The organism is Bizionia saleffrena, from assembly GCF_008086175.1.
GTDB lineage: Bacteria > Bacteroidota > Bacteroidia > Flavobacteriales > Flavobacteriaceae > Bizionia > Bizionia saleffrena.
The window spans coordinates 288,357-346,027 of sequence record NZ_VSKM01000001.1 but is presented as its reverse complement, the minus strand read 5'-3'; the positions used below and the strand labels follow the sequence as shown (position 1 = coordinate 346,027).

50 protein-coding genes, 1 tRNA gene and 1 pseudogene (2 of these 52 cut by a window edge) are annotated in these 57,671 nt (G+C 33.2%); 27 read left to right on the top strand and 25 right to left on the bottom strand.

Annotation, left to right across the window (positions count from 1 at the left end; translation table 11 throughout):
• From ES676_RS01515 to ES676_RS14600, 3 genes are all read left to right on the top strand, one after another.
• A protein-coding gene (locus ES676_RS01515) for a c-type heme family protein (protein ID WP_148368262.1) crosses the window boundary here: on the top strand, positions 1-688 show its 3' portion. Its footprint begins 344 nt before the window's first position; only the last 688 of its 1,032 coding nucleotides appear in the window; the start codon falls outside the window, past its left edge; its stop codon occupies positions 686-688.
• Positions 689-883: 195 nt separating this feature from the next.
• Positions 884-2,341 (top strand): NAD(P)/FAD-dependent oxidoreductase, encoded by a 1,458-nt coding sequence (locus ES676_RS01510; protein WP_148368261.1) that lies wholly within the window; start codon positions 884-886, stop codon positions 2,339-2,341.
• A gap of 108 nt (positions 2,342-2,449) precedes the next feature.
• On the top strand, positions 2,450-2,587 hold the full coding sequence (locus tag ES676_RS14600) for a hypothetical protein (RefSeq protein WP_170234401.1): 138 nt from the start codon (positions 2,450-2,452) through the stop codon (positions 2,585-2,587).
• A gap of 118 nt (positions 2,588-2,705) precedes the next feature.
• Here the strand turns inward: ES676_RS14600 and pncA are convergent, their stop codons facing one another.
• Both pncA and ES676_RS01500 read right to left on the bottom strand, forming a co-directional pair.
• Complete coding sequence (gene pncA / locus ES676_RS01505) at positions 2,706-3,311, bottom strand: bifunctional nicotinamidase/pyrazinamidase (RefSeq protein WP_148368260.1); 606 nt, start codon at positions 3,309-3,311, stop codon at positions 2,706-2,708.
• A gap of 69 nt (positions 3,312-3,380) precedes the next feature.
• A complete protein-coding gene (locus ES676_RS01500; RefSeq protein ID WP_148368259.1) occupies positions 3,381-4,778 on the bottom strand; it encodes a nicotinate phosphoribosyltransferase in 1,398 nt (465 codons plus the stop codon).
• 318 nt (positions 4,779-5,096) lie between these two features.
• Between ES676_RS01500 and ES676_RS15220 the strand changes: the two genes are divergently transcribed.
• The 5 genes from ES676_RS15220 (at position 5,097) to ES676_RS01475 (ending at position 11,713) form a co-directional block, all read left to right on the top strand.
• Positions 5,097-5,231, top strand: a complete 135-nt coding sequence (locus ES676_RS15220) for a DUF2202 domain-containing protein (RefSeq protein ID WP_148368305.1) — start codon at positions 5,097-5,099, stop codon at positions 5,229-5,231.
• A 447-nt stretch (positions 5,232-5,678) separates the two neighbouring features.
• Positions 5,679-6,986 (top strand): TolC family protein, encoded by a 1,308-nt coding sequence (locus ES676_RS01490; protein ID WP_148368258.1) that lies wholly within the window; start codon positions 5,679-5,681, stop codon positions 6,984-6,986.
• A 120-nt stretch (positions 6,987-7,106) separates the two neighbouring features.
• A complete protein-coding gene (locus ES676_RS01485) occupies positions 7,107-8,186 on the top strand; it encodes an efflux RND transporter periplasmic adaptor subunit (RefSeq protein ID WP_148368257.1) in 1,080 nt (359 codons plus the stop codon).
• Between the two features lie 110 nt (positions 8,187-8,296).
• A complete protein-coding gene (locus tag ES676_RS01480; protein WP_148368256.1) occupies positions 8,297-11,491 on the top strand; it encodes an efflux RND transporter permease subunit in 3,195 nt (1,064 codons plus the stop codon).
• A gap of 12 nt (positions 11,492-11,503) precedes the next feature.
• On the top strand, positions 11,504-11,713 hold the full coding sequence (locus tag ES676_RS01475) for a YgaP family membrane protein (protein ID WP_148368255.1): 210 nt from the start codon (positions 11,504-11,506) through the stop codon (positions 11,711-11,713).
• Positions 11,714-12,007: 294 nt separating this feature from the next.
• Here ES676_RS01475 and ES676_RS01470 read toward each other — a convergent pair whose 3' ends face one another.
• The 6 genes from ES676_RS01470 to ES676_RS01445 form a co-directional block, all read right to left on the bottom strand.
• Positions 12,008-13,621 carry an MFS transporter gene (locus ES676_RS01470; RefSeq protein ID WP_148368254.1) on the bottom strand — a complete coding sequence of 538 codons (1,614 nt, stop codon included), beginning with the start codon at positions 13,619-13,621 and terminating at the stop codon, positions 12,008-12,010.
• Positions 13,622-13,626: 5 nt separating this feature from the next.
• Entirely contained in the window at positions 13,627-14,688 is a 1,062-nt protein-coding gene (locus ES676_RS01465; RefSeq protein ID WP_148368253.1) for an HlyD family secretion protein, read from the bottom strand.
• A 28-nt stretch (positions 14,689-14,716) separates the two neighbouring features.
• Complete coding sequence (locus tag ES676_RS01460) at positions 14,717-15,949, bottom strand: TolC family protein (RefSeq protein ID WP_170234400.1); 1,233 nt, start codon at positions 15,947-15,949, stop codon at positions 14,717-14,719.
• Positions 15,950-16,386: 437 nt separating this feature from the next.
• A complete protein-coding gene (locus ES676_RS01455) occupies positions 16,387-16,830 on the bottom strand; it encodes a PepSY-like domain-containing protein (protein WP_148368251.1) in 444 nt (147 codons plus the stop codon).
• 302 nt (positions 16,831-17,132) lie between these two features.
• Positions 17,133-17,765 (bottom strand): response regulator, encoded by a 633-nt coding sequence (locus ES676_RS01450; RefSeq protein WP_148368250.1) that lies wholly within the window; start codon positions 17,763-17,765, stop codon positions 17,133-17,135.
• 95 nt (positions 17,766-17,860) lie between these two features.
• Positions 17,861-20,848, bottom strand: a complete 2,988-nt coding sequence (locus ES676_RS01445; RefSeq protein WP_246130272.1) for a sensor histidine kinase — start codon at positions 20,846-20,848, stop codon at positions 17,861-17,863.
• A 205-nt stretch (positions 20,849-21,053) separates the two neighbouring features.
• Between ES676_RS01445 and ES676_RS01440 the strand changes: the two genes are divergently transcribed.
• From ES676_RS01440 to ES676_RS01410, 7 genes are all read left to right on the top strand, one after another.
• The gene (locus ES676_RS01440) at positions 21,054-21,572 is read left to right on the top strand and encodes a nuclear transport factor 2-like protein (protein ID WP_148368248.1); all 519 of its coding nucleotides are present in this window, start codon (positions 21,054-21,056) and stop codon (positions 21,570-21,572) included.
• Between the two features lie 600 nt (positions 21,573-22,172).
• Positions 22,173-22,598: a nuclear transport factor 2 family protein gene (locus ES676_RS01435; protein WP_148368247.1), complete on the top strand. Its 426-nt coding sequence runs from the start codon at positions 22,173-22,175 to the stop codon at positions 22,596-22,598.
• 264 nt (positions 22,599-22,862) lie between these two features.
• The gene (locus ES676_RS01430) at positions 22,863-25,016 is read left to right on the top strand and encodes a prolyl oligopeptidase family serine peptidase (RefSeq protein ID WP_148368246.1); all 2,154 of its coding nucleotides are present in this window, start codon (positions 22,863-22,865) and stop codon (positions 25,014-25,016) included.
• 65 nt (positions 25,017-25,081) lie between these two features.
• The gene (locus ES676_RS01425) at positions 25,082-26,014 is read left to right on the top strand and encodes a nuclear transport factor 2 family protein (protein WP_148368245.1); all 933 of its coding nucleotides are present in this window, start codon (positions 25,082-25,084) and stop codon (positions 26,012-26,014) included.
• A gap of 257 nt (positions 26,015-26,271) precedes the next feature.
• On the top strand, positions 26,272-26,502 hold the full coding sequence (locus ES676_RS01420) for a Rid family hydrolase (RefSeq protein ID WP_246130271.1): 231 nt from the start codon (positions 26,272-26,274) through the stop codon (positions 26,500-26,502).
• Positions 26,503-26,736: 234 nt separating this feature from the next.
• Positions 26,737-27,591: an SDR family oxidoreductase gene (locus ES676_RS01415; RefSeq protein ID WP_148368244.1), complete on the top strand. Its 855-nt coding sequence runs from the start codon at positions 26,737-26,739 to the stop codon at positions 27,589-27,591.
• A gap of 138 nt (positions 27,592-27,729) precedes the next feature.
• A complete protein-coding gene (locus tag ES676_RS01410) occupies positions 27,730-27,999 on the top strand; it encodes a hypothetical protein (protein WP_148368243.1) in 270 nt (89 codons plus the stop codon).
• 928 nt (positions 28,000-28,927) lie between these two features.
• Here the strand turns inward: ES676_RS01410 and ES676_RS01405 are convergent.
• From ES676_RS01405 to ES676_RS01375, 7 genes are all read right to left on the bottom strand, one after another.
• On the bottom strand, positions 28,928-29,350 hold the full coding sequence (locus ES676_RS01405) for a hypothetical protein (protein ID WP_148368242.1): 423 nt from the start codon (positions 29,348-29,350) through the stop codon (positions 28,928-28,930).
• Between the two features lie 490 nt (positions 29,351-29,840).
• On the bottom strand, positions 29,841-30,446 hold the full coding sequence (locus tag ES676_RS01400) for a hypothetical protein (RefSeq protein ID WP_148368241.1): 606 nt from the start codon (positions 30,444-30,446) through the stop codon (positions 29,841-29,843).
• A 493-nt stretch (positions 30,447-30,939) separates the two neighbouring features.
• Positions 30,940-31,392 carry a hypothetical protein gene (locus ES676_RS01395; protein WP_148368240.1) on the bottom strand — a complete coding sequence of 151 codons (453 nt, stop codon included), beginning with the start codon at positions 31,390-31,392 and terminating at the stop codon, positions 30,940-30,942.
• Positions 31,393-31,955: 563 nt separating this feature from the next.
• Positions 31,956-32,408 (bottom strand): hypothetical protein, encoded by a 453-nt coding sequence (locus tag ES676_RS01390; RefSeq protein WP_148368239.1) that lies wholly within the window; start codon positions 32,406-32,408, stop codon positions 31,956-31,958.
• 922 nt (positions 32,409-33,330) lie between these two features.
• Entirely contained in the window at positions 33,331-33,687 is a 357-nt protein-coding gene (locus tag ES676_RS01385; RefSeq protein ID WP_148368238.1) for a helix-turn-helix domain-containing protein, read from the bottom strand.
• A gap of 2 nt (positions 33,688-33,689) precedes the next feature.
• Complete coding sequence (locus tag ES676_RS01380) at positions 33,690-33,983, bottom strand: type II toxin-antitoxin system HigB family toxin (RefSeq protein WP_148368237.1); 294 nt, start codon at positions 33,981-33,983, stop codon at positions 33,690-33,692.
• 459 nt (positions 33,984-34,442) lie between these two features.
• The gene (locus ES676_RS01375; RefSeq protein WP_148368236.1) at positions 34,443-35,210 is read right to left on the bottom strand and encodes a hypothetical protein; all 768 of its coding nucleotides are present in this window, start codon (positions 35,208-35,210) and stop codon (positions 34,443-34,445) included.
• A 377-nt stretch (positions 35,211-35,587) separates the two neighbouring features.
• Here ES676_RS01375 and ES676_RS01370 point away from each other — a divergent pair.
• Positions 35,588-35,979 (top strand): annotated as a pseudogene (locus tag ES676_RS01370) (transposase); the annotation flags it as partial.
• Between the two features lie 125 nt (positions 35,980-36,104).
• Here the strand turns inward: ES676_RS01370 and ES676_RS01365 are convergent.
• Positions 36,105-36,527, bottom strand: coding sequence for an OsmC family protein (locus tag ES676_RS01365; RefSeq protein WP_148368235.1), 423 nt, complete (start codon positions 36,525-36,527; stop codon positions 36,105-36,107).
• Between the two features lie 159 nt (positions 36,528-36,686).
• Positions 36,687-37,154: a Dps family protein gene (locus ES676_RS01360; protein ID WP_148368234.1), complete on the bottom strand. Its 468-nt coding sequence runs from the start codon at positions 37,152-37,154 to the stop codon at positions 36,687-36,689.
• Positions 37,155-37,520: 366 nt separating this feature from the next.
• Here ES676_RS01360 and ES676_RS01355 point away from each other — a divergent pair, with 366 nt between their 5' ends.
• Positions 37,521-37,907 carry a DUF302 domain-containing protein gene (locus ES676_RS01355; RefSeq protein WP_148368233.1) on the top strand — a complete coding sequence of 129 codons (387 nt, stop codon included), beginning with the start codon at positions 37,521-37,523 and terminating at the stop codon, positions 37,905-37,907.
• Between the two features lie 303 nt (positions 37,908-38,210).
• On the opposite strand, the gene ES676_RS01350 is transcribed toward ES676_RS01355, so the two are convergent.
• Genes ES676_RS01350 through ES676_RS01340 form a run of 3 tightly spaced genes read right to left on the bottom strand, consistent with a single transcriptional unit; the run spans position 38,211 to position 42,274 of the window.
• Positions 38,211-38,570, bottom strand: coding sequence for a hypothetical protein (locus ES676_RS01350; protein ID WP_148368232.1), 360 nt, complete (start codon positions 38,568-38,570; stop codon positions 38,211-38,213).
• Between the two features lie 15 nt (positions 38,571-38,585).
• Positions 38,586-39,137: a hypothetical protein gene (locus tag ES676_RS01345; RefSeq protein ID WP_148368231.1), complete on the bottom strand. Its 552-nt coding sequence runs from the start codon at positions 39,135-39,137 to the stop codon at positions 38,586-38,588.
• Positions 39,138-39,139: 2 nt separating this feature from the next.
• Positions 39,140-42,274 carry an Eco57I restriction-modification methylase domain-containing protein gene (locus tag ES676_RS01340; protein WP_148368230.1) on the bottom strand — a complete coding sequence of 1,045 codons (3,135 nt, stop codon included), beginning with the start codon at positions 42,272-42,274 and terminating at the stop codon, positions 39,140-39,142.
• 490 nt (positions 42,275-42,764) lie between these two features.
• Here ES676_RS01340 and ES676_RS01335 point away from each other — a divergent pair, with 490 nt between their 5' ends.
• The 8 genes from ES676_RS01335 to ES676_RS01300 all read left to right on the top strand — a co-directional run bounded on the left by ES676_RS01335 (position 42,765) and on the right by ES676_RS01300 (position 49,929).
• Positions 42,765-44,060, top strand: coding sequence for a tyrosine-type recombinase/integrase (locus ES676_RS01335; RefSeq protein ID WP_148368229.1), 1,296 nt, complete (start codon positions 42,765-42,767; stop codon positions 44,058-44,060).
• A gap of 83 nt (positions 44,061-44,143) precedes the next feature.
• Positions 44,144-45,091 (top strand): hypothetical protein, encoded by a 948-nt coding sequence (locus ES676_RS01330; protein ID WP_148368228.1) that lies wholly within the window; start codon positions 44,144-44,146, stop codon positions 45,089-45,091.
• Positions 45,092-45,200: 109 nt separating this feature from the next.
• Positions 45,201-45,542 carry a helix-turn-helix domain-containing protein gene (locus tag ES676_RS01325; RefSeq protein WP_148368227.1) on the top strand — a complete coding sequence of 114 codons (342 nt, stop codon included), beginning with the start codon at positions 45,201-45,203 and terminating at the stop codon, positions 45,540-45,542.
• Entirely contained in the window at positions 45,542-45,964 is a 423-nt protein-coding gene (locus ES676_RS01320) for a hypothetical protein (RefSeq protein ID WP_148368226.1), read from the top strand. The genes ES676_RS01325 and ES676_RS01320 overlap by 1 nt, the downstream gene beginning before the upstream one ends.
• Positions 45,965-45,967: 3 nt before the next feature.
• The gene (locus tag ES676_RS01315; RefSeq protein WP_246130270.1) at positions 45,968-47,461 is read left to right on the top strand and encodes a DNA primase family protein; all 1,494 of its coding nucleotides are present in this window, start codon (positions 45,968-45,970) and stop codon (positions 47,459-47,461) included.
• A 4-nt stretch (positions 47,462-47,465) separates the two neighbouring features.
• Positions 47,466-48,401, top strand: a complete 936-nt coding sequence (locus ES676_RS01310) for a DUF6371 domain-containing protein (protein ID WP_148368225.1) — start codon at positions 47,466-47,468, stop codon at positions 48,399-48,401.
• Positions 48,402-48,419: 18 nt separating this feature from the next.
• Complete coding sequence (locus ES676_RS01305; RefSeq protein ID WP_148368224.1) at positions 48,420-49,001, top strand: hypothetical protein; 582 nt, start codon at positions 48,420-48,422, stop codon at positions 48,999-49,001.
• Positions 49,002-49,143: 142 nt separating this feature from the next.
• A complete protein-coding gene (locus ES676_RS01300; RefSeq protein ID WP_148368223.1) occupies positions 49,144-49,929 on the top strand; it encodes a hypothetical protein in 786 nt (261 codons plus the stop codon).
• A gap of 253 nt (positions 49,930-50,182) precedes the next feature.
• Here ES676_RS01300 and ES676_RS01295 read toward each other — a convergent pair whose 3' ends face one another.
• Both ES676_RS01295 and ES676_RS01290 read right to left on the bottom strand, forming a co-directional pair.
• Positions 50,183-50,482, bottom strand: coding sequence for a hypothetical protein (locus ES676_RS01295; protein WP_148368222.1), 300 nt, complete (start codon positions 50,480-50,482; stop codon positions 50,183-50,185).
• A 177-nt stretch (positions 50,483-50,659) separates the two neighbouring features.
• Positions 50,660-50,736: transfer RNA gene (locus ES676_RS01290), tRNA-Arg, on the bottom strand.
• 768 nt (positions 50,737-51,504) lie between these two features.
• Between ES676_RS01290 and ES676_RS01280 the strand changes: the two genes are divergently transcribed.
• Entirely contained in the window at positions 51,505-53,493 is a 1,989-nt protein-coding gene (locus ES676_RS01280) for an endonuclease (RefSeq protein ID WP_148368220.1), read from the top strand.
• A gap of 88 nt (positions 53,494-53,581) precedes the next feature.
• Here the strand turns inward: ES676_RS01280 and ES676_RS01275 are convergent, their stop codons facing one another.
• Together ES676_RS01275 and ES676_RS01270 are read right to left on the bottom strand one after the other, a co-directional pair.
• Complete coding sequence (locus ES676_RS01275) at positions 53,582-55,405, bottom strand: M56 family metallopeptidase (protein ID WP_148368219.1); 1,824 nt, start codon at positions 55,403-55,405, stop codon at positions 53,582-53,584.
• Between the two features lie 2 nt (positions 55,406-55,407).
• Positions 55,408-55,767: a BlaI/MecI/CopY family transcriptional regulator gene (locus ES676_RS01270; RefSeq protein WP_148368218.1), complete on the bottom strand. Its 360-nt coding sequence runs from the start codon at positions 55,765-55,767 to the stop codon at positions 55,408-55,410.
• 168 nt (positions 55,768-55,935) lie between these two features.
• On the opposite strand from ES676_RS01270, the gene ES676_RS01265 reads away from it, so the two are divergent.
• On the top strand, positions 55,936-56,892 hold the full coding sequence (locus tag ES676_RS01265; RefSeq protein ID WP_148368217.1) for a calcium/sodium antiporter: 957 nt from the start codon (positions 55,936-55,938) through the stop codon (positions 56,890-56,892).
• A gap of 80 nt (positions 56,893-56,972) precedes the next feature.
• On the opposite strand, the gene ES676_RS01260 is transcribed toward ES676_RS01265, so the two are convergent.
• A protein-coding gene (locus ES676_RS01260) for a glutamine synthetase beta-grasp domain-containing protein (protein WP_148368303.1) crosses the window boundary here: on the bottom strand, positions 56,973-57,671 show its 3' portion. The gene runs 318 nt beyond the window's last position; 699 of the gene's 1,017 nt are visible here — the last part of the coding sequence; the start codon falls outside the window, past its right edge — the gene reads right to left on this strand; it ends in the stop codon at positions 56,973-56,975.

Sequence of the window (57,671 nt, the reverse complement as noted above, 5' to 3'; positions counted from 1 at the left end):
CCCTGAGGAAACTATTAAGCAGATAGCAGAGTATATGTATGATTTTGATATCGATGTTCCAGAATGGTTTCAAGAGCATTTTAAAGGTGAAAAAAAAGGAAACAAATCAAGAAATGAAGGCGGTAGAAATAGAGAAGGGAAAAGAATGCAGGCAAACGACCAAAAGCCTTCAAAACACAAATTAAAAGAGAATTTTGATACGTTACCTTATGGAGAACGAGGTTTAAAATATGCTTTAGCGACCAAAGCGGTTTTGGGAAAGAATTTAATGGGAACTATCCAACGCAAAGGAACTATTGAAGCTCTAGCATTTTGCAATGAACAAGCCTATCCATTAACCGATAGTATGTCTGTAGTATATAATGCGAGTATTAAACGCGTCTCTGATAAACCAAGAAATGAAAAAAACAGAACTCGAGGCAAGGAATTAGAGTATATAAATGCGTTTAAAAACGATATAAAGAATCATAAAGAACCGGTGCCCATTGTTGCCGAGCTTGAAAATTCGATACAAGTGTTTTATCCTATTACTACAAACGTTATGTGTTTACAATGCCACGGAAAACCCACTGATGATATAAAAACGCCAATACTAAAAAAAATAAGAGAGCTATACCCCAATGATAAGGCTATTGGTTATGGAGTAAATGAAGTTAGAGGTCTTTGGAATGTTACTTTCGATAAGTAATTCATATAAAAGAATGTTTACTAATTACAATTAATACTTTTAGCGTTGTTATGCCGTTTTAGTCCATCACTCTGCCGCTTTTATACTTAATATTTTGGTTGTTGGAGTTCTATATAAACGGAATTAAGTACTTGTGTAACAAAAGTAGCTGTGTATTACACTAATTATAAGTATATTTAGTTAAAATAAACTACTATGTCTAAAATCGTTATTTTGGGAGCCGGAATTTCTGGTCACGTTGCCGCTTCACATTTAAGAAGAAAATTATCTAAAAACCATAAAGTTGTCGTGGTTTCTCCCAACAGTAATTACCAGTGGATACCCTCTAATATTTGGGTAGGAATTGGTAGAATGAAATCTGAAAAAATTCTATTTCCTTTAGCACCTTTGTACAAAAAGAAGGGTATTGGCTTTAAACAAGCAAAAGCAATTTCGTTTTTTCCTGAAGGAGATAAACACGAACACAAACCGTATGTGTTATCGGAATTTGTAGTGGGAGATAAGAAAGGGCAACAAGAAAAAGTGACTTACGATTATTTAATTAATGCAACGGGACCAAAGCTAAATTTTGAAGGAACGGAAGGTTTAATTCCAGGAAAAAACAAGGCGTATTCTGTTTGCACCTATACACACGCAGACCACGCTTGGGAAGCTTTAAACGCCTTAATTCAAGATATGAAAAAAGGTAAAAAAGCCAAAATATTAATTGGTACGGGGCACGCAAAATCTACCTGTCAAGGTGCCGCGTTCGAGTATATTCTAAATGTTGAACACGAATTACATCGCCATAATGTTCGTGATATGGCTGAGATTACTTGGATTGCAAACGAATATAAATTAGGCGATTTTGGGATGGATGGTATGCTTTTAAGTTATGGAAGTATGACAATGAAATCGAATGAGCTCGTAGAAATGATATTTGAAGATAGAGGTATTAAATGGATAACAGGAGCAGCAGTTAATAAAATTGAAGAGGGTATAGCCCATTACGAGAATCTTGATGGAGAATATAAAACGGAATCTTACGATTTTGCAATGCTTATTCCTTCTTTTTCGGGTCACGGTTTTAAGGCTTATGATAAAAATGAGAATGATATTACCGAAAAATTATTTAAAGGTTTTATGATTGTTGATGCAGATTATACTCAAAAACCTTACGAAGAATGGTCTGTAAAAGATTGGCCAGAAACATATCAAAATCCCAATTATAAAAATATTTTTGCTCCTGGAATTGCTTTTGCACCACCTCATTCCATTTCAAAACCAAGAATCAGTAAAAATGGAACAGATATAACACCCGCTCCACCAAGAACAGGAATGCCTTCTGGTATAACGGCAAAATTGGTTGCAGAAAACATTATAGATTCTATTAAAAACGGAAAAGAATCTTTACATAATAAAGGCTCTATGGGAAATATGGGAGCGGCTTGTATTGCTTCTGCAGGTTTCGGTATAATGAAGGGAAGTGGCGTTAGTATTACTACGTTTCCAATTGTGCCAGATTACGAGAAATACCCAAAAACTCAAGGTAGACACTTAGGCAAAACCTTCGGAGATATTGGTCTTGCAGGACACTGGTTAAAGTTAGCGTTACATTATGCGTTTATCTACAAAGCTAAAATGCGCCCATTTTGGTGGTTGATTCCTGAATAGGAGCCAATCCTAAAGAAGTTAATATTTAAAAAAAATAAGGAGCTATTAAAAGCTAATTCATAAATAGAAATCAATCTATATAAAGTTGATTTCTGAACAAAATATATTATGACAGAAAGAATATCCGGATATCAGAGATTTAAAATGACAAATCCCATCATTCAGTTTTTTAAATTCATTTATTTAAGTATAAAAATAATGTTTATTGTTGCGGGAGGTCACGGTGGCACCAGAAAAGCCGTTTAAAATATTTGTCTGCACTTATTATTTCATTATTGTTATATACTTATTAGTATAAGATTAATTTCTTAATTAACAGTTTATTTTAATCTGGAATAACACTAAATGAATTTTAAAATGAGTTCTAAATAGATTTTGAGGTTACCATTTTGATTCCCATTGTGGTCATCTTATCCTTAATTTCTATAAATGCTTTCTCATCTATTGCTTTAGAGGCATCCTCAATAAAAAAACAGGTAAAGCCTTCTTTAGACGCATCAAAAGCCGAGAAGTAAACACAAATATCTGCGGCTAAACCGCATAAATAAAGTTTTGTCGTTCCCTTTTCCTTTAAATAACCTGATAAACCTGTGGATTTTAAATGTCCGTTGTCATAAAATGCACTGTAGCTATCCATCTCTTTATCTGTGCCTTTTCTAAAAATAGCTTCAAATTTATTAGAATCTAAATCAGGATGAAATTCAGCACCCACTGTTCCTTGCACGCAATGCTCTGGCCATAAGGTTTGAGTCTTTCCCTGTAATTCTATTTTATCAAAGTCGGATTTTCCTTTGTGATTTGCGGCAAAACTTATATGATTTGCTGGATGCCAATCTTGCGAAGCGATTATCAAATCAAATTTAGTTTGTATGCTATTAATTACAGGCACAATCGTGTCTCCAAAAGGAACCGATAGAGATCCGCTTGGCATAAAGTCGTTTTGCACATCAATTATTAGTAGTGTTTTCATAGAGAGCCTTTTTTATTTTGAAATAATTTGTGAAACTGTTTTGGTCTTGAAGGTTTAATTACTTCGATCTTAAATATTATGTTTTCGAACTAATTTATCGCGTTCTTGTTTTAGTTGACTGCTGAGACCTATTTTGTAGATATGCGGATTTTGAAACCGTTTGTACTCTTCAGGAAGTTTCTCTAATCTCGATTTGGAATATTCAGCAATTTCGGTAACGGAGCGCGGTGGTACTGCTCTTTCGCCATTCTCCATCACCATTTTAAGCAAAGACTCATATTTAAAAGAGCTGAGGTCTAAAATTTTTGTAGCATCAAAAGGATGTTCCATTTGCGTTATATTGTCTTCAGTAAACAGGGCTACTGCATCTGCACCATAAAAATTCCCGTCGCTGTCTAGCATTCTGTACACTTGCTTTTTATAGGGCAAGGAGACCTTAATGAGGTCTTCAGATAGCTTGATTCTCGGTGTATCGTTATATTCTACTAATTTATAGACGCCGCCCAATGCGGCATCTGGTTTTCCTGTGACAAGATTTGTACCAACGCCAAAGATATCAATGGGAGCCCCTTGTTCTTTTAGACTTTTTATTACAAACTCGTCTAATTGGTTCGAAGCGGCAATTTTTACATAACCCAAATTGGCGTCGTTTAGTATTGCGCGCGTTTTTTTAGATAAATATGCTAAATCGCCACTATCTAAACGCACTCCTAACAACTGCTCTCCTCTACGTTCCATTTCTTTGGCTACCGTAATGGCATTTGGTAGTCCGCTTTGCAGCGTATTATAGGTGTCTAATAAGAGCACACAATTTTCTGGTCGCACCTTTGCGAAATCACGAAATGCTTGTAATTCGTTTTCATAACTTTGTATAAATGAGTGTGCCATAGTGCCTGAAGATGGAATATTATAATCTTCGGCTGCCTTTACATTACTTGTAGCGTTAAAACCGCCAATAGCAGCAGCTCTAGACGCATAATGGCCTCCAGTGGCATGCGCGCGACGCAAGCCCATATCTAATAAAACACCATCTTTAGCACTATGTCGTATTCTGCTAGCCTTTGTGGCAATCAGTGTCTGAAAATTGAGCATATTCAGCAAAAGGGTCTCTATAATCTGTGCTTCAATAATGTTGGCTTCTACCTGTAAAATAGGACGGTTTGGAAATACCACATCGCCTTCATTACTTGAACGTATGTTTCCGCGAAATCGAAAATCCTTTAAGTAATTAATAAAGTTCTTTTCAAATCCCTGTTGCTCTAAATAGTCTAGGTCGGTAGATGAAAATTTTAAATTTTCAAGAATATCTAATACATCTTCAAGTCCTGCAAAAATGGAGTAGCCACTAGAGTAGGGGTTATGTCGATAATAATAATCGAATACTGCGCGTCCATTGGGTTTTGTTTCAAAATACACTTGAGCCATTGTGATTTGATAGAGATCGGTGTAAGCTGCAGTAATAATCATAAGACTTTAATTTTAGTTTGACAAGATATTCAAAATTTGAAAGATTACTCGTAAACGATTCGAAAGAAATTAGGGGAAAGGATTTATAAAAATTAGCAAGAGATATCTATACCTATTTAAATGATTTGTGGCCTTTAAATCAATTTTATAATATTAAAAATAGTGAATAAACGCATATCAATGCCGTTGAAAATTTATTAATTCAGTATAACATTGAGTATACTATTTTGTCTTTTGGTGAGTTTGCAACTCAGGATTTATAAGATTTTATGATCAATTTGATTTTGACGGAGCAGTAAGTGAAACCAATGCTTTAACATAGGTGCAACCATAGAAAATTCAGACATTATATATTTACAAGAGTATATAAATACTACAGAAAACACGTCGTTAACCGCTGTCTTTGAAAGTTTAGAATGTGGTTCTCGCAATCATTTAAGAAAATTTGTTTAAGTATAGAAAACAATGGCAATACTAACAGACCTCAGTTTTTAAGTCAGGGGTGTATAACACTATTATAAATGGAAGGAATGAACACTGTAATTAGTTTAAGAGTTATTTAAAATACACCTTTCTTTAAAGGTACTCAGTGTTTTTCATGAAATTTAAACAGTTCAAAAAGACCTTAGTTTGCGTCGATGATAACAAGGTCATTATTTTAATGCCTTTTGTTTACACTCACAGTCCGCATACCAATTGATTTGGATCAATCAATTCAATTAAGAGCTGCTTAAAATGTTGTTTTTTTAAGTGAGCTAGTAATGTTTTGGAAAAGAACATTATGTATTACCAAAAAACGGACTATACTTTGTTATAAAAGCCTACCTTAGTTGGTAACTTATGTTACTGATTACTGTTTTTAACAATTCTATCTTTGTAATAGACATAAACAACCACTTAATGAAAAAACATTTTTATATATCACTTTTAATGGCTGCGCTAACATTTTCTTCTCAAGCGCAGGAGCTAGTGCCCATAACAAAAACAGAAGTCTTGTCTAAAGTGTCAGAAAATAACAATAGTATTAAGATTTCTGAACAGGAATTTAATGTCGCTAGAGCAGAGTACCGACAAACAAATGCGGTGTTTTTACCAAATATTACCGCAAGTCATACCGCAATGGCTACTACAAATCCTTTAATGGCTTTTGGCTCTAAACTCAATCAGGAGATTTTAACCTCAAGCGATTTCAATCCGGCGCAGTTAAACAATCCGTCACAAATTGAAAACTACACGACTAAATTTGAAATTGTGCAACCGCTTATCAATTTAGACGGTATTTACCACCGTAAAGCCGCCAAGTCTAAAATGGAAGCTATGTCTTTAAAAACAACGCGCACACAAGAGTATTTGGTGTTCGAAGTCGAGAAAGCCTATATGCAGTTACAACTCGCTTATAAAGCAGTAGATGTTTTAGCAAAAGCGCGCGATGCTGCCAATGCCAATTTAAAATTAGCAAATAACAGTTTTAAACAAGGGTATTTGCAACGTGCCGATGTATTAACTGTTGAGGTGCGCGTTACCGAAGTTCAAAATCAATTATACAATGCTAAAAGTAATGTGCAAAATGCGTCGAATTATTTGTCTTTTTTAATGAATGACGATGCGTATGTTATGTACACACCAATAGATAGTTTGGCGGTTACAAAGCTTACAGTAGAAAATAAAATAATTTCTGAAAACCGCTCAGATATTAAAGCGATGCAATTAGCATCAAATGCTTATGAATCTATGAATAAAGCCAATAAATTGGCGTTTTTACCACGGCTCAACGCGTTTGGAAGTTACGAGTTATATGATGACAAAGTATTTCAAGGTGATGCCAATGGTTATTTGTTTGGAGCACAACTAACGTGGGATATTTTTCAAGGAGCACAACGTTTTGGAAAAGTTGAAAAAAGTAAAGCACAGTTTGAAAAATCTAAATTAGAATACCAGCACTATGTTTCGCAAAGTAATCTAGATTTAAACAAAGCAAAACGTGCTTTTTTAGATGCTGAAAATAAATTAAAACTAACCACTTTAGCTTTAGAGCAGTCTGAAGAATCCTTAAGAATTCGTACTAACAGATTTAAAGAAGGTTTAGAAAAAACTTCCGATTTACTGCTAGCCGAAACACAATTCGCACAAAAGCAATTAGAATATTACCAAACAATTTTTGAATATAATTATACGCAAGCCTATTTACAATTTTTAACTAAAGAGTAGGTGCTTTAGAGTGAATAAACGATAAAATAAAAGTACAAAGAAAAGACGCGAATAGAGCCTTAAAAGCTATATAATCAGGTGGTTATTTGAGCTCTTGGCTATAAATCAAAACTAATTAAAATGAAAAACTACATATACCTATTTACCCTAACCGCTGCATCGTTATTTATTACTAGCTGTGGTAACGAAGACCAAAAAGCGGTTGTCGATAATTCGCCAGCAATTGCAGTGAAAGTAAATCAAGTAAAAGCAAACGGTAACGATCCGTTTTTAAGTGTTAGCGGAAAAATTCAAGCTTCGAATAGAGCGGAGTTAAGTACTAGAATGATGGGGTATGTTAAAGAAGTACACGTTAATGTGGGAGATACAGTACGTAAAGGACAGTTATTAGTTTCTATAAGTAATGCCGATTTACAAGCTAAAAGAGCTCAAGTAAACGCGGGGATAACCCAAGCTACTGTTGGGTATAATACGGCGCAAAAGGAGTATAACCGTTTTAAAAATTTGTATGCAGACAATAGTGCGTCGCAAAAAGAAATGGAGGATATGACGGCTAATTTTGAAATGGCAAAAGCACGTTTAGAATCGGCAAACCAAATGAAAAACGAAATCAACGCACAGTTAGCGTACAGTAATATTACGGCACCTTTTGGTGGTACTGTAACTAGTAAAAACGTGGAGACTGGAAATATGGCAAATCCAGGAGTGTCTTTACTAAGTATAGAAACCCCGGGAAACTTTGAAGTGATGGCAATGGTGCCTGAAACCGAAATTTCTGAAATTGTAAAAGGAACCGCTGTTGCTGTATTAGTAAAAGCAATTGGCAAAACCTTAATAGGAAATGTAGCTGAGGTAAGTACTTCTTCTAAAAACACCGGAGGACAATATTTGGTAAAAATAGATTTAGATAAAACCGAGGCTAATATTTTATCTGGAATGTTTTCAACGGTTCAGTTTCCTGTGGAAAGAAAAGCAGAATTAGAATTAGTTTTAATTCCAACCGAAGTTATTATTACGAAGGGACAATTATCTGGCATTTATACGGTAAGCCAAACTAATACGGCGTTGCTACGTTGGTTGCGTTTAGGCAGAACGTATGGCGATCAGGTTGAAGTTTTATCTGGTTTAAATGCGGATGAAGCCTATATTGTTTCTGCTGAAGGAAAACTTTACAACGGCGTTAAAATTTCAATTCAATAACTAAAAAGTTGCGTTAAGGATAGAAGAGAAACTCCTTTTTTTGCTGACATAAATGGCAAAAAAAGAGTGTAACGGATAGCCTGTTAAAACGCCAAAAATATTATAATAATATGAAAGAAGGAATCGCAGGAAAAATTGCCAAAGTTTTTATGCAATCTAAGCTTACAGTGCTGTTAATGATTGTGTTTATGGTGGTTGGGGTGTACAGTTCGTTTTTAATTCCGCGAGAAGAAGAGCCGCAAATAATCGTGCCAATGGCCGATATTTTTGTGGGGTATCCTGGGGCCAGCCCTACCGAGGTAGAATCGCGCGTTGTTAAGCCCTTAGAGCAATTAATTTCGAATATTAAAGGGGTGGAATATGTGTATTCTACGTCTATGAAAGAGCAAGGAATGGTAATCGTTCAGTTTTATGTGGGCGAAGATATTGAACGTTCGTTTGTAAAATTATACAACGAAATTAATAAACATATGGACCAAATGCCGGAAGGTGTTACGTTTCCGTTGGTTAAAACGCGTGCTATTGACGATGTACCAATGTTGGGTTTAACGTTATGGAGTGAAAATTACGGCGACTACCAATTAAGCCAAATGGCGCAAGAGCTAGAGTCTGAAATTAAAAAGGTTAACGATGTGGCGATTACGCATAAAATTGGAGGTCGAGATCGTCAATTACGTGTGGTTTTAGATAAAGATAAACTGGCGTCAAGCGGATTGGATTTCTTATCGGTTTCTAAAATGATTAAGGCTAATAATAGCCAATTAAGTTCTGGTAGTTTTGATAAAAGTGACACAGAGTTTTTAGTGACTACAGGTCATTTTTTAGAATCGGCTAGCGATGTTGAAAACCTGGTGGTTGGTGTGCAACAAAATCAACCCATTTATTTAAAGCAAGTGGCTACGGTTTTTGACGGGCCAGAGGTGCCACAAGACTATGTGAGTTTAGGGTTTGGAAAGGGGAGTGAAAAATCTTTAGATTATAAATCTGAATATCCTGCGGTGACTCTTTCTGTCGCGAAACGCAAAGGTGCCGATGCAATGAAAATTGCCGAGGTGATCATTGATAAAGTAGAGCATTTGCGTACCACTTTAATACCAGACGATGTACACGTAGAAATTACCCGAAATTATGGAGAAACGGCATCACAAAAAGTTTCGGAACTATTATTACACTTAGTAGGGTCTATCTTTGCGGTGACTCTAGTAGTAATGCTAGCAATGGGGTGGCGTGGCGGATTGGTCGTGTTTTTATCGGTACCAATTACGTTTGCTTTAACGCTGTTAAGTTACTATATGCTTGATTATACTTTAAACCGAATCACGCTTTTTGCGTTAGTGTTTGTAACCGGTATTGTCGTGGATGACTCGATTATTATAGCCGAAAATATGCATAGGCACTTTAAAATGAAGCGCTTGCCATTTAAAGAGGCTGCTCTTTATGCGATTAATGAGGTGGGAAATCCCACTATTTTAGCCACTTTTACTGTAATTGCTTCTGTATTACCAATGGCTTTTGTGTCTGGATTAATGGGACCTTATATGGCGCCAATGCCAATAGGAGCATCGATTGCGATGATTTTATCGCTGTTTGTAGCACTAACAATTACCCCTTATTTAGGTTATATTTTCTTAAAACAGAAAGATAAAAAAGGAAGCAAAGAAAAAGGAGAAAAACCGTTAGAAGAGACCTTTATTTATAAGATTTATAACAAAATAGAAAGACCTCTTTTAGAGAGTAAAAGAAAGCGCTGGTTGTTTTTAGGGGGAACAGTCTTAGTATTATTAAGTACAATGATTTTATTTTTCACCAATTCGGTGGCAGTAAAAATGTTGCCTTTTGATAATAAGAATGAATTTCAGGTGATTATCGATATGCCTGAAGGTACAACGTTAGAGCGTACAGCAGTGGTTACAAAAGAGATTGCTCAGTACTTATCGACACGACCAGAAGTAGTAAATTATCAAAACTATGTGGGGACTTCGGCACCTATTACGTTTAACGGGTTGGTGCGCCATTACGATTTACGTGGGGGCAGTAATATGGCAGATATTCAGGTTAATTTAATTAATAAAAAGGACCGTACGGCGCAAAGTCACGATATAGCAAAACTACTACGCCCAGAGATTCAGAAAATTGCATCAAAATACAATGCTAATGTAAAATTGGTGGAGGTGCCACCAGGGCCTCCAGTATTATCTACCATTGTTGCTGAGGTTTATGGGCCTGATTACAATGAGCAAATAAAGATTGCGAATAGTATTCAAACTATTTTACATAATACCGACGATGTGGTAGATATAGATTGGATGGTAGAAGATGACCAAGTCGAGTATCAATTTAATATAAATAAAGAGAAAGCGATGTTGTATGGTGTAGCGCCGCAGCAAATTGCGTACACGATGAATATGGCATTGTCTAATAGAGCGATTACCAGCTTATACGATGAAGATGCTTCAAATCAAGTGGGATTAGTTTTAGCATTGGATGAGCAAGAAAAATCGACTGTTTCGGATATTTCACAATTAAAAATAAAATCGGAAACGGGCACGATGGTGCCTATAGCGGATTTGGTAGATATTAAGCAAACCATTGCCGCAAAAAGCATTTATCGCAAAAACCAAAAGCGGGTGGTATATGTGTTAGCCGATATGGCTGGAGAGTTAGAAAGTCCGGCGTATGCTATTTTAGGAATGGAAGATAAATTGCAGGAAATACCATTGCCAAAAGGGTATACTCTTAATGAAATGTATTTAGGGCAGCCAGATTTTGAAGATAATTATACCGTAAAATGGGATGGAGAATGGCAAATTACTCTTGAAGTCTTTAGAGATTTGGGTATTGCTTTCTTAGGGGCGATAATCTTGATTTATATTTTAATAGTCGCGTGGTTTCAGAATTTTAAAGCACCAATTGTTATGATGGTTGCCATACCATTATCATTAATAGGGATTATTTTAGGACACTGGATTATGGGAGCCTTTTTTACGGCAACGTCGTTTATTGGAATGATTGCGCTCGCCGGAATAATGGTGAGGAACTCTGTATTGTTGATTGATTTTATCAATTTAAGAACAGCTGAAGGTGTACCATTAAAACAAGCCGCTATTGAAGCTGGAGCAGTAAGAACCACCCCAATATTATTAACTGCCGGAACGGTTGTTATCGGGGCATTTGTAATATTGTTTGATCCTATTTTTCAAGGATTAGCAATTTCATTAATGGGAGGAACTATTGTTTCTACCGTATTAACCTTGTTGGTTGTGCCCTTAGTATATTACATGATAGAGAAAAAAAATTATAAATAAAAAAAGTAAGTTATGTTGAATACATATTTTAGAGTTATTGTAGGTGTAATGGTATTATTAAGTGTTGTATTAACGGTTTATGTAAATGCAAATTGGATGTGGTTTACTGTATTTATTGGTGTAAATTTAATTCAATCTGCCTTTACAAAATGGTGCTTATTAGAAACTATTTTACAGAAATTAGGAATTAAAAAAGGAGGCGGTTCTTGCGCGACGCGCTAAGATTGTCTTGCTAATGGATAGCATAAAGAAAGGCTTAATAGACGTGTAAAAAGGCTGTAAAATCTTTTTTTGAAGATGTTGTAAATAGAGAAAGTCCGTATAATTTATGCGGACTTTTTTGTATCTTATTTTTTTGCTAGCACGCTGGTATAGCGTTTTATTCTTAATAGTTTCAGCGATCAGTATTCTAATCGCGCTATTTATGGGCGATGATTTTAAAATTTAGTATGGCCTTTAATCATTGGTTTAATGTTATTAACCCTCCAGCAAACAAGCTATTTATAACCTTAAAAACTATAGCGCTGCTGCACTTACTGCTTTTATTTCTTCTTCTATCTCTTCGGTCTTTATCGCTTGCACTTCGCGATTATATCCTTCGGTGTCTTGGCGTTTAAGTCTTTTTTTCAACATAACGAGCCCGCGTTTGTTAAGTCCTTCTAAATTAAGGAAAGACACATAAACTAAAACGGCACCTCCTAATAAGACTAGTATGCCATAGATTCTTTTAGTAGAGATCATTAAAGCATCGAGCTTAATAGTCTTGTAGTAACTCATAGCTGTTTGATGGCTCATTGTAGATGCGTCCATTTTCCCCGCCATATTGGTAAAGGCTTCTAAGTTCCAAACACCATCAATATAATTAAAAGCAAGACTCCATAATCCTGGGCCAATCATTGTTCTTACAATAATTAATACTGCCGCAGCGCCTAACATAGCATCTGGTTTTAAATTGCCGAGGGCGTATAACCAAACCCCAATAAATAATATGGCCATTCCAAATCCACGTAGCATATTCGGGAGGATTAAGTGGTCATAACTCAAGCCTGGCGATACTAAGAAATACAAAAAAATGTAATAGAAAATGAACGCTGAAAATCCTGTAAGGATGTAGATTTTTAAAGATTTTTCCTTTACGAGCCACAGCATACTAAAAATGATGGCTAAAACTAATCCTGGAATCATCCAAAGATTAAACGAATTGTCCATTACAGAATTGAAGCCTAAGACTCCTATCGTAATTTTACTTTGCAACGAACTTCCGGCCAAGAAAAACCCTAGCATTAATAACATAAGACTCCCGTGTATAACACTGTAGTTCTTAAAAAAACCAAAATGCACAAAAGGACTTTCTTTTAACTGTTGATTGATGAGATAAAGAATGCTGCCCACTATCATTATCCCTAAAGCGAGCATAATATTATCAGATCTAAAATAATTTTGCTGCTTCGCAAATGAGATAAGGTATGCTAATGCTAAAAATACCGATGTATATAAAAACATCCCTGTCCAATCAATACTTTTAAGTGACATCTTTTTATCATATCGTTTATTATGCATAAAAATCACAGCCAACGCTGCCAATGACAGCAGTACTATCGCCATCAAAAAGTTGGCGTTTTCCCAATAGGTACTAAAGCCAAAATGCGTCATTAAATATCCAGCTAACTGTGGAAATACAATAGCCGAAGGATAAAAAATAGCGTAAAATTTCGCACGATTTCCATCAGGACTTATCATCGCCATTGTAGGCATAATGAATTCGATAAGCGCAAACATTTTTAGAAACCCAATAAAAAAAGAGCTAGAAACAATCACTATGTTACTCTCTGTAGTACCTATCATAATATTAGCCAAAGCTAAAAAAACGAGTGTGCGTACCATTAAGAACTTAGTATGATAACGCAACTTGTACCTAAAGATAATGGGCAGACTTACACCCATTCCTACAACGCCTGCATAGTTTGCAAAAACGATCCACTCGTTATGCGTGCCAAGACTGCTTACCATATAACTTAAGTTGCCGGTGTAAACCCCACTCACCACCAAAATAGGTAATAAAAATATGATGATTAATACCGGCGCTAATTGTTTGGGTACCCAATCTGCAAATAAGCCTTTGTTGTACATTTTTCTTAATCCTTTAAGGTCATTACCACATTCATTCCTACACGTACTCTTTCTAGAAACTTCGGATCATTATTTTCTGTAAATTCTATTTTCACAGGAATTCGTTGTTGTACTTTTACAAAGTTTCCGGCCGAATTATCGGTTGGGATAGCTGAAAATTGGGAGCCTGTTGCTGCTGATATAGAAGTGATTTTTCCTTCAAATTCTGTTTTTTTGATAGCATCCACTGTGAATCTGATAACGTCTCCAATTTGTATTAAGGGAATTTGAGTTTCTAATAAATTAGCTTCAACCCATTTTGATTCTTCTTGAACGAGGGCCGCTATTTGTTGTCCCGGCTGAATAAATGCTCCGGCAGTAATGGTTCTTCTACCCATAACGCCATTTTCGGGAGCGGTAATTACGGTGTACTTTAGATTTAATTGCGCACGTTTTAAACCGACTTCCGCAGCTTTAATTTGAGCATCGCTAATGGCAAGCTGAGACTCTGTTTCACTAGTAGATAGTTTAGCTGTGTTTTTCTGTTTGTTAAGCGTGTTGTATTGCGATTGCAGCGTTTTTACTTGCGTTTCTATTTGTTGATATTGTTGAAGCGTAACGGCATCATTATCCAATAAATTCTTATATCTCGCCAAATCTGCTTTCGCATTATTAAGTTGTGCTTGTACACCGTACATATTTGCTTGCACGGTGCTTTCTCCACTGCTTACACGTGCAACCGATGAACTCGCCGCTATTTTACCTGCTTGTGCCTGACTTAATCCTGCTTCTGCCTGCGCTATGGCATTATCGAATTCTGTTTTATCTAAAACAACTAACGTATCTCCTTTTTTTACTTCTTGATGTTCCTTAAAATGTATTTCATTAATATATCCCGGAACTCTAGAATTAATAGGACTGATGTATGCTTTTACCTGGGCGTCGTTTACGTATGTTTCGTCATTGATATGTAGATAGTTTTTTATGACATACCATATCACTAAAAGCGTGATAATAAACACAAAAGCATTTAGAAGTGTTAAATACAACTTGTTTTTCTTCTTTATTTTTTTATCTGATGTTGCCATAATATAATTTACTTTATTTGGTCATTTTTTAGAGTTGTCCCGTTACACGAAGGAGTCTTACATAATTAAGAATAATGTCTGTTTGGTCATCAAGCATTTGAAGCTCGGCTTGTAATTTTGTGTTTGCGGCATCAATAATTTCAATATAAGTTATTAATTGATTTTTATATTTCAATTCGGTAATTCGATAATTATCATCGGCTGCCGTTTGATTAATAGCACTAACTTTTAACTGTGCTACCGCCTGATGGTAATTTTTGTAAGCTGCATTAACATTGGCTTCTATTTCTTGTTTTACCGCTTCTTGACGTTGTTCTGCTTGATTAATCAGAATTTTATCCAACGCCTCTTTTTTAGGATTTTTATATATAGATTCAATATTATAAGACAAGCTTAAACCTACTTGATAGGTATTTGTATATAAATCTAATACTGGTGATCCGCTTGTTTGCGGTCTATTCGCATTGTAACCTGCAAAACCAGCCAAAGTTGGTAAACGGTCCGTTTTTGTGAGTTCTAAGCTTTTTTTGGCAATTGTTATCTGCGTTTCACTAGCATTAAATTGCGGATTTTTTCCTAAAGCGAGATCTAGAAAAGAAGCTTCATCTTGATTGCGAATTTGATGATTTAATTGCTCAACCTCTGGCACTATTAAAACCTTGCTGTCTAGCCCAGCAAACAACGTTAAATTTTTATTAGTAATTAGAATGGCGTTTTCAATTTGTAAAATGCTCTGCTCTAATTGTCTTTCTAAAACTTCGGCGCGTAACACTTCGTTTTTGGTAATCATATCTTCTTCATAAAAATAACGTGTATTTTTAGTACGCTCGTTGGCCAAAATTCTGTTTTGCTCTAGAATTATCTTTTGATTTTGAAGATTGTATAAATTCATATACAATTCAATAGCATTCAGTTTTATGCTCTGTTCGGCATCTCCAAATTGATTTTCGGAAAGCGTCTTGCTCATTTCCGCAAGAGCAATGGACTTATTAATTTTACCACCAGCAAATATGAGTTGACTCGCAGACACATTAAACTGATTTCCGAAATTAGGAATATCGACTGTTTGTAATTTTTTAAAACGCGTATCGTAAATACTAATGTCCCCTAAGTACATTGCTTTTACATCAACACCAGCATCCGGAAGTCGGTTTGTTTTCGCTACACCTATTCTAGCATCGGCGATATCTACAGCTGTATTTGCTAGCTTTAATTGAATGTTGTTAGCTGCGACGCTTTCGGCTAGTTCATATATCGTCATACTGCGTGTTTGTAGATTTTGAGAAAAAACCACTTGTTGACCGAAGCCACACAAAGTAACGAATACGATACTAATTGTTTTTAAAAAATTCATTTATCAATTCTATTAATTAGGGTTATAACTGAAAACGTTGATTGATTAAAGGTGTTCCTGTTTGTTGGATAATCAGTTGTTATAGATTATAAAAAGTGAGCTAATTTATTTTAGCAAATTCTAAAAATTACACATCAAAAGTAATATAATAAGTGTTGAAATTTATTATGAATTTAGGGAAATTAATAAATTTTAGCTCATGATTTATAGTGTTTTATGAGTATAATTACGAAAAATAGAATAAAGTTTAGGGCTTATAATAGATAGCGGGACTTTAAAACAAAAAAAAGTGGTTGAATACATCAACCACTTTAACGTATCTAAAAAATAGTATTTACACAGAATTAATCTTTGTTTATACCTAAAACCTTACCTGCTTCACTGTAAGTTAGAGTTATTTCTTCGGTCCAACCTGCTCTTTCAAGATCAACCTTGTAGGTTGTTATTCCATTCTTAGTAAAAGAACGTACCGAATCAATTCTATAGTCTGCGTAGTGCTTTTTAATAGATTCTATTAGCACTATTGGTAATTTGGTTTTAATCATTTCAGCTTCAATTTTCACCTTGTCACCGTCTTTGTTAAAGAAGACTTTACGTTCCATTCTGTCAACGTCAAATTCAACTTTGAAATTGTTATCGCTTCTTTCCCATTCTATGTTTTTCGCATTAGGGTACTCTTTTAAAAGTCCTTCTGTGAAACTAGTAGGTACTTCAGTTTTTATTAAATCCTGGGCAGTTAATGTAGCTGTAGCAAATAAAGCGAAAGTGATTATTTGTAATGTTTTCATCGTCGTATATATTAGAATTAGTTACAAATATATTAATTGTTTGTAACAGTACGAACTAAAAAAAGTTAAGTATTAGTTAATGTGCTTTTCCTTCACGAAAGCACAGAGCGGTAGGGAGGCGTATATATGATTGAGTAGTAACTAAATTACACAGATTAGCACTATAAGTGGTATGTTGTATTTTGCATAGATCATTATTTTAAGATAGAAAGATGGACGTTTCACAGCGCTATTCTATTTTATATGGAAATAAAAAGGGGAAAGAAATAGATTTAATCGGTTAGTTTGACGTTTATTTGGTATTACAGCTTATTATCGAAAGATTTTCGTATTAATTCAGCTTTACTATGAATCTCTAAAGCTTTGTATATATTTTTAATATGAGTACGCACAGTGTCAATAGAAACGAATAAATCATTGGCTATCATTTTATAACTTTTGCCATCGACTATGCCTGTAACAATTTCTTTTTGTCTTGGTGTAAGCAGATTGCTTTGATTATGTTTTGGAGTAAAGCGATTAACGATTTTTCTTGCTATGGATGGCGACATATATGACCCCCCATTATTAACGATTTCTATAGCTTCAAGAATTTTTTTTAGTGACGTTTTTTTAGATAAATACGAGCAAGCACCTGCGCATAATGCTTTATAAATACTATCATTATCTTCAAATGTGGTAAGCATAATGATGTTGGTTTTCGGGAGTTCGTTTAATAGAAGCGGAATACCATCAATCCCAGACATTCCTAATAAATTAATGTCGAGAAGAATAATATTTGGCACTTTAATAAGTGCGTCAAAATCCTTCAAATACTGTTCAACCGAAGACGCAATTTGCAAACATTCTATGTTAGTTTGGGCACTAAAGAAATCCTCTAGGCTTTCCTGAATTAATACATCATCTTCTATAATTGCCAAGCTAATAGTGTTCATTTGTAATGCTTTAAAAGAATTTTTAGGTTAAACAGATTCTTCATTTGTAAATTTAGGACTTTAAAACAGGTGCACAATCACATTAAGATGTGATATTACATATTGAAAGGTAGAAAAAGGTAAACACTAAATCCGTTTTCCTTTTGAAACTTCAAATTCGCCTTTAATTTTTCGGCACGCATTACCATATTCGGTAAACCTAAACCTGTAGATTTATAAGAAGATTTTTCACTACCATTATCTCTAATTATAAATTGACAGCCTTTAGAATGATTAGTTATAGTAACGCTTACCTTAGTGGCATCAGAATGTCGTAAAATATTGGTAATCGCCTCTTTATAGATTAAAAAAATATTCTGTTTGGTCTGTGCTGTTAATTTTTTTGTCGGATTTTTTATGTTAGAACTATCGATATGAAAAGAAATAGCCTTTGGCAATAACAACTCTTCTGCAAGCTCCTGCATGCGCTCAATTAAATCCTCAATCGTTTCACGTCTGCTATCAATACTCCAAACCAAGTCTCGCATTTGCGAAATGGCATTTCTGCTGATTCCTGCAATTTTTTGAAGTTTGAATCTATCGGCTTCACTAGCATTAATTTCCATAAGTTCAGTCTGCATTGCGAGACCAGACAATAATGAGCCTACATCATCATGTAAATCGCTGGAGATTTTAGTCCGAAGACGTTCCATAGCCAAAGCTTGTTGTAATCTATATCTAAATATCGAATACATAATGCCTATAATTACCAGTAAGACAAGCCCAATAAACCACCATTTTTTATAAAATATTTGACGTACCTCAATAGGGATAGATAATAGGGCTGTACTTTCATTACCTCTGGAATCTTTGCCTTTAACTTTTAAGACATAATCTCCGGCAGGTAATTGGTGGTAACGTATAGACGCCGAATTACTTTGATAAAACCAACGGTTTTCAAAACCTTCAAGTTTTGTGCTGTACGTGTTTTTTTGATTTTGAAAATAGCTTGGCATCGTCCAGTTGATTTCAAAATACTGATCATAGGGTGATACCTGAAACTTCTTAAATTCTATTTGACTATAATCTGTAGAGAATCTGGTTTGGTCTTTACTGTTATAACCTGAAACTCCTAAAAGGCGCAATTTTGGTGTTATAGATTGTTTTAAGACTTCATTGGGTTTGAATGTATTAACACCGTTCATACCGCCAAAATAAAAGGTGCCTCTACTATCCTTAAAAAAAGAAGTATAATTAAATTCGAAATGTGTTAGACCGTCTTCGTTATAAAAATTTTGAAAAACCTCGGTCTCTTTCTTGAAATGAGATAAGCCATTATAGGTGCTAATCCATAAGCTTTTATTAGCATCCATTAAAATGCCAACAATATTATTATCGGGTAACCCTTGTAATTTGGTAAATATTTTTATGGTTTTTCCATCTGCAGAAATATGATTGAGACCTCCGCCATGCGTACCAATCCAAAGACTTTTATTTGAATCTTCTTCAATAACAAGAATATAGTTTCTCGAGATACTTGGTTTAGAATCTGTGGTAAATATACTTTCAACACGACCACTCAGATGTATTTTTAACACACCATCATTTCGTGTTCCTAGCCAAACGATACTATCTGTTTTACTTTCTTTGAAATACCTAAAATCGGCAATATCATTTTCAATTTCAGAACCTTCAAAAACGAATTCACTTGTTTCCGTTTCTGGATTAAAAAGCACCAATCTGGTTAAACTTTGTCCGAAAAGTAATTTGCCATCCCGAAGCTTTATTAGTGGGTTTTGCCCTTTAAATGTTATATTAGGACTAAATTGGTCGTAACTTTTAGTTGTTCCGTTTTTTAAATTTATTTTCAATAAGCTTTCACCCAATGTGAATACATTTTGTTTTTTAGTATCTAATGCATAAAAATTTGCAGTGTATTTAAGTGCCTCTTTAGAAAGGCGATCTATTTTAATAGTTAGCGTATCAATTACGCCATTCTTTGTTTTATAGATAAGCTTGTTTTGGCTTTCGCATTTGGCGAAAATAGTGCCGTTGCCATCTTCAAAAATACCACGCATAGTGTTGCCCCAACCTTTATTTTTAGATACAAACAATGGTGAAAATAATTCCTCTCCTATGCGTATTTTAAATAAGCCATTATCGGTTGCTACCCAAAGTAATTTGTTGTTATCTATGAAAAGATCATTGATTTTAGAATATTTAAATAGGGATAGTAATTGCTCTGTATAGTCTGTTAAATTACCTTCTGGACTTATACGATACAATTCTTTATTACCTGCAAACCATATATGTTTTTGATGATCTTCTATGGCATAATAAAATTGACTTTCACTGTCGAAAAGGCGTTTAGACGTTAAGTCTGTTTCATTAAAAGTATAGATACCGTGTTCTTTCTGCGGAAAAAAATAATGAGTGTTGTCACTATCGTAAAAAGATACCGTAAAATTTAAATTGGAACTATGCCAGTAAAAAGTTGACAACTTAAAGGTGTTTAATAACTTCCCTCCGGGATCAAACTTTAAACTTCCAAGTGGTGTGCTCCATAAAATATGGCCTAATTTATCTTCAATTAATCTGCTGTAGGCGTGTTTACTTCTACGAATTGAAGCCTTCACTTCAAATGTTCCGTTAGTTAATTTTTGAAGGTATTGTTTCGCGTTTCCGTTTTCGGCAGTTAAAAAATCGTCAGTCATAATCCAAATACAACCATCTATAGCTTTTAAAAGGCGTAACACTTTCCCCTTTATATTATGCGAACCGTTATAAGCGATTATTGTATCTGTAGATAATTGAAGTTTAAACAGTTTTTCATTCGCCATATACCAGAGTTCATTGGTATTAGCATCAAATTCTAGTTCTCCTGTAATTAATTCTTCTTCAATATAAAATGGATTGCTTTTATCGGAGTTATAAACCTTAAAATTATAACCATCGTACTTAACCAAACCAAGGTCGGTTCCAAACCACATAGCTTCGTTAGCATCTTGGGTGATGGAAGTAATATCTCTAAATATTAAGCCTTGCTCTGTAGTAAGAATATCTATCTGCGACGGGTTTTGGGAATAAACACCCTTGCACACCACAAGTAAACCTATTTGTAGTACAAAAACGGGCAGTATTTTAAAGAATTTAGAAATAACGGTTATAATTAATAGCTAGCTTAAAGATACAAAAAGTTAGTATTCAATATCACATTAATATGTGATTGATAATTGATTATGAGAGCATTAGTTTAGTGTGTGTTAAATTATAACATTGAAAAGCTATTAATTTTTAAAACAGACCACTATGAAAACTTTAAAAACAAGTGTCATTGTATTTCTTCTAATTATTGGGCAAATTACCTTCGCCCAAGACAAGAGTTATAAAGAGACGGTTACAGAAAATCCTACTGCTGAAGTCGACCTAAAAGTAGTGGCCGATTATTTGGAGGCACTAATCAATAACAAAATGACTAAAGTTACGAGCTTACTCGCAGATAATTTTCAGGGCGAAGGGCCTAGCTACCAGGAAAGCGAAACTAAGACTGAGCTACTTGAAGCTTGGAAGGAATATCACCAAACACGTACCAACCAAAAAAATGACTACGTGAGTCAGGCCTTTAGAGTGATTGATGGCGACTTAAAAGGCGATTGGCTATCTGTTTGGGGCACGTATACTTTCACAGAAAATAATATTGTGATGAATTTACCTTATCAATTAACTGCTCTTGTAGAAAACGAAAAGATTAGCAGATCGGTGATATACTATGATAGAATGGCTATTAACACAGCAATGGGTTACGAGTTAACGGCTAAGAAAAATTAACCAACTAAACTCAAGTACGACCCCGTTTTAGTTTTGATATACTATGGGTGCATACAATTTCTATTTATGAAGGTTAAAACTGTTTTAGAATACAATGTTATAAGATGCTGACTTCACTCACAATAAAAGAGATAGTGTTTTAGACTGTGATTCTTAAAATGATATGTCGAAAGCTAACTATTTAACCGCGATATATTTTTATAAGATTTAAAGTCTTTTTCTAATCTAAAGTTTAGAGGGAACATTTAAAAAAGAACTGTTTACAGGCATTAGTACACAAAAATTAATCTATAAGAAACCATTAAAGCAAAGGGCGAAAAATATTATAACGCTTGTTTTATAAGGAAGGGATATCAAGTGGGTGTATCATCTATTAATAATTAAACATAAAGATGAAGTTTACGCTATCAGATTTATGAACGTTGCTTTTTGGAAACATAAATAAACGCAGGGGTATGATAAAAACATTAAGGAATTGTGGCGTACAAAAAAAGGAAGTGGATCAGACTTTAGAAATCTTATCTATGTTTAAAAATGATAAGAACATCATTAAAAGTAAAAATAAAACGCGGTATAAATCAGTAATTAAAACTAACCAAAATGAATACATCAACAACATTAAACAAGAACACAAAAAGCATTGAAAACCTTTATAAAGCCTTTGCTATTGGCGATATTTCAGCCGTTTTAGCAATTATGGATTCAAAAATTATATGGAACGAAGCCGAAAGTAATTCTTTAGCAGATGGCAATCCCTACATAGGGCCAGACGCCGTTTTAAAAGGAGTTTTTGCTCGTATAGGCGACTTGTATGAATCTTTCACTTTGCAGAATATTGAACTACACGAAATGAGTAATAACAAAGTGCTTGCTACACTGCGCTATCATTTAAAAGTAAAGGCAACAGGTAGGGAAGTTAATGCGCAGGCGGCACACTTTTATACTTTTAACAATGGCAAAATCACAGCATTTCAACAATATGTAGATACTAAGAAGTTGGCAGATGCTGAGGAGTTGATATCATAAGAAACAAAAATTACAGTAAAAGCAATTGGTAGTGATGATGGCGCAGGAAAATATTTGGCACCAGAGTTGACAGATGGGCACATTTATTTTTTTTAAAACAGCGAATTAAACACGCGGCCAGACGTCATTAATTTACAAGCATTAGTTGCTTATAACGAAGAAAAGCCCTTTCAAAATACTACTATGGAAAACAAATTACGTCGTTATGGATAATACGGGCAAAGCCGAAAACCGATTTAGAGTAGGCGTGTAAAATCGATTAAAATGAGAAATATATTAGTTTTTGCAATGGTTGTACTTTTTGGTACCACAGTCTTTGCACAATGGAATTACCCAACTACAAAAAAAATAAAAGTAAGTGACACCTATTTTGGTGTAACTTACAATGATAATTATCGCTGGCTGGAAGACATGAAAAATCCAGAGGTGGCATCATGGTTTAAACAGCAAGCTGATCTTACTGATGCCACGATGAACACAATCTCGGGAAGGGACGAGCTCATAGCCGAATGGCGAAAATTAGATAAACTCCAACCTGCTAGCTATGGTAATATGACAAAGGAGGGGGGGAGAATATTTTTCCAGAAAAGAATGCCAGGCGAGAAAGTGAGTAAGGTGTATTACCGCGAAAATATGGACAGTCCGGAAATTTTACTTTTTGATCCATTAACATTTATAGACGGTAAAACATTATCTGTTGGAGATGCTATACCAAGCTATGACGGCAAAAAGCTAATAATTTCTTATTCTGAAAATGGAGCAGAAGTATCCACCATTCAAGTAATGGACGTAGATACTAAAAAGTTTTTGCCAGATCTCATTCCTGCCACAGCCGGAGCAATGGGTTGGACTTTTGATAATTCTGCCTTTATGTATATGTGGATTAAATCTGCAGATAATAATGATCCAGAAGGACGATTAAATCCTAAAACGAAACTGCATACCTTGGGTACAGATAGCGATACAGATAGTGATTTTTTTAGCAACGAAACGTATCCTAATTTAAATATTGAATCCAAATCATACCCCTATGTTTATTTATCAAAACATGCAAAGGACTACGTTTTTGCAGGAGAAGGTACGGTACAGAATGAAATGACATTATTTTATGCGCCTATTAGTCAATTTGATTCAGGAGAAATAGCATGGAAAACCCTTAGTAAAACAACAGATAAACTAGTTGGCGGATTAGATGTTTTTGATGATAAAATCTATGCTATAACCTACAAAGATGCAGATAATTACAAACTAGTTTCAACAGATTTAAAAAATCCAAATTGGGATAATGCTACTGTTGTCGTTCCTGAAAAAACTATGATTCTGAAATCTTCAATTCGGTGTAAAGATTATTTTTTGTTGCGTTATAGCGATGGTATAAATTCACATCTTTATAAATATAATCCTAAAAATAATACGACTAGTAAAGTAGAATTACCATTTATTGGAACGGTTTATTTTAGATCCCTAGACAGTAAAAGTAATGAGTACTTAGTGGGAGTAACCTCTTGGAACAAACCGTTCACAGAATTTTTATTTAATGCCGAAACAGAAAAGTTTAAGGCAAGCCCTTTTAATAAACCGTCGGTCTATCCAGCAGAATATAATGATTTAGTTGTTGAAGAAGTAGAAGTAAAAGGGCACGATGGTGTAATGATTCCGCTATCTATTATCTATAAAAAAGGAACAAAAAAAGAGGGGTCTAATGTGTGCTTTATGGATAGTTACGGAGCTTATGGGTACAGCATGACTCCTTATTTTAGTGATAGATACGCTTCTTTAGCGGTGAAAAATGTGGTCATTGCCGTTCCTCACGTCCGTGGCGGGAGTGAAAAAGGTGAAGCCTGGTACAAAGCAGGTTTTAAAACGACAAAGCCAAATACCTGGAAAGACTTCATCAGTTGTGCAGAATATTTAATTGACCAAGGGTTTACACAATCTTCAAAATTATCTGGAATGGGTACAAGTGCAGGCGGTATATTAATATCTAGAGCAATCACCGAAAGACCAGATTTATTTGCTGCTGCAATTTGTAATGTAGGATGTGCCAATGCAATGCGCCTTGAATTTTCATCTAATGGACCTGTTAATATTCCTGAATTTGGAACCGTAAACGACAATATAGAAAGCAAAGCACTTTATGAAATGGACGGCATGCAACATGTTAAAGAGGGGGTGGAATACCCCGCCGTTATTTGCATCGCCGGATGGACAGATCCAAGAGTAGCGGCTTGGCAACCCGGTAAATTTGCAGCAGCTGTGCAAAATGCAAGTGCATCGGACAAACCTGTACTGATGAAAGTAAACTATGACAATGGACACTTCACCGAAGACAGAGAAGTAACATGGGCAAACTTTGCAGATCAGTTAGCGTTTGCAATGTGGCAAAGTGGGCATCCAGATTTTCAACCGAAAGGTTAAAATCAATCGGTGTAATAATGCAATACTAACCAGTTCGGAAATAACGAACACAATACTTAAACACAATGAAAAAAGTAGTAATTGTAGTAATGATGCTATGTACATTCATCAGCTACGCACAAAAAAAGAACGGTACCGTTTATATTGAACATCCTGCAATAGATGTTGTACACGAATTTGTAAAAGCGTCTCTTGCTGGAGACAAATCTAAAATGGCGAGCTATTTAACAGACGATTTTAAAGCTTACAACGGAACTTCCAATGCAACAAATGATATGGGAAGGGGCAAAGAAGCATTTATTAAAAACCAGATGGTTTATTTCAATCAGCTAGATTATTATGCCATTGAAGCCTATCCTGGCGCTTATCCAGATGCCATTGAATACAATAAAGACAACCCCAATAAAGAAGTTTGGGTACAGACTTGGGATGTATTAAAGGGCGTGCAAAAAAACACTGGTGTAAAAATCGATGCGGCCGCACATAGGTTGTACAAACTAACCAAAGACCATAAAATTAATATGATTATTGGTTATGGTAACGATGCTGTTCTTCTTGAAATACAATCCAGTTTTGCAGACCGAACTAACGGTACGATCTATAATCATCATGATAATATAAACACAATACGTAAAATGATGTATGCTTTTGAGAAGAAAGATTTTGATAAGGCATATCGTTTTTATGACGAAGAAGCAAGATTCGTAGATTCAAGCTCACCAACCTATGAGACTATTACATTAACAGAACAAAAGAAAATTGACCAACAAGTTTTTGATAAATATGAAATTATAAGTGTTGATATGATGGGCTATCCAGATTATTTGCATTACGAAATGGGAGATGCCCGTGTTGTTCAATCCTGGTGGAACATAAACCTTATCCGCAAATCAGACAAAAAAGAAATTATTTTACCTATTCATTATATCCACTATTTCAATGAAGAAGGATCAGTAATTTCTGAAACAGCTTATTACAACGCGAAACTATTGGATTAATTATTAAAGCGTGATTAATATAAGCTTTTCAAACAGAAATTACGAACACAAAAAAAAATGAAATTGGATTTAACTGTAAGGAAATATTAGGTTTTGTAGAAGGAGAGGTCGGGCTGTATTAATATAAACAAACAAAAAAAACAGAAGACTTTCTACTGAGTCCGGAAGTTGAAAAAGTCTATGGCTATCCAAATCTCTGGCGCAGTTAGTATGAATAATGAAGACAACTCACCGCAATTGGCGATTTTGAACAACAAATGAAAAACTGTTATTCAGATTTAGAAAAAGTCCTATCCCATTGCGGTTGCATGTTCAATGATGTGATAGTAGAGAAGGTATCCACCACAGATATGCCTAAGTTCTTAGACCTTGTTGGATATAGAGCAGAAATCTATAAAAAAAAAACAATTCCTACAGGTTCTTGTATTGGTGTTAAAGAATTGGCTATACCAGAATTTTTAATTGAGATCGAGTGTAGACGCGCATAAAACCGACAGATAATAGCAATTTAATGTTTAACGTTTAATATGCTCATAGAAACTGGTAATGGATTTGATTACTCTTTCAATGATTTCAATAAATGAGCGAAGCAAATTCTATTTTGCTTAACACAATTATTGCATTGCTTGTGGCAGCTAATTTGCGAATGCTATTACATAACATAAAAATGAACTCTTTAAAGAAATACATGGGTAAGAACCAATAACTAAAAACAGAATACTATGAAAACCGCACTAATTACAGGAACGAGTAAAGGGATTGGTCTTGAAACGGCTTTGGCATTTGGTCGTGCAGGACATAAGGTCTTTGCTACTATGCGAAATCCCGCAATGGCTAACGATTTTAGACAAAAAATAAAAAAGGAATCTCTTGACATCATTATTTGTGAAATGGATGTGGATTCTGATGCTTCGGTTAAGGATTGTATTAACACTATTATCAAAAAGCAGGGTGAGATTGATGTTTTGGTCAATAATGCTGGTATCGAGCGCCATGGTTCTATTGAAGAATTGGCTTTGGAAAATTTTAAAGCCATTATGGAAACTAATTATTTTGGAGTGCTTCGCTGCATAAAAGCATTGTTACCTCAAATGAGAAAAGATCGCAAGGGTTGCATTATTAACGTTGCCTCTGTTGCAGGACATATTTCGAGTAGCCCGTTGGGGGCTTATGCGGCAAGTAAGTTTGCCCTCGAAGCTGTCAGTGAGGCTCTTGCTCAAGAGGTGAAACCTTTTAATATTAGAATCGCAATCGTGGAACCTGGAATTATCAATACACAAATGGCCAAGGCTATTAGCGTAGATAAAGAATCCATTTATCCGCATTCCAAAAGGTTTGGAGGGTTGTTCTTAGCATCTCTTAAAACGCCAACACCACCAAGTTTAGTAGCGAACAAGATTTTAGAAATCGCAGAAAGTAATACTTGGAAATTAAGACATCCTATTGGGCCAGATGCACAGCCTTTTATAGATTGGCGAGCTTCAATGAGTGATGAAGAATGGGTGGATTGGAATGCTGCCAACGACGACGATTGGTATGAAGCTGTTCAAAATACATTTGGATTAGATGCTAGATAAGTAATTTTTTAGTAATCGCATACAATAAAAGTTAAAGGTAACAGAGCGTATACACGACGAATACTTAAGCTATTAAAAAAATTACGGATAAGCCGAAAACCGGTTAGAGTAGGCGAAATTATTTAAACATAAGAAATCATGAAAAAAACAATTATAGCGAGACACAAAGTAGGGGATTTTGCCACTTGGTTAAAGGGCCATCAAGATAGACTGGATATATTTGGTCCAGTAATGTCTAGTCTAAAAACATTCCAAGATGCTAACGACCCCAATTCTGTGGTAGTAATTATAGAAGTTACCGATATGGATAAGTTTGGAGCTATTTTAAAAGATCCATTTACCAACGATCTAAAAAAGAAACATACCGTATTGGAGCCAATTACTCTATCAATGGAAGTGGAGATTTAAGATGATGTTTTAAGAGAATGCACAGAATTGTAGGCTTTTACAAATCAGGATTAAAAGTTGTGTGTGACTTTCGTAAAGCTAAAATTTTTACTAGTACAAAATAGGCTATTCGTCCAATTTATAATTATTTTCTACTAGAGCGCTTCGCCTACGATACGTGTAAACTTAAGTTGGAATTTTTAGAGTTACTCAGAGTCCTTATTTATTTATTTAGACCTCTGTAGAGTATTTAAAATTCTAATCTTTTTGGCCGTGATTTTGAATTGTCGACTAGGATTAATTTAGGCATCCTTTAAGTGCCTATTTTTAATTAATAGTAATAATTAAAAGACATTAATAAACAATTTTAACGATATACCTAAAATTAAGAAGCTTTTAAAATCCTAGATTTTAGAAGCTTTTGGTGCTAATTACATTAGCTAATAGAGACCTCAATTGAATAGCAATCTTCGTCGATAAGGTCTTGCGGAGAGGCCTTTGTTGTTTTTGTAGGCGTTGAGTCGTTTTTGGGATTGTATTTACTATAAAATTTTATATTTACTATATAAGCGATCAATTAATAGCGCACGCAATATAGAAATAACTTATTCTGTTTTAGTGTAAAAAAATCGTGAATATGGGTAGTGGTTATTTAAATTGGAGAAAGTATATCTTTTGTTTTTATAGCCTTGTTGGGGTTTTAAAATATGTGGTATTATTTGTTAGTTTTCGTCTATTACCTGCCGCAAAAGTTTAACCATACACGGCATTTTTTATAGCTACGTAATGTTTTTGGGACTTGCGATTAATATTGTTGTAGAGATGACTATTAAACCGCCGTTTACAGCCTGTCGCGAACGTGTTACGGGGAGCTCCGCATGTATAGTGGTGTTAAGGCGTTCTGTAAATCAGTCGGTTGGTCGTCGCCTGCTCGATTGGGCGTAATTGTTTATCTTAAAAGGCTATGATTTAGTGTCTTTTTCCTATTTACTTGTATTCTTTGGTTAAACAAATTGATTATTTTATCCTTTAAAGGATGGTATTCCTCAAAACAATCTTTTCCTTTAGAATCAAAAACAATTAAGCACGCATAATAATCATTTATAGTTTCTGTTCCGTCCGCTATAATTGTAAAAACTTCATCATTTTTTAAAAGTTTTATGTTTTCCCATACTTTACGATTCATATTTTCTAGATGTAATCCTTTAGCTTGGCTGTTCCATATTCCAAAATCAAGGTACATTGATTTCATTGTATCAGAAGCAGAGTCAATTTTGTAGAATCGTAATTCGTTAAAATTAATCGTATCTGAATTAATAACTTTAGATGTTTTAACAATTTTTAAATCTTTAAAACTAGTTTTATATATCATTTCCGTACTGTCTACTTTAGAAGTTGAACAAGAAATAAAATTCAAGATTAGTACTATTATTAATGTTTTTTTCATAAAGGCTTAAAAGTTAGTCGTATAAACACCCCTTTAATTTCTTTATAGACTATTTACGTGTTTATTCTATAGTTAAAAATGCGATCATTAACAACTGCTAAATACTCATTAAAAGTATAAAATATTATTAATTGATAGCGCAAACAATATAGAAAGAACTTATGCTGTTGTAGTGCAAAAAAGCATAAATATGTTATTGCCTACTCAGTTCCTAAATTAGAATAATGTAGTGCAGGCGGGGCGTGAATATTCGAGCACAGAACGAGGACACCTTTGGCAGTATTTATTATGAGACCTGTTATCGTTTACAATAATCGCGTTTAGCACGTATTATTTTCCCAATCACATCAAAACGCAACAGGTGTTATTGTATTTATAAATTGTTGAGATTCGACTTGTTTTAAATCTTCTTTTTTTATTTTTTATGTTCCATAATAATCCATTTTTCTCTCGTTCCATCATACAACAACTCTATCATGTCATATTGCTCAAGGTCTGTTTTAATATTAGCTTCTATTTGATTTGGACCTAATGAGCCTTCATCATTTTTTTTAAGTTTTAACTTGTCGTGTAGTGGATATAACCAAATGTGTTGCCCATTCGCTCCTGCTTTAATGCCAGTAAATTCCGAATCTCCGTCGGTATCAGTCACTTTAATCTTAATAATATTTTTGTCTTCGTTACTCTCGCCAGACCCAATGAGTAAATCTACATTATCAAATTTACCGTTACTACTATTATAGTCTAAAGTGATTTCTCCAAAAGAGTATCTAGGGTTACCATAAGAACTCAGAGTATTACTTTGCAGCTTTAAGTTTGTGCCGATAGTAATTTCGCGAAAAACTCCGTTGTCATCCAGGCCACCTATTTTAGTAGTTGTTATTTCTGCTTGGTCTGTCGTTCTAAATTTGCTGGTCCCATTTACGTCAAATGTTTCTTCTGGATTTAGTGTATTAATCCCTACTTGTCCCATCATTTCAGTAAATGCAAATAATAAAGTAATTACAATTAGGTGTTTCATAATATAATATTTAGTGGTTATTTTAAACTTATTGATTTTTTTTAGCTTGCGTAGAACTTAATTATATAGGTGTAAAACCAACACTTCATTACCTTAACCGGTGTTAGTTACGCTGTGTCTATATTCAAAAAAACTATTAATTATAACTGGCAATATCACGCAACGGGATATGGAAGAGACTAAATTAATAGCCCACTAAATATAAGATCTTTTTATTATAGTTTGTTGTAAAAAATCGTAATTGTTATCGTAATTGAAATTAAAAGAGAAGACGTGTTATACACTTACTTTTAATTGTGAAGACTGTGGCTCTGGTTGCCACCTATCTATACCTTAATTATTCGCGTAATTTGTGTCGTGTTGTTGACTATAATGTTGAGGAGATGTAAACTTTTCTTTTAAGTAGAAACCTCAATTAGTTTATTGGTCGCAGAGCACTGGTCTCTTTGGTTAATACTATTAATAATGGTGTAGTCGCCGCTTGTGTTACTAGTTAGTATATGTTATTAGTATTTGTTTTTAGATCATTAATAATTGTAACTAATTCTTGCTTATCTATTACATTTTCACAAAAATTTAAAATGACAGCATCAATGGAGGAAACAGTGTATATATTAAAATTTAAACTAGAACCTTTTACTAATAGAGAGTATAACTCTGCAAGGGCAACTTCATTGGGGCTAGAGGACAAGAACATTGTATTTCTTGTAAGCGCTATATTGTAACCAATTTTCATAAAATCAATCACTTGTGGTATTTCACTAGATTTAATGCTTACTTTACTATCCCTTAAATCCAGGAGTGTGTTCCAGTAGAGATTATAATTTGGGTCTTGGCGAATACTCTTTTTAAACAAGATTATGTCCTTAACAGTTATTACACCAGCGTAATATTCTATAATAAGTTCCTTATGGGGTATTATTTTATAAGCTCCAAATTTATCCATAGTGTTGCGTTCAATTACCGGTGTATAACTTTAATAATTAATTAAATAAAGTCTAAGACGTTAACTTATTTGTAATATAATATGTAGTGGTTATTTTAAACATATTGATTTTTTTTGCTTGCGTAGAACTTAGTTTTTTAGGTATAAAACCAACACTTCATTACCTTAACCGGTGGTAGTTACGCTGTGTCTATATTCAGAAAAACTATTAATTATAACTGGCAATATCACGCAACGGGATATGGAAGAGACTAAATTAATAGCCCACTAAATATAAGATCTTTTTATTATAGTTTGTTGTAAAAAATCGTAATTGTTATCGTAATTGAAATTAAAAGAGAAGACGTGTTATACACTTACTTTTAATTGTGACGACTGTGGCTCTGGTTGCCATCTATCTATACCTTACTTATTCGCGTAAATTGTGTCGTGTTGAATATAATGTAGAGGAGATATAAACTTTTATTTTAAGTAGAAAACATCAATTAGTTTATTGGTCGTAGAGCACTGGCCTCTTTGGTTTATACTATTGATAATGGTGTAGTCGCCGCTTGTGTTACTAGTTAGTATATGTTATTAGTATTTGTTTTTAGATCATTAATAATTGTAACTAATTCTTGCTTATCTATTATGTTTTCACAAAAATTTAAAACGACAGCTTCGATTGAGGAAACATTATATATATTAAAATTTAAACTAGAACCTTTTACTAATAAAGAGTATAACTCTGCAAGGGCAATTTCATTGGATCTAGAGGACAAGAACATTGTATTTCTTGTAAGCGCTTCATTGTAACCAATTTTCATAAAATCGATCACTTGTGGTATTTCACTAGATTTAATGCTTACTTTACTATCCCTTAAATCCAGGAGTGTGTTCCAGTAGAGATTATAATTTGGGTCTTGGCGTATCCTCTTTTTAAACAAGATTAGGTCCTTAACAGTTATTACACCAGCGTAATATTCTATAATAAGTTCCTTATGGGGTATTATTTTATAAGCTCCAAATTTCTCCATAGTGTTGCGTTCAATTACCGGTGTATAACTTTAACAATTAATTAAATGAAGTCTAAGACGTTAACTTATAATTCGAAGCATAATTATTCTTTTCCCCGTATTAGGGTGGTTTAATCTGTAATCTATAAAATAAAATCCGAATAGATAGTCGTTAGAACGTATCTTTAATAGAATGCTTGTATCTAGGCACTAAAGTTTTGCTCGTGCCTATGTAAGGCTGATTGTTCAAATTAATTGAGGTTAAGGAGATTAGGGATAGCAATTCTCATCTTGGAGCGTGAGAGTGCGCCATAACTTTCTTCTAAAAAAAAGAGGATTTCAATAAGATAAGATGCCTTATATTTTTTTTATGGTGGCCTTTGGCAAATAAGAGAGTCCGAACTTTAGTTAATTTTGTAACGGTTAGTACATCATCAATCATTGCGCAAATTGGCCGATAGCGACATCGCCTTAACATCATTTATTTTGCTATGAAACGACTATTTCTTGCCGTGGTATTCTTGTGGTTCAAAGAAGCAAATTACCGGTACTTTATCTCTTTTTTAGAATGTAGAATGTTTCTATGTTAGGGCGTGAGGACGTCTCACCCCAGTAGTTTTGGTTAGGGATTATGGAAGCCTTTGCACTAAAAGGTGGTTTTATGAGAAAGCTGGTTGCTTAGGGCACTGTTGTTTATTGCTATGCACTGTGGAACTCATTGTAGTTACGGGCGAACACCTTAATATCTGTCGCAAATGTTTAACTATGACGCTACATTTTCTATAGATACGCGATGTTTTTAGAACTTGCGATTATTGAACCGCAGTATATGGTCTATACCAAATTGGTATCTACAAGACTCGTCTTTGCGGCGGTGTGAGAGGCGTACTGGCAATTTTTCGATGCTTGGTAGTCTACTCGATTGCCAACTGGCTTTTTTTAATTAATAATCTTGAATTAAAACTTCAGTTGGAATATGAAGTGTAGTATTTAGTTTTCTAATCATATCTAATGTCAGTTTTCGCTTTTTATTCAAAATCTCACTAACTCTGCTTTTAAATCCGACAACTTCTGCTAAATCCTTTTGTTTCATTCCCAATTGTTCCATTCGGAACTTAATTGCCTCAATTGGGTCAGGCATTCCGATTGGGAATTGTTCATTTTCATATCGATCGATCAATATTGATAGGATTTCCAATTCGTCTCCTTCTTCCGTTCCTTTTTTTGCATCAAAAATATCCTCAAGTCTGTTGATCGCTTTTTGATAATCGTTTTCGTTTCTAATTGGTAATATTTTCATAATCAGATGTTATTTGCGCCACTTTTGTCATATTCTGCGTGAGTTCCAACAAACCTTATCCAACATATTCCATATTCAAAATTGAATTTTACAATCAAACGATAATTAATGCCCTTGATGTTGTAAACAATTCTATTTTCCTTTAAAATACTCGCACTCGGATACTCGCTTTTTAATTCGTTAATATTATTCCACTCGAATTTTTCTGTTTCTCTATACCACGATTTTAATTGTTCTTCACAATCAGCGTGTTTTTTCCAAAAATCTCGTAAAGTTCGTTTTGCGATTACTCTCACAGTATAATTGTTTGAAGCAAATATAATTAAAAAGATACCAATTTGGTAATTAATTCGTTTTTTAGCTTGTTGGTAACTCAGTTATGTGAGCATAAAACCAATTTTTTTATGAGTTTTATAGATGTTAATTCTCTATTCAAAAAGTTATTAATAACAATTACTAAAAGTACACAATGAGTATAAAATACGATAAACTAATAGCGCATCCAATATATAAATAACTTATTCCTTTTTATTGTAAAAGGTGTAAATGTGGGGGAGTTGTTATTTAAAGAAGAAAAAGCATCTATTTTGGGTGTAAATACTTGTTGGTGTTTTGAGGTAGATGGTTAGATTTTGCGATGCTCTTAGGGTATGTAGTGATTATTATCGCCGCATATAAGACCCGTACGTATGTGGTGTGAGAGGCGCGCTGGCTATTACTCGATGGTCACCCGTTTATTCGATTATGCACTGACTTTATTGTTCCTTTTTATTCGGCCTAGAAGTGTTAATATTTTGATCGTTAGCCTTTATTGTTTGCTTATTGCTTCTTGCTGAACCATAATAAATCGCTTTCTTTATTTTTGTTTTTTCTTCCTTAATTTTCTTTTTCAAGTAAGCGCTATATGCTTTGTAAATTTCCTCCTTTGTTTTCAGTTTAGATAAATCTTGTTTGGCAAAACTATTTTGAATGTCATTTGCTTTTAAATTCAGATATTCAAATTCAGAGTTATTCACTTGGTCAATCAAAGAGTCTTTTCCAATTTTTCTTAAGGGTCGATTACTTTCTGGAAATTCTTTTAAAGAACTAAACCTTCTCACAAATGCTTCATCTATATTGTTTTTTATTTTAGCTCTTGGAACCCGGAAATGTTTTAATAGATCGTGATCTTTAGTTTTTGTTTTAGGTGTTTCATTGCTATCAGATTGTATACTTTTTTCTAAGTAAGCAATATACATTTGAAAAACCTCTTCTTTTGTTTTCAGTTTAGATAAATCTTGTTTGGCAAAACTATTCTGAACTTCATTTGCTTTTAAATTCATATATTCAAGTTCCAATTTATTCATTTGGTCAATCAAAGTACCCTTTTCAGGGATTGGTATTGGTTTATTATCTTGGTCTTTTACTATTATGTCAATTGAATTAGAATCAAGCACCATTTGACTTTCGGCGATTCCCTTATTTTGAGAAAATCCAAAAGTTGAGATAAGTAGAAGTGTTAATAGTAAAGTAGCTTTTTTCATAATATTTATCTTTTTTGGTTATTCAATTTTAATGTCAAGTTCGGTTTTTAGTTTGTGCATAACGTACTTGTGTATGTTTATTGGCGTGGTTAAGCACTAAAGTAAGCAAGTGAAAACCAAATAGAAAATCCGTGAGGAGTTACGTAAGTCGGCAGTGATCAAGCAATTTTTTTTATACGTTGTGTGTGTGGCCAGTATGGGCATCTTTAACTTACAGCAAAGTAAGTAATTAATCTAGAGGGTGCAAGTCCCTTATGCGCTGGGGTAACGCCTAGAAGCATTAGTAAGTCGCAAAGGGTAATGTATTGCCCCCTATAAAACAAGTGTCTACCTTTAATGTGACGTTTTTTATCAGGTTATGAACTTATAGTTGATTTATGTTAAAAAAGGATGATAATGAATTTAAAGTTATGATAGTAGAACTATTAAATTCTGGCATTAAGACAAAACAAGTTAGTAAGGATTAAGGTTTAAGTCTGAGTATCGTTGGACGTTGGAAACGCAAATACAAGTTGAAATCCGGAGATTTTTCAAAAAAGAAGGAATTATCTCTTGAAACTCAAGAACTCAAAGCGCTAAAGAAAGAATTAAAGAATGTAACAATGGAGCGTGACATCTTAAAAAAGGCGGAGAGCAAATAACCCGAAAACGATGTTTTCTCCTCTTAATATCAAATCTCCAAGAGCGACTTATAAGATATCAATTCATTTTAGATAATATTCATATATATCCAGTTGAAAAGATGTGTAAATCTATGAAAGCTGGGAAATTATATTAAAAAGAAGGGTTAGTAAGATCTTATATTATGAAGTCTTTCAGACTTTTTCTTTTACCTACGATTTTCACATTTTTCATCTTAATATCTCGGTTCCAAACAATACGTCTAAATGACTTCTAAGTCAACTCGGTTGTTGTAATCTTAATTTCTCCTAAAAGTGTTTTGTTAACAGGACATCTATCCGAAATTTCGATTAAGCGTAAACGCTGTGTATCATCTAAATTGCCAACCAATTTTATTTCTTTTTTTATAGTATGCACAAAGCCTTCCTTAGATTCACAATCGCCACAATCTTTTGCGTGGGCTCTATTTTGATTTAGAACCACCTGTACCTCTTGCAAATCCCATTTTTTACGATCGGCGTACATTCTAAGGGTCATTGCTACACAACTACCCAAAGCCATCAATAAAAGATCATAGGGTGTTGGTCCTTTATCTTTGCCGACTGTTAATGGTTCATCGGCTATAATTTTATGCTTTCCGGCAGTTAAGGTGGTTTCATATTTTTCTTTTCCAATCTTCGCTATAATTTCGGCCATACTATATCTGTTTTATCCGTTTTTGTTTTTTTAATTAACTCATATTTAAAACTTCGCATACAAGCCTAAAACCTTCCCTTAAACACATATTTAGGTTGGCTTGCATACGAGGTTATTCACTAAATTAATAGTAAAAATGGTATTAGCTATGTCAAGAGATTACGTTAAGTAAGAGTTCAGCATCCACAACGTTTTCTCTGTTTCAGAAATGTATTCGCTCATTAAGCTAACGGTGCCTTCATCTTCTGCATCGGCGGCCTGAGAAAGAATACTACGTTCTTTTTTGACCAAGATGCTGAAATTGCTCACAACAATTTCAATACCTTTAGGCCCGTTAATAATATTCTTTTCTTCTTTAATATCGGACATTTCCAGAAAATCGGTATAAGTATGTAATGGAACCCCTTCAAGTGTTTGGATACGTTCCGCAATCTCATCTATTTTTTCAAAAGCATCTTTATACAATTCTTCAAATTTCTTATGCAATTCAAAAAATTCCTTGCCTTTTATATTCCAATGCAGCCCTCTCAGGTTTTGATAGAACACTTCGTAATCTGCCAATAACATATTTAGTTTAACAACTAGTTTTACTGCTTTTTCTCTGTCTATTCCTACTAAATTTTCCATGTTTTTTTTTATTTTGAAGTAAACATAGACACAACTTTTACAATTAGGAATGACGCAGGTCAGTCACAATGGTGTTTTTTATTTTTTTAGCATTTAGACTTTAACACATTCAAGTTTGAAATTATAATTTTATCTCATAATATTCTGAAGTAACAAAATTTTTAGCTTGACAGCACAATTTGGCTCAAACATAAGTATGATACAAATAAAATGTGATACCTAGGATCAGTTTAGAATTTAGAATATTTCAGTCGTCTACTTATAGACTGACCTTAGTCATTTTAATCCTTTAAATTAGGCGGTATATTACAAGTGAAATCAAGCAAACGATTTCTGCAATTATGGGAAACTTTAAAATATATAACTATGAAATATCACATTAGTAAAACAGTAACGGGCACTTTTGAAGACGTTGTGTTAAAAGTAAAGGACGAACTTAAAAAAGAAGGATTTGGCGTATTGACTGAAATAGACATCAAAAACACTTTAAAAAACAAGCTGGATATTGATTTTAGAAAATATAGTATTCTCGGAGCCTGTAATCCAGAGTATGCGCACAAAGCTTTACAGGCAGAGGATAAAGTGGGCACTATGCTGCCTTGTAATGTTATTGTTCAAGAAAAAAGCGAAGGCAAGATTGAAGTGGCAGCTGTAAATCCTAAAGCCTCTATGATGGCTATTGAAAACAACAAATTAGAACAATTAGCGACAGACGTGACCCAAAAACTAAGGAACGTTGTGCATAGAGTTTAAGCAAGTAGTTTTTACTGCCAAAAGCGTACTCAAATTAAGGGTATGGTCACTACCATTATAAATTTGGATGTATATAACTTTTACGATTATTATGCTATTTAGGCTGAAATCTATGCTAGTTTGTTTCATCATAAAATGATAAATATTAGCGCTTTGAAATTTTCGGTATAAAACGAGAAAAGTTTGCACGATTAAAATTTTACTTGACAAAAATCGCTTTTAAAAAAAGGTCCGTAATGTTTCAACATTACGGACCTTTTATTTCTGAACAAAAAAAGATTTACACTCTATATTTTTGTTTTTTCATCTTCTTTTCTTCAACCTATTAAATGTTTTTTTCTTATTTTCTACAGCTTTTAATGTTCTATGTTTAATATAGACTAATAAATGACCGATCCAAGCAGTAGGATTTAGCACATCTTTTAATACATCATCCGGCACATTTACAAATACTTGCTTTATTTTTGTTAGGATAGACTCAAATTGAATATCAACTAAGTCATACTCCATTTTAGCGTCAACAGATATATTATATACTATATGCTTGTCAAAAGCTAATAGCTTATCGTAAAAACTAGATAATTGACTAAATGCTTCTGATGGATTTTTAGCTCCTTCAAACTCAAGGTTTAATTCAAAATCATATTTTTCTACTTTCTTCATAAAATTAACTGTGTATTACAAATAACTAAAGGCTACAATTAAACAAGCGATTAGCAATGGGATTGAGGCAAGTATTATAAACTTATAAATTAAAAGTCTTTTGTTAGACCATTTTAATATTGACTGAGAATAACGAATTATCTCACCTACATATTCATCTAAAACAACTCTTGTACTTTCACTAACTGTGAGCTCAGAAACCTTGAACATATCGGTGTCTAGTAATTCTTCTTCAGAAATTTTTTTAATATTATCCATATATGAGATAAATGACTTTAACCTATAATATTTATCTTCAATTGTTAAGGATAACACTTTTTCTCTGTATGAATACATTATTAAAACAATCACATTTAAGGATAGCCAGATAAATAATATAAAATAGACAATTTTAAAATATATGTTACTTGTAACTAATAACTTAAAAACATCTGTAGGTTGTAATAAATTATTTATAAGAAATAAGAGAATTGCAGAATTTATACCCAACAACCAAGAGTTAATAGTAGTGCTTTTTTTTGTTAAAGTTAGGTAGTCTAAAACACCTCTAAATGTATTTGTATTCATAGTTAAGAGTTTTCAACTATTACAATTTCATCCTCAGTCAACCCATACAACTCATAAACCATTTGGTCTATTTCTTTATCAGTTTGGTTAATTTGGGTTTGTAGCGCTTGTGCTTTTTGCTTGTTTTCTTCAAAAAGGTCTAACCACTCAAACTCGTCTTTTTTGGTTAGTTCTGTTACTTCTTGTAAATCTTCTTTTATACGTAGTTTGTTATTTGCTTTTATGGCTTTGTTTAACTCTTTTATGAAGTCTCCAAACTCTAACTCGTACCAGTTCTGTAGTTTTTTTGATAGTTTTTCTAAACTGAATTTCCCTTGAAGATATTTTTGAAATTTTAAATTTAATTTATTCTTACCTCTATTACTTTCAACTATATTACTTACGCTATCTTCAAACAGTTTTGAATCTATAATAACAATCGGAAGTGAGTCTAAATTTGCTTTAGTAACTGTTATTGTAAAACCTGCATCTAAAGAATAGTTTTTACGATAAAAAAAGTCCATTAGCTTAGAATTTAGAATACCCAATATATAATTCAAAGTAACATTATCATCTTTTACGACTAAATTATTTATAGAATTAAATGTGTAAAATGAATCAACATCTAAAGAGCAAATCAATCTAGATGACACTCTCTGAAGTAATATCTTATCAGCTAAAAAAGTTTCTTCTTTTCTTGGTCGATGTAATACCTCAGGATTATAATTAATATATTTATTTGGCCAAATGAAACCATACCTTGACAAATCAGGTGATTCTAACAACTTTTTATAATCATCATTAACTTTATTATCTGAAATAAAACTATTTTTTCCTGACTTCGTAGCAATCCCATTTCTTACGTCTATAACATCACCTAAAACAAAATTTGAGTTCAATTTCATTTTATCAAAAATTTGTTTTTCACCAGAATCACTTCCATATAAGAATCTATTTTGCGGTGTTTCCCTAAATGAAAACTGTTCTTCTTGAAAAACAGACTTATTTTCTAAATCATCATATTTATAAAAATAAACTTTATTGTTATTTACATACTTATTTTGAACTATTAACGTGACGGTTTCAGCTGTAACATTCTCAAAAACACCCATACCGTATATATGAACTTCATTAATTAACTTACTTTCAATTAAAAAATTCCTAATATCTTGATAAGTACTTGTTCTAATAAAAGTTTCAGGTGTAATAAATCCTAAATATCCATTTTCCTTCAACAAACAATTCATAGATAGCTCCATAAATACGCTATATAAATTAATTTTCCCCGAATTATACACATACCTTTTCCATATGTATTCGTTCATTAATTCAAAATGAGTATTTCCACGAGTAAAAACATAAGGCGGATTCCCAATAATCACATCAAAACCACCTTTTTCAAATACTTTAGGAAATTGTTCTTCCCAATTAAAGGCTTTATCGCCTGCAACGGCTTTACTATCTATTAAACTATTACCACATTTAATATTACTACTTAAATCGTTTAATTTACGTCGTGGTTGTGCTGTACGTAGCCATAAGGATAGTTTGGCAATTTCTACAGATTCTTCATTAAGGTCTACACCATAAATATTGTTTTCTAAGATGGTGTTTTCTATATCTGGAAACTGTAAACCACCACCTAATACTTTTGTTTTTAACTCATCTATATAGGTGTGTTCTTTTATTAAGAAGTCTAATGCTTGGTTAAGGAAAGCACCAGAACCACAAGCAGGATCGCAAATAGTTAGTTGTAGCAACCAATCTCTATAAGTATCTAGTATTACAACTAAATTTGTAATAGTTGCTTTATTTCTGTTTTTTCTGCCTTTAAAATATTCTTCTTCTTTAAAATCGAGTTCAATTTTCTTTTCGTCGCAAAGTTTACCTATTGTATTTTCTACTATGTATTTGGTAATGTATTTTGGGGTGTAGAATACGCCATCTTTTTTTCGTTTGGATGTTTGTTTATCAAAATCGCCACCTTCAATTTCGGCATTAACGCTTTCAATTTCGTTTAGTGAGTTTTCAAAAATATGCCCAAGAATATTAACATCTACTTGGCTTTCAAAATCGTAAGCTGCTAATTGTTTGGTGTGTTTGTAAAGTAATTGGTTGTCTATTTCTAAGCTATCTAACACTTTGTCTTCTTTAAACAAACCACCATTGTAGGCGTATATTTCGGCTCTACTAGTTGTGCCTTTTCTTCCTTGATCTAAGAAATTAAAGTATTGTTTAAAGAGTATGTAAAGCGGTCTATCGTCGCCAAAAGCTACATCATCTTTCCATTTGTCTAATATTTGCTGTGTGCTGTTTGGTGGTAACAATCCACGATCTTCTGCAAAGAATATAAAGAGGTAACGGTCTATTAGTTTTTGAGACTTTTTGAATAATGTTAGTTTAACATTTTTTTCTAGTTTAAGCTGTTCTGCTTTTTCGTCTTCGTTTTCTACTTCTGTTAACTGCGATTGGTTTGCACGCGATAACGCTTCAGTTTTAATTCTTTTTACATTACGTTTTACTAAATCTCTAAATAGCTCTCTTTTAAATAAAGAATAATCTTTATAAAATTGCTTAGTAATCTGTTCTTCTACAACTACAGACGCTTCCTTTATTTTTAAGGGATTATTATTTAAAACATTGTCTTTTTGTAGGCATAAATAAAATAAGGCGAAACGCTCTGGAGATAATTCGAAAAGGTTAAACTCTTCAAACTCTGTAGCATCGTTTATATAAAAACGTAGTTTCTCGAAGTTTGAGGTTATTACATATACGCATCCTTTTTGATTGGCTTTATAATCGAATGCTTGTTTACGTATGCTCTCTAAATCTTTAGTGTTTGTTCCTTTTAATTCTATTACACCAATGGCAACATCGTTATTTAATATTGCGCCATCTGCTTTACGTGCGTTGTTTTGGTTTTTATATTCTGCTACTAAATTAAAGTCTGCATTAGGTTTTAATGTGTAACCCAATATATTTACAAATAGCTCTGTTAGAAATATACCTTGATATTCTTCTTCTTTAGATCCACGTATATTTTCTTGAATGGTTGGGTTTAAGAAATACTTAGTATATTTTTTGTAGGCTTTAGCAATAACATCTTGATCTTGTAAACTTAAATGTTGCTTTAATACTGAGGTTTGAAATAATGACATTAATAGCTATAGGTTTATTTAATCTTTAAAAATAGGAATATATATTGAGTTGCCATTATGGTTTACCGTAAATAACTATTTGCTTTCCGAGTTAGCTAACAGAAGGCACAAGGTGTAGTTGCTGTAAACTAATTAAAGTTTGAGCTAATAGAGCTATGGTTCTAAAAAATAGGAGAGGTGTAGAGGTTAAACCTTTAAATGAATTCGGAGATATTATTCATTGCAAAAACTCTAATTAAATCGGGTATTGTGGGCAAATCGTGTGAAAATAAAAAAACCAACATTTACAAAAGCTTTGTAAATGTTGGTTTTAGTAGTGACCTCGACTGGATTCAAACCAGTAACCTCTTGAGCCGTAATCAAGTATTTGCTTATTTGTTAGTTATTCGTTCATTACTAAACAAGCCTTAAAGCCTTAATATAATGCAAATGTAATGCTTTTTATTAATATCTGTTACTTGTTTATTAATATTAAAAGTGTGAAAATAGTGTGAAAACGATTATCTTTGTTTTAAACAATAAGACAATGAGTTACATAATATCTATTTACTTTGAAAAAAGGCGAGCAAAAGAAAACGGAAAGTTTAATATTAAACTAAGAGTTTACAACAAACTCAATAATATTAAAAAAGTAAGATACTTTACTACTGGAATAGATTTAACTCAAGAAGAATTTGATACCATTTGGATAAATGCAGAAAACAAAAAATTAAGAGGTAAGAATAAAGAAATACTTTTTAAGCTTCAGGATATTGAGAAAAGAGCAAATGTAGTTGCTGAACAAATGACAGTCTTTGATTTTAAAAAGTTTGAAATGAAACTCTTTAGAAAGTCCTCAGATAAAAACAACGTTCAGTATCATTTTGAAGAAGTAATAAAAGAGAATATTAAAAGAGGTAAAATCGGAACGGCTGAAAGTTACAAATACACTCTTAATTCATTTAAAGAATTTAGCGAGAATGAGAAAAAATGCGCAATAGATAAGTTGACTTTTGAAACTATCACAGCAGACTGGTTAAACGATTATGAAAGTTTTATGGTTTCTAAAGGTAAAAGCTACACTACAATCTCAATTTATACAAGAACCTTGAGAGTGGTTTTTAACAATGCTATTGCAAGTAATGATATTAATAAAGAGGTTTATCCTTTTGGACTTAAAAAAGCGGGGAAGTATAAAATACCTAAAACTAAGAAAGTAAAGAAAGCTTTAACTTCTACTCAATTAAAAGTTTTATTTAATGCTGAGGTCAAAAATGAAAATGAAGCCAAAGCAAAAGCGTTTTGGTTTTTTAGTTACGTTTGTAATGGAATGAATTTAAAAGATGTAGCACTACTAAAATACTCAGATATTAAAGATGATAAGTTTTCTTATTATAGAGCAAAAACATTTGATAAGACAGCAGAAAAAACAACTATTACAATATTCTTAACCGACTTCACAAAGCAAGTAATTGCAGATTATGGTAATGAAGTTAAAAGCGGTTTTGTGTTTAGTATTATTGATATTAAAGATGATAGTTTAGCACAATACAAAAAGATTAAAAACTTCACTCGCTACATTAACGACCATATTAAAAGAGTAGCTAAAGCAAACGATTTGCCGAACGATTTAAGCACCTATTGGGCAAGACACTCATTCGCTACTAATTCACTTCGTAAAGGCGCATCTATGGAGTTTATAAGCGAAGCCTTAAATCATAGTGACCTCAGCGTAACAAAGAATTATTTTGCAGGTTTTGAAGATGATGCAAAAAAAGAATTTGCTAATAGCTTGCTTGATTTTTAAAAAAAAACAACTCTTTATTTTACTTGCGATATTTTGTTTTTATTCTGACCTACATTTACTACATTAACTACATAAAAAAAGTTATGATATTAAACCCGAACAACATAAGTTTCTCAGATTTTTTAGCGAAAATTAGCGGTTTAGCGGAAATTGAACAGCATACCATCCTGATAAACTATGATCATGAAATAAAAGGCACTATCCACGAACTGAAAAAGCTCGCCAATGAAATTGATAATTTGGAATTAAAAAGATTTATTCACGAATTAAATAATGAATACAAAAGAGAATATTCTAATATAGAAATTTTGAACTACTTAGCGGAATTAACAAATGATTTCGAAACAGAGAGAGTTAAAGTCGCCCTTTTTGAAATGGAAGTTTTTGAAAATATGGAATTAGAGGAAACTTTTAATGAGTTAGCGTCACTTCAATACCACAACAATAATTGGGAGGTTCCAACGTATAAAGCATTTAATCCTATTTTAAAGAGAATGGACAGCTTTGAAGACTATAAGAAAATGAGAAAAAGAGTCTTTCCCTTTGCTTTTTTGTCGTTTTATTTTGCTATGGGTTTTTTGAAAAATTCTTTAAAAAAAGAAGCTGAGAGTAAAAAAAATGAATTTAAGATTAAGTCAAGCCCAACTAAAGATAACAGAAAATACAATTTATCTAATAAAGATTTAGAAGACCTTCAAAACAACCTTATTCCAAAAATTAAGATTACAGATGTTTATAATCACTTTAATGTATTAACTAAAACAACAAACAAAAATAATGAGTTCTATCTGACTCAAGAACAACTTTTAATTTTTATAAAATCTGTATTTATTGATAAAAAACCAATTAAACAAGATTTTAATTGCCAAGGAATCACAAAGAAAACAGTCAGAAAAATATTTTATAATTTTTACTTCTATAATAGAAAAGTAGAATCTAATCAAACAAAGATTAAACGTAAATATTTTAATATTTTAAATCAAGCTTTTCATGGGTTTAACGAAAATGACTACACTGATTTTGCTAAGTAAAAACCTTAAAACCGACCTAACAAGCCTAAAAAGAAACCTAAAACCCTTTGACTGTTTTTAGCTCAGTAATAAACTTATACCATTACATAAATATTTAAATAACATTGTAATGGAAGCACTAAAATTTGAGCAATTACCTAATGTAGTTGCAACACTCACAATCGAAGTGAGGGAATTAAAAGCCTTAATACTTACCACGGCTAAACCACAGACGCAAAACAACCCTTTAACAATTAGAGAAGTTGCTGAGTTAACAAACTTAAGCGTGCCTACTCTCTATGGCTACGTGCAACGAAATGAGATACCCTATCATAAAAAAGGTAATCGACTTTATTTTTTCAAATCTGAAATTATTGAAGATTGGATAAAAACTGGAAAGCAAAAAACTCTAAACGAGTTGAAAGCTGAAACAGATAAGTATTTGTCTAACAAAAATAAAGAGCTGAAATAATGAGTAAACAAGATAACAGCTCTAACATAAGACAAGAGCAAGATAACGAAAAAATAGAGCAATTAAAAGCGTTTGTTGCACAATCAAAATACATTGATGTTTTAGAACAACCTAAGATTTGTAATAGTTTTAGTTTACCATATTTAGCGAATGTGTTTAGATTAGAATATAGAAACCGTTTCTATAATTATCTAAAAAAACATACCACAACAGTAGCGACGGTTTCTAAAATTACAGGGATACCACACAAATACTTATGTGAAGTTAAGTCATACTGCGAAAAAAGAAAACTATTAAAAGTTGTGATGGTCGGAAAATGTCCGACTACTGGCTCTAATAACGTACAATTCGTTTCTACTAACTCTAATGGTTGGAACGATTTAGAGTTATTGCCACAGTCAAACCAATTAAACTTGTTTTAGGCGATGAAAATAGAAAAAATAAGTATTGGTATTGATGAGGTATTAAAGGAAACAGAAACACTATTAGAAGCCGTGCAAATGGACAAAGAAAACTTAAAACAAAACTCAGTTGCTAATATATTAGCTGAGATGCTTAAAAATGTAGAGCCAGTAAATTTTAGAGAATATTGCAGACTGGATAACGACAAAGACAAACTACAAAAGAAACATTTTTTAGTTGCTTGTATTGAGATACTTCTAAAAACTGTAAACGATAATGGTTTTAGTTTATGCCGTAAGAGTGACTTTATTTATTTGTTCAATTCTGAGTACTGGGAAAGTGTAGAAGAAGAAGCCTTTAAGGATTTTTTAGGTAGTACAGCACTAAAAATGAGTGTAGATAAATTTGATGCTAAGCACCACTTATTTAAAGAAGAACTGTATAAGCAATTTTTAGCAGATGCAGGGCTTCAAGAAATTAAGCCAAACAGCGGAACTACTTTAATAAATCTAAACAATGGCACGTTTGAAATATCACAAAAGAAACAGATTTTAAGAGCGTTTAAGAAGTCAGATTTTTTGACCTATCAATTACCTTTTGATTACGATAGCGAAGCAACAGCACCCCAGTTTAAAAAGTTTTTAGATGAGGTTCTGCCTGAGCAGGAATTACAAAATATACTTGCTGAGTATTTAGGTTACATTTTTGTAAAGAATAGCGTTTTAAAGCTTGAAAAAGTATTACTACTATATGGTACAGGTCAAAATGGAAAAAGTGTTTTGTTTGATGTGCTTATGGCATTATTAGGAAGTCAAAATGTAGCAAACTACTCTTTACAATCCTTAACAGCTGAGAATGGAAACTCAAGAGCGCAATTAGTTAATAAGTTACTTAATTACGGCTCGGAAATTAATGGGAAATTAGAAAGCAATGTTTTTAAGCTTCTCATCTCAGGCGAACCAGTAGAAGCGAGGTTATTGTATAAAAATACTCAGATAATTACAGATTATGCACGCTTTATGTTTAATTGTAATGAGTTGCCAAAAGAAACTGAAAATACAAGAGCGTTTTTTCGTAGGTTTATAATTCTACCTTTTAGAGTAGCCATACCTGATAAAAAAAAAGATGTAGACCTTGCTAAACGTATAATTCAAACTGAGCTATCTGGAGTCTTTAACTGGGTTTTAAATGGCTTAACTCAGCTGTTACAAAACAAAAACTTTACAGATAGTCAAATTGTACAAAATGAAATTCTACAATATCAAAAGGAAAGCGACAGCGTACTAATGTTTATTGATGACGAGAATTACCAAAAATCGGTTGCAGATGACAGACCACTAAAAGACCTTTACGCTGAGTATAAAAGTTACTGTTTAGATAGTGGTTACGGCTTATGTTCTCTACGTACATTTTCAAGCAGGTTAAAAAAGAATGATTTTATAGTAAGGCGAAAAAGTTATGGAAATGCTGTCTTTATAGAGCGTAAAAGTGAAGACGTGAACGAAACAGACTTTTAGCACTATGAAAGAACTCAGATACACATTAGAACCTTACAAGGGAATGAAAACACGCTTCCGCTGTCCTAACTGCAATAAAAACAACGTGTTTACCAAGTATATTGATTTACATACCAACGAGCATTTAAATGATGCCGTTGGTTGCTGTAATAGATTAATAAAATGCGGTTATCATTATAAGCCAAAGCAATATTTTCAAGATAATAATATTTCATTTAAAACTTCAACAGGGAACAATCGTATTAATCAATTCAAGCCAGTACCAAAAACTAAAACAAATTTTATTGATGCTGAACTAATGCAAAAGAGCAAAGTCAGTAAAAGCCAAAATAATTTTGTTGAGTTTCTGTCTAACATTTGGAATGATGAAACGGCTCAGGAATTAGTAGAAAAATATAATATTGGCACTTCTAAGTTTTGGAATGGTGCAACTGTATTTTGGCAAGTAGATAATAACAGCAGAATAAGAAGTGGAAAAATTATGCTTTACAATTCTATTAACGGCAAAAGAATTAAAGAGCCTTATAATTATATTAATTGGGTGCATAAGGCTTTAAGGCTTGAGCCGTTTAATTTGGAGCAATGCTATTTTGGAGAGCATCTATTAAAAGAAGATACAAGTAAACCAGTTGCAATAGTAGAGAGCGAAAAAACAGCAATACTCTCAAGTGTATTCCTACCTGAGTTTATTTGGTTGGCTTGCGGTTCTGTTAATAATCTGAATGAAGCCAAAACAAGATGTTTAAAAGGGCGCAACGTGGTTTTGTTTCCTGATTTAAACTGTTTTGATTTATGGAATAACCAGATCCAAACTCTAACAAAATTAGCAACATTTAGAATCTCTACCTTATTAAAAGATAATGCCACAGACGAAGAGATAGAGCAAGGTTTAGACCTCGCAGATTATTTAATTAATATAAAACGTTCCTTAGAGATTTAGGTTTCAAAATTCTACACTATGCCAAAACAATATACATTTCCAACGTTATTTGACGAATTAAGAAATATTAGCATCACGAACTTGACAAAATGGAAATATTTAAAACGTGGTCAAACAAAAAGTGGAGTAATTAGGTGGCGTAACAGTTTCAATGAAGTTACAAGTAGTTTAACTATCAAAGTTGTAATTACTGGCGACTTTCAATATTTAAACCTTAATTACAAAAGCAATGATGAGGTTTATGATATTAATATTAGTTTAGTTTCTACACATTCTAACTTAGGTAAAGGCGAAATTTGGTATTTTATTTGTCCTTATACTGGAAAAAGATGCAGGATATTACATTTAATACAAGGTAAGTTCATTCACAGAACAGCTATTAAAGGTGGTCTGTATACAAAGCAAACTTATAGTAAATATTTTCGGCGATTGGATAAGGTTTACGGCGCTTGTTTTGAATTAGATAGACTTTATGAAGAACTTTATTCTAAGCACTTTAAAAAAACGTATAAAGGCAAACCTACTAAACGTTACTTAAGTTTAATTGCTAAAATTGCTAAAGCTGAAAGAGTTTCTGTTATGGATATTAAAATAAATTAATGTAGATAGTGTAGTAAATGTAGGTTTAAAAAAAAAACTTATATTTACTTCAACCTTTAACCAGTATCTATAATGGCTGAATTTTGTTAAAGTTGCGCTTATGATTTAGGAATGCGAGAACACGATAAAAAACCTTTGTTTTGTGAGAACTGCAGACAGCACTTTCCAAAAGTTTTATTTTTTAACTTTTTATGGAATTTCACTAAAGACAATAACTAAAAAAAATCAAACCTTTTTAATTAACAAAAAACAACAACATCGCAAACAAATTAATTTATTTAAAAAACTAAACATTATGAAAATAATTGCTACATTAATAATTTCCATTCTACTTTTTAACTGCTCTTCAAATGACGAACAAGTAAACAATGAAAATGGAAATGGAATTGAAATTACAACAGGTTATCATTACGACATTAAAAAATCAATAGGCGGTAAAGTAGAAGCATATTCAAACGTCATACCTGCTTTTGTCGGAACATCTAAATCGAGAAGTTATGCAATAGACACTTTAGAGATTGATTTAAACAAAGATTATTTAAATGGCTTCTCTATACAGGTTGAGATAGCTCAAATAATTAGCGTTACTCAACCATCCCCATCAAATGTATATTCCCACGTAAATTATATTAATTTTGTTAATTTACAACCTCAATGGGAGAATAACAAAAGGCAAAGAGTATTTTTAGAAAACAGATACACTTCACAACCAACGAAATTTACATACTCCGAAAGTAATGTCAATCTTTCCAACCACCCTAATCTGTTTGTTTCTAATCCTCAGAATAACACCTACGAAATTTTAGATGTCAAACCTAAAGTAGGAACAGATACTCAAACAATAGTATTGGAAGATGATTACAATGTTGGAGATGAAATCTATTATAATCAATTGTACTATAAAGTAATAACTAAAACAGCATTATAAAATCATAATCTTCTTAAACAATGAAGCTATACGAGTTTAACTTACTCGATTAGAGCGAGAGAATGCACATATTCAATTAGAAAGGAATTCATTTAGATACTTATGCATAAATAAAAGAGCATTGTTTAATATACGCTACTGGTATGTATTTCTTTGAGGTAGTTTATAATGTAAAACTAAATACAATCACAAATATAAACAGTTTCAAAACTGGAGTCTTTCTCGACAAGTATTCATATTAAAAAATCACAATTTACAATGAGTCATTTTTACTTAAATTAATGGCTCTATTTAAAATGTCTTGTATCGTAACATTTTCTTTAGATTTTTCATAATTACTAATTATTGCAACATCTCCTTGTTGACCACGGACACTAAGAAAAAGTACTTCCCTATATTCTCTTTTAAACTTCTCGCAAAGTTCTGTACTCATTCTTTCACATTGAGTATAAACAATCTTCTTTGCTGATTTATCGTTAAAATGAATATCTATTCCTTGATTAGTACAAGAAAAGGATAATAAAAATATAAGTCCAATTAAAAATAATTTCATATTTCTTATAATTTAGATAACAAATAAAAACAATTAAATATAAAAATAAGAAATTATAGTTGAGAAAGAATGATTAATACTATGTTTTAAAACTACCTTAATTCTGAAAAAGTGTGAAAATAGTGTGAAAATAAAAAAACCAGTACTAACAAAAACTCTGTTAAGTACTGGTTTTACTGGTGACCTCGACTGGATTCAAACCAGTAACCTCTTGAGCCGTAATCAAGTGCGCTATTCAGTTGCGCCACGAGGCCATTTTGAAACAATAATGCCATAAATAGCTTGTTTCGGGTGCAAATGTATTACTTTTTTATAGAACTTTCAATAGAAAAGTAAGATTATTTTATTTAATCTAAAGCGTTCTTAGTGACGTAGACTTTCCATCCCATTATAACCATCTGTAATTTAGTAGCTTTGCTTAAATCTAGGCGCTTTTTAGTGTAGCTCGGCAATACGCTTTTATTAATTTTTGCAAGTAGTTTAAATAGTGTTTTCCTCATAGTTGCAATACGGTATTACGCGTTGGTGGTGTTAATTTAGTGGTGAAATTATAGTATTAATTATTCCCTTGCAATCATCTATTAGCTTTTAAATAGTGCAAAATGTCTTCTAAATTCATTTTTAGAGTGTGTTTTAAGCCATTTTCGATATAATTGTAACACAATCTAATCATTTATTTCTGTTTTACTATTGTTAGTTAATTGGTTTTTATCGCTCATCAGCTCTTGCAAAGACAAGAGCAATAAGCCGAAATTATAAATCTTTTCGGTTATATTTAAAAGATAGAGCGTTTCAATAAGGCCTTTTATTAATTTAAGTATAGAGAACAGTGCTTTTGCCGTACCTTTCTTTTATGGTGTTTTTAATAACTGACGACTTATCATTTCAAAAAAGTGTAAAAAAAGTGTTTTTCTAGTATTGCCAATAATTGAGTATATTACTAAACCGTTATAAGTCTATGGGTTACGCTATTTAAAGTAAAAGACATAGGCCTTTTAATTAACCTTGTAATACATTTAATTATGAAAAAAAATGCGCTTCTATTTCTTTTACTGCTATGGTCACAATATGGAATAGCGCAACTCGTAATTAACGAATTAGACTGCGATAATACGGGTTTGGACGATAAGGAGTTTATAGAAATTAAGTCTATCAATCCGTCAAGTTTAGAGATTGTACCCAATTTTTCTTTAGACGGCTATATTATTGTGTTGTTTAATGGTTCGAATTCGGGAGGCGATTCTAGCTATTTCAGAATTGATTTAAACGGAAGTATCACCGATGATAACGGATTGCTTTTAATAGGGAGTGAGACGGTTACACCTCTTCCTCAGTTAATTATTCCGCCTAACGTTATTCAAAATGGCGCCGATGCCGTGGCGATTTACCAAGCACAAATGGACGATTTTATAGAGGGTACGCTTGCAACCACAATTAATTTAATTGATGTTTTGGTTTACAGTACAAATGATGCAGACGACAATGGGCTTTTAGCGCTTTTAGGTGAAACGATCCAGGTAAGTGAAGGCGCTAGTAATAATACGAATTCTATTCAGTTAAATAACGATGGCATAAGCTATGCAATCGGTGTACCAACTCCTCGCGTGTTAAATGATAATTCAGGAAATGTGCATAACCCAATTACCATTTCTACAGCGCAAGAGCAGTATAACGAAGGCGATGGTATCACTATTGTTTTTACTACCGAAACGGCTATCGATGGCGATCTAACCTTTAGTTTTTCTTTAGATAATGGCACTTTTGATGTTTCCGATTTTACAGGAAACACAACCGTAACTATGCTAAATGGCCAAACGACAGTCAGTGTGCCACTGACGATTATAGAAGACACTTTAGATGAAGGTGATGAGGAACTTGTAGTGCGTTTTTTAGACCTTCAACTGCCATATATTGCCAATAATTATATGTTGCGGCGCGTTGTAGATAACGATTTTACTATTGCTAATTATGGTAGTCCAACGGCTAGCCCATATCCAAACCCAATACCAAATCCTTTAATTGTGCAAAGCACACAACCTGATGGGTATTATGATAGTGCAAACGGTTTCTCGGGCGTAGATTTACGTCAGGCGTTACAAAATATAGTTGCAGACCAATCAACGGTGCGGGCTCAAACGTATACAGATGTTATCGAAATATTAAAAGAAGCCGACGTGAATCCAGCAAATAGTAATGAGGTCTGGTTGGTTTACAGAGAGCAAGGAAGACCAAAATTAGATTATCAAGTGCTGGGTAGTAGTACTGGTAAATGGAATAGAGAACATACGTTTCCGCGATCTTTAGGCGGTTTCGGAAGTATCGATTTGGATGAGATTGCCGATGGTAAAGATGTATATTGGATTACTAATGCAGATTCATTGCGTCACGCTAATTCCGATGCACATGCTTTACGTGCTGCCGATGGTCCGGAAAATAGTAGTCGAGGGAATCAGCATTACGGACAATACAATGGCCCTTCAGGGAATTTAAGTAGTTTTAAAGGCGATGTGGCGCGGAGCGTTTTGTTTTTAGCGCTGCGTTATAATGGCCTAGAGGTGGTTAACGGCTATCCTTCGGTAACAGGGCAAATGGGGGATTTAGCAACACTTTTAGACTGGCACAGAAATGATCCGCCAGACGATTTTGAAATGAATAGAAATAACGTCGTTTACACGTGGCAAATCAACCGAAATCCATTTATAGATCATCCAGATTTAGTCGAATATATTTGGGGAGATAATAGCGGAGATGTTTGGAACGCAACGTTAACTGTAGATAGTTTTACTTCTATAAGTGTAAAAATGTATCCAAATCCTGCAACCAATGGAGTCTATATTGCTGGAATTAAAAACAAGTATATGCTGTCTGTTTTTACAGCTCAAGGCCGAAAAATAGCGTCCAAAAACTATTCTGGCAATACCTATTTAGAGCTCAATTTACCTGCGGGTATTTATGTAATAAAAATAGATGCTGAAACTAATTCGGTAATAAAGAAGCTTATAGTGAAATAGTTATTTAAGAAAGCAATGTAAAAGCCCAAACCTTTTAAATGTTTGGGCTTTCTTTAGTTGGTTAAAAGTATGGCTTTAGACTATTATCTTATTTTGTTTTAACTATAATAGCGCCGTTTTTTCCTTTTTTACCATAAAGAGATAATGCTTTTTCTTTTTTTAGTACGTTTACGCTTTCAATAGAATTAGGGTTTATCGCGTCTAGTTGCTCTTGAGTACTTTCTTTGTCATTAATAAAAATTAAGAGTGGCGCTTTAATGTCTTTCGGAGTGATTTCTGTTTTCGATGACGTTATAAATACGCTTGCATTTTTTTTGTTCGCATACGTTTTGGTGGTGATAATGACAACGCCATTTATACCTTTATCGCCATATTTCGTAAGTGCTTGTTTTCCTTTTAAAATATTAATTGAATCAATTAGTTCTGCGTTTAGGTGGTCTGCCTTTTCCTTAGTCTCTTCTTTGTCATCTATTATATATAAAGGTGTTTCTCCTGTTTCAGTAATTTTCACTTTGCTCTTTTTACTGAGGTGTTTTGCGGTGTTTATTTTAAAGGTATAGTTTGTGTTTTCTTCTTTCTTTGAGTCTAATTTTAAATCATCGCCTTTGTTTTCCAAATAATAGGTGATGATTTCCTTTTTTTCTTTCTTTTCAGTACTGCTTGTTTCTTGTTTCTCGTTGTTAGGACTAAACTTTGTTACAGTCACCTTTTCTGTTATAATTAACTCTTCAATTCCCCCAGGCAATAAACTAGCGAATTTTATTCCTTTGCCGTCATCGCTTAATGCTAATTTGAACGATTTGATAGGCTCTTTTGAAGCATCATCACTCATATTCAGATGGTCTATAAGTGTCTTGTTTGAAGGACTTCTGCTAGCTAAAATTAAATGTGTTATTTCATTATTAGTATTCCTTTTTACGGTTTTGAATTTTAATATTCTTTCTGTTGGTTTAAAGTAATCCTCGATGATAGAGAGTTCATCATCCGAAGTGTTGGGAGTGACTAAAAATTCCTTTTGATCGCTTAATAGTTTTGTAGTCTGATCTGTTTTTGAAAGCACATAAACGTCTTCAGTATTAAAACTCATTAAAAAAAGAGCTAAAAAAGGTAAAACAATGGCGAATTTAAAAGCGCTAACTGGATTTGATTTTGATTTTTGTAACATAATGATTCGTTTTTTGATTGATGAATTATAAAAAGTATTAACCACCGTTAATTGCGGATTAGACAAAAAGGTTTTTAATAGTAAGTTTTGATAACTGGAAGTATTTTCGATTTGAGAAGCCGTTATATCGTCGGCAATAAATTCTAAATTTTGATGCAAAAGTTTTTTGTAAACCCAAACCATAGGATTAAACCAAAAGAAGATAGAAATAAGTTTAACAAATAAAACATCTATAGAATGACAGTGTTTCGCATGAATTTTTTCGTGTAGTAAAATGGAAGTAAGCTCTTGGTTTTTAAAGTGATTTGGATTGTAAACAATATATTTAAAGAATGAAAAAGCAGTATAGTTATTATCTGTTTTAATGAAAGTGAATCCCTCTTCTTTTAGTGTGTTATGCGTTTTAATAATTTTGAATACCGAAACTAATTCAATTAAGAATTGAATTAAAAAGAAAAGCACTCCTGCACTGTAGATCCATTTTAAAATGGTAAAAAAACTAAAGGCTTTAGAAACGGATTCAGTCTCTTGTGACAAGGTGTTAAATGCTGCAAAATGAAGACCATTAGTATTAGCAATCATTTCAACATCAATGGGGATAATTATAAAAGGCGTGGTTAACGATAAAACTAATCCAAAGAATAAAAAGAAACGATTGGCTTGATAGAAAGTGTCATTCTGTAAAAATAGCTTGTAACACAGAATGAAAATAATTAGTAGAACGTTTGCTTTAACGATGTAGTCCATAATTATTTTTTATTTTCAATTAAATCAATAATTTCCTTAAGCTCGTCTACACTAATTTTTTCTTCTTTAGCAAAAAAGGATACCATATTTTTATACGAGCTGTTAAAGTAATTTTCTATGGCGGTTGTCATAAAACGTTTTTTATACGCTTCTTTCGAAATAATAGGGTAGTATTGGTGGGTTTTTCCATAGGCGTTATAAGCAACATATTCTTTTTCTTCTAGATTTCTAATAATAGTAGAAAGTGTGTTATAATGTGGTTTTTCGTCTTTTATTTCTGCTAGAACTTCTTTTACAAATGCTTTTTCTAAGGCCCATAATATGTGCATTATTTCTTCCTCTTTATTAGTTAGTTTTTGCATAGTTTTTTGGTTTATAGTTACAAACATAAAACTATAATTCTAGTTACACAACTATTTTTATAGTTACATAACTGGTTTGGTCGTTTTTATTAATTGTCGTTAATAAAATAATCAGGTCTAAATAGTCCTTATTAAATCTTATAGTATCTTCGCTGAAAAAATAGAACAATGAGCATATTTTGGGTGATTTCAGGACTAATACTACTTGTAATTGGGGGTGACTTCTTAGTAAAAGCATCAGTAGGCCTGTCTCTCAAGTTTAGTATTTCTAAATTGGTTATTGGTATGACGGTGGTGTCCTTTGCAACCTCTGCACCAGAATTATTAGTAAGTTTAAACGCGGCGTTATCAGGGTCACCAGCCATTGCTATTAATAATGTGGTGGGGTCTAATATTGCTAATATAGGATTAGTGCTCGGTATTACTGCAGTGATTGGGGCAATGACGGTAGATAGAACATTTTACAGACTAACCTGGCCTGCAATGATGATTTTTTCTGTCGTTTTATATTACTTTATGTACAACGATAACTTGTTATCTCGAATGGAAGGGGTGATTTTATTGGTAGGTTTAATGGTGTTTTTAGTTGTGCTTGTTCGCGATTCTAGAAAAGTAAATAAAGCTTCAAAAACTGAAATTCCTGAGGAGGTAGACGAGGCTTTGGCAATGGTTAGTAATAGAAAGGTTTTTGCCTGGTTAATTTTAGGGGCCTTAGCCCTCTATTTTGGTTCTGTTTGGTTAGTCGATGGGGCAAAAGAATTAGCAGCTGCCATAGGTGTTAGCGATGCCGTTATAGCGGTAACAGTTATCGCAATTGGTACTAGCGTGCCGGAGTTGGCAGCTTCTGTAATTGCAGCTGCGAAACAAGAGAAAGCAATCTCTTTAGGAAATTTAATTGGCTCTAATATCTTTAATATTGGCTCCGTTTTAGGAGTTACAGCAATTATAAAAGAAATTCCAATTACGGATGCCAAAATACTTAATAGCGATATCTTTTGGATGATTGGCTTCTCTGCTATTTTAATCCTTTTAATTGCGATTCCGAAGCGCTTAGAAATTAGTCGCTATAAAGGATTGTTTCTGGTCGTAGCGTATATCGCATTTATCTATCTTGCTTTTGTATAAAAATTAATAGTATTATAGTAACAAAAAAGGCTTTCAATGGTATGTTGAAAGCCTTTTTTGCGGAATTATCAATCTGTAAATTATGTAATGTTCGCAGAAGTTACTGTTTTTATAATGCGTCCTGCAATTTTATAAGGATCACCATTAGAAGCGGGCCTTCTATCTTCAAGCCATCCTTTCCAGCCATTTTGAACCGTAATAATTGGAATTCGTATTGAAGCGCCACGATCTGAAATGCCATAACTAAAATCGTCAATAGAAGCCGTTTCGTGTTTTCCTGTTAAACGTTGTTCGTTAAACTCACCATAGACAGCAATATGTTCTTTTACAACGGGCCTAAATGCTTCACATATTTTTTCGTAAGTCTCTCTGCTTCCACAAGTACGCAGTGTGTGGTTAGAGAAATTAGCGTGCATTCCAGAGCCATTCCAATCGGTGTCACCAAGTGGTTTTGGGTGGTACTCTATATAGTAACCATATTTTTCGGTTAAACGATCTAGTAAATAGCGCGCTATCCAAATTTCATCTCCAGCTTTTTTTGCACCTTTAGCAAATAATTGAAATTCCCATTGTCCAGAAGCCACCTCTTGATTAATACCTTCAAAGTTCAAACCCGCAGCAATACATAAATCAGCGTGTTCTTCAACGACATTTCTACCGTGCGTATTTCTGCCACCTACCGAGCAGTAATACATACCTTGAGGTGCAGGGTAGCCTCCAATTGGAAAACCAAGTGGTAACAGCGTTTTTCTGTCCATTATAAAGTATTCTTGTTCAAA

What these genes read in the sequence shown, in the direction of transcription:
- ES676_RS01305 (WP_148368224.1), top strand. Translation starts at nt 48,420, where the DNA reads ATGCCAAAACAATATACATTTCCAACGTTATTTGACGAATTAAGAAAT.
- ES676_RS01295 (WP_148368222.1), bottom strand. Translation starts at nt 50,482, where the DNA reads ATGAAATTATTTTTAATTGGACTTATATTTTTATTATCCTTTTCTTGT.
- ES676_RS01500 (WP_148368259.1), bottom strand. Translation starts at nt 4,778, where the DNA reads ATGATTATTACTGCAGCTTACACCGATCTCTATCAAATCACAATGGCT.
- ES676_RS01270 (WP_148368218.1), bottom strand. Translation starts at nt 55,767, where the DNA reads ATGCAAAAACTAACTAATAAAGAGGAAGAAATAATGCACATATTATGG.
- ES676_RS01355 (WP_148368233.1), top strand. Translation starts at nt 37,521, where the DNA reads ATGAAATATCACATTAGTAAAACAGTAACGGGCACTTTTGAAGACGTT.
- ES676_RS01420 (WP_246130271.1), top strand. Translation starts at nt 26,272, where the DNA reads ATGAAAAACTGTTATTCAGATTTAGAAAAAGTCCTATCCCATTGCGGT.
- ES676_RS01390 (WP_148368239.1), bottom strand. Translation starts at nt 32,408, where the DNA reads ATGGAGAAATTTGGAGCTTATAAAATAATACCCCATAAGGAACTTATT.
- ES676_RS01440 (WP_148368248.1), top strand. Translation starts at nt 21,054, where the DNA reads ATGAAAACTTTAAAAACAAGTGTCATTGTATTTCTTCTAATTATTGGG.
- ES676_RS01325 (WP_148368227.1), top strand. Translation starts at nt 45,201, where the DNA reads ATGGAAGCACTAAAATTTGAGCAATTACCTAATGTAGTTGCAACACTC.
- ES676_RS01330 (WP_148368228.1), top strand. Translation starts at nt 44,144, where the DNA reads ATGATATTAAACCCGAACAACATAAGTTTCTCAGATTTTTTAGCGAAA.
- ES676_RS01470 (WP_148368254.1), bottom strand. Translation starts at nt 13,621, where the DNA reads ATGTACAACAAAGGCTTATTTGCAGATTGGGTACCCAAACAATTAGCG.
- ES676_RS01455 (WP_148368251.1), bottom strand. Translation starts at nt 16,830, where the DNA reads ATGAAAACATTACAAATAATCACTTTCGCTTTATTTGCTACAGCTACA.
- ES676_RS01460 (WP_170234400.1), bottom strand. Translation starts at nt 15,949, where the DNA reads ATGACGATATATGAACTAGCCGAAAGCGTCGCAGCTAACAACATTCAA.
- ES676_RS01510 (WP_148368261.1), top strand. Translation starts at nt 884, where the DNA reads ATGTCTAAAATCGTTATTTTGGGAGCCGGAATTTCTGGTCACGTTGCC.
- ES676_RS01410 (WP_148368243.1), top strand. Translation starts at nt 27,730, where the DNA reads ATGAAAAAAACAATTATAGCGAGACACAAAGTAGGGGATTTTGCCACT.
- ES676_RS01315 (WP_246130270.1), top strand. Translation starts at nt 45,968, where the DNA reads ATGAAAATAGAAAAAATAAGTATTGGTATTGATGAGGTATTAAAGGAA.
- ES676_RS01385 (WP_148368238.1), bottom strand. Translation starts at nt 33,687, where the DNA reads ATGAAAATATTACCAATTAGAAACGAAAACGATTATCAAAAAGCGATC.
- ES676_RS01475 (WP_148368255.1), top strand. Translation starts at nt 11,504, where the DNA reads ATGTTGAATACATATTTTAGAGTTATTGTAGGTGTAATGGTATTATTA.
- ES676_RS01450 (WP_148368250.1), bottom strand. Translation starts at nt 17,765, where the DNA reads ATGAACACTATTAGCTTGGCAATTATAGAAGATGATGTATTAATTCAG.
- ES676_RS01265 (WP_148368217.1), top strand. Translation starts at nt 55,936, where the DNA reads ATGAGCATATTTTGGGTGATTTCAGGACTAATACTACTTGTAATTGGG.
- ES676_RS14600 (WP_170234401.1), top strand. Translation starts at nt 2,450, where the DNA reads ATGACAGAAAGAATATCCGGATATCAGAGATTTAAAATGACAAATCCC.
- ES676_RS01435 (WP_148368247.1), top strand. Translation starts at nt 22,173, where the DNA reads ATGAATACATCAACAACATTAAACAAGAACACAAAAAGCATTGAAAAC.
- pncA (WP_148368260.1), bottom strand. Translation starts at nt 3,311, where the DNA reads ATGAAAACACTACTAATAATTGATGTGCAAAACGACTTTATGCCAAGC.
- ES676_RS01280 (WP_148368220.1), top strand. Translation starts at nt 51,505, where the DNA reads ATGAAAAAAAATGCGCTTCTATTTCTTTTACTGCTATGGTCACAATAT.
- ES676_RS01415 (WP_148368244.1), top strand. Translation starts at nt 26,737, where the DNA reads ATGAAAACCGCACTAATTACAGGAACGAGTAAAGGGATTGGTCTTGAA.
- ES676_RS01360 (WP_148368234.1), bottom strand. Translation starts at nt 37,154, where the DNA reads ATGGAAAATTTAGTAGGAATAGACAGAGAAAAAGCAGTAAAACTAGTT.
- ES676_RS01480 (WP_148368256.1), top strand. Translation starts at nt 8,297, where the DNA reads ATGAAAGAAGGAATCGCAGGAAAAATTGCCAAAGTTTTTATGCAATCT.
- ES676_RS01350 (WP_148368232.1), bottom strand. Translation starts at nt 38,570, where the DNA reads ATGAAGAAAGTAGAAAAATATGATTTTGAATTAAACCTTGAGTTTGAA.
- ES676_RS01425 (WP_148368245.1), top strand. Translation starts at nt 25,082, where the DNA reads ATGAAAAAAGTAGTAATTGTAGTAATGATGCTATGTACATTCATCAGC.
- ES676_RS01395 (WP_148368240.1), bottom strand. Translation starts at nt 31,392, where the DNA reads ATGGATAAATTTGGAGCTTATAAAATAATACCCCATAAGGAACTTATT.
- ES676_RS01365 (WP_148368235.1), bottom strand. Translation starts at nt 36,527, where the DNA reads ATGGCCGAAATTATAGCGAAGATTGGAAAAGAAAAATATGAAACCACC.
- ES676_RS01465 (WP_148368253.1), bottom strand. Translation starts at nt 14,688, where the DNA reads ATGGCAACATCAGATAAAAAAATAAAGAAGAAAAACAAGTTGTATTTA.
- ES676_RS01345 (WP_148368231.1), bottom strand. Translation starts at nt 39,137, where the DNA reads ATGAATACAAATACATTTAGAGGTGTTTTAGACTACCTAACTTTAACA.
- ES676_RS01430 (WP_148368246.1), top strand. Translation starts at nt 22,863, where the DNA reads ATGAGAAATATATTAGTTTTTGCAATGGTTGTACTTTTTGGTACCACA.
- ES676_RS01375 (WP_148368236.1), bottom strand. Translation starts at nt 35,210, where the DNA reads ATGAAAAAAGCTACTTTACTATTAACACTTCTACTTATCTCAACTTTT.
- ES676_RS01275 (WP_148368219.1), bottom strand. Translation starts at nt 55,405, where the DNA reads ATGGACTACATCGTTAAAGCAAACGTTCTACTAATTATTTTCATTCTG.
- ES676_RS01310 (WP_148368225.1), top strand. Translation starts at nt 47,466, where the DNA reads ATGAAAGAACTCAGATACACATTAGAACCTTACAAGGGAATGAAAACA.
- ES676_RS01405 (WP_148368242.1), bottom strand. Translation starts at nt 29,350, where the DNA reads ATGATATATAAAACTAGTTTTAAAGATTTAAAAATTGTTAAAACATCT.
- ES676_RS01320 (WP_148368226.1), top strand. Translation starts at nt 45,542, where the DNA reads ATGAGTAAACAAGATAACAGCTCTAACATAAGACAAGAGCAAGATAAC.
- ES676_RS01400 (WP_148368241.1), bottom strand. Translation starts at nt 30,446, where the DNA reads ATGAAACACCTAATTGTAATTACTTTATTATTTGCATTTACTGAAATG.
- ES676_RS01485 (WP_148368257.1), top strand. Translation starts at nt 7,107, where the DNA reads ATGAAAAACTACATATACCTATTTACCCTAACCGCTGCATCGTTATTT.
- ES676_RS01340 (WP_148368230.1), bottom strand. Translation starts at nt 42,274, where the DNA reads ATGTCATTATTTCAAACCTCAGTATTAAAGCAACATTTAAGTTTACAA.
- ES676_RS01490 (WP_148368258.1), top strand. Translation starts at nt 5,679, where the DNA reads ATGAAAAAACATTTTTATATATCACTTTTAATGGCTGCGCTAACATTT.